Below are 46407 nucleotides of genomic sequence, written 5' to 3' on the forward strand. Positions count from 1 at the left end.
TGCGACCTGTGGCGAGGGAGCTTGCTCCCGTTGGGGCGCGAAGCGGCCCCAAAAATGGGACTGCTACGCAGTCCAGCGGGAGCAAGCTCCCTCGCCACAGTGACCGGTTCTGTCTTAACTGACTGGCATTAGGGCAAGCCCCCTCCCACACTTGAATGTATTCACAGTTCAAATGCGGGAGGGGGCTTGCCCCCGATGCGTTTAGTCTGCCTTACGCGGAATCAGCACAACCTGCGCCGGAATATGCTTCAAAATCTGCCGGTGAATTTTCAGGTCATACCCCGCATCGATACGCTTGACCCGTTTGGTCAGCAAAGTGGCCAACCACGGGTAATCCTGGGTGCGTGGCACCTGGATGCTGACGTCGCACTGGTAATTCACCACGTCGGTGGCGATGGCATCCAGCTGATGGCGCATGTCTTCGACATCCGCCAGGTTCAACGCCACGGTGGTGCTCGGCGCCGCCGGGTCGATGACTTTGGCGGCGGGCTTGGCTTCGGCAGCTTTCAAGGCGGCCTCGGCCTGATCCAGCTCGGCTTTGCGCGCATGGCTGATGGCGCTGTTGACGCCACCGGTCAGGGCCGGAGCCTTGGGCATCAGTGCGCGGGCACGGCTCAGGGCTGTGGCGGCGGCGTTGACGTCACCTTTTTGCAGCACGATCTGGCTGCGCTGCAGGTAAGCTTCGGCCAACTGCCGCTGGTAGGCCTCAAGCGCCGGGTCATTGGGCGACTGGGCCTGCAACGTGGCGAGCTGGTCTTCGGCGGTGGCCAATTCGCTGCTGGCCAGGTTTTGTTCCAGCTGCGCGATGGCCGCAGCGCGTGGGTCCGGTGCTTCGGGAGCGCCGGGCGGTGTGCTTTGACAGGCGCCCAGCAGCAGGGAAAATGCGGCAAGGAGCAGATAACGGAAAGTGAACGGCTTCATTCCTGCGACTCTCTATTTGCGCAAAAAGCGAGCAAGTCTACACCCCTCGACGGGGCAGGACAAAACTCAGCAGAAACAGGGCAGCCGCCGACACCACAATCGACGGCCCGGCCGGCGTGTCCTTGAACCACGACAACGCCAGGCCCCCACACACTGCCAGCATGCCCAACACGCTGGCGCCGATTGCCATTTGCTCCGGCGAACGGGCATGGCGCTGAGCGGCGGCGGCGGGAATGATCAACAGTGACGTGATCAACAATACGCCGACAATCTTCATCGCGACAGCAATCACCACCGCGATCAACAACATCAGCGCCAGGCGCAGGGCTGGCACGGGCAAGCCTTCCACCGTGGCGAGTTCTTCGTGCACGGTGATCGCCAGCAGCGGGCGCCACAGGCTCACCAGCAACACCAGCACCGCCGCGCTGCCGCCCAGGATCCACGCCAGATCGGTAGGGCTGATCGCCAGCAGATCGCCGAACAGGTAGGCCATCAGGTCGATGCGCACTTCATGCATGAAGCTCAGCACCACCAGTCCCAGGGACAAGGTGCTCGGTGCCAGAATGCCCAGCAGCGTATCGGAGGCCAGCGGCTGGCGCTGTTGCAGCGTCACCAGTAACACCGCCAGCAGCAGGCAGCCGACGGTGACCGCGATGGTCGGGCTCACATCCAGCAGGAAGCCCATGGCCACGCCGAGCAGCGCCGCGTGGGACAGGGTGTCGCCAAAGTACGCCATGCGCCGCCAGACCACGAACGAGCCCAACGGGCCCGCCACCAACGCCAAAGCCAAGCCTGCCAGCAGGGCGTAGAGCAGAAAATCAGCCATGCTTGCAGCTATCTCCATGAACATGAGGGTGGGGTGCGGCGGGATCTTCAACCACGGCGCCATGCAGATCATGGGCGTGATCGTGATGGTGGTGGTAGATCGCCAGGCTTGGCGCATTTTTGCCGAACAGCTCGACGAATGCCGGGTCGCCGCTGACCTGTTCCGGGTGACCGGAGCAACACACGTGACGGTTGAGGCAGACCACTTGGTCGGTGGTGCTCATCACCAAGTGCAAATCGTGGGAGACCATCAGCACGCCGCAGCCGTGGCGGTCGCGCAGACGGGTGATCAGGCTGTACAGCTCGGCCTGGCCGGCGACGTCGACGCCTTGCACGGGCTCATCGAGCACCAGCAACTCCGGCTCGCGCAACAGGGCGCGGGCCAGCAGCACGCGCTGCATTTCACCGCCGGAGATGCTTTGCACCGGGCTGTCGATCACCTGTTCGGCGCCGACTTCCTTGAGTGCCGCCTGCGCGCGAGCACGGTCGACGCCGGGCACCAGGCGCAGGAAGCGCAATACTGAAAGCGGGAGCGTAGGGTCCACATGCAGCTTTTGCGGCATATAGCCCACGCGCAGCTTGGGCTTGCGCCACACGCTGCCGCGGTCGGGCTTGAGCAAGCCAAGCACGGCGCGCACCAGGGTGGTCTTGCCGGCACCGTTGGGCCCGATCAGGGTAACGATCTGCCCAGGCTCCACGCTCAGCGCAATGTTATCCAGCACGTTTTGCCCGGCGAATGTGACCCCGACCTGCTCCAGGCGGATTAACGCATTGCTCATCAAGCCCCCTGACAGCCCGAGCACAGGCCGACCACTTCGACCGTTTGCCCTTCGACGCTGAAGCCGACTTCGGCCGAGCATTTGATGATGGCGTCACTGATGCTTTTTTGTTCAAGCTCGATGGCGGCGTGGCACTGGCGGCAAATCAGGAACTGGCCCTGGTGCGCATGTTCCGGATGGTTGCAGCCGACAAAGGCATTGAGCGAGGCGATGCGGTGCACCAGGCCGTTTTCCAGCAGGAAATCCAGCGCACGGTAAACCGTGGGCGGCGCGGCGCGGCGGCCGTCCTGCTCGCTGAGTACGCCGAGGATGTCGTATGCGCCCAGCGGCTTGTGGCTTTGCCACACTAATTCCAGCACGCGACGACGCAACGCGGTCAGGCGCAAACCCTTCTGCGCGCAGAGGGTATCGGCCTCCGACAATGCGCTGTGAACGCAGTGAGAGTGATCGTGGGGACGGCTGGCAAGCGGTGTTATTGGCATGAGCGGCGACAGATATTTGATAGAGACGTTATTATGTTACCTGTTCCTACGCCATTGAGTGGTCATCGTGTCCCGACTTTTTCCCGTTTTTGTCGTATTTATCACCAGTTTGTTCGTGGCTGGCGCCGCTCAGGCCGAGGTCAAGGTGCTGACCAGCATCAAGCCGCTGCAGCTGATCGCCGCCGCTGTGCAGGACGGGGTGGCCGTTCCAGAGGTGCTGCTGCCGCCGGGTGCGTCGCCGCATAACTTTGCATTGCGCCCATCCGACGTACGGCGCGTGCAGTCGGTCGACCTGCTGTACTGGATTGGGCCGGATATGGAGACGTTTCTGCCACGCGTGCTGAAAGGTCGTACTGCGGCGACGGTCGCCGTACAGGATCTGCCAGGTATGAAACTGCGTCGCTTCGGCGAAGACAGCCACTCTCACGCCGATGATGCCGACGAACATGATCATGATCATCGCCCTGGCAGCGTGGATGCGCATTTGTGGCTGTCGACGGTGAATGCGCGGGTGATCGCGGCGCGGATGGCAGCTGACCTCAGTGCCGCCGACCCGGCCAACGCCGAGCGTTATCAGAGCAATGCGAAGGCCTTCGAGGGCCGCCTGGATGCGCTGGATACGCGCCTGAAAACGCGACTGGCCGGCGTTGATGGCAAGCCTTACTTTGTCTTCCATGAAGCCTTTGATTACTTTGAAGACGCTTACGGCTTGAAGCATGCCGGCGTATTCAGCGTTGCAGCCGAAGTGCAGCCGGGCGCCCAGCATGTGGCGGCGATGCGTACGCGTTTGCAGGAAGTGGGCAAGACTTGTGTGTTCAGCGAGCCGCCTTTGCGACCAAGGTTGGCTGAGACGCTGGTGGCGGGTTTACCGGTGAAGCTGGCGGAACTGGATGCACTGGGCGGCTACACCCCGGCCACGGCCCAGGGCTACGAGCAGGTGCTGGAAAAACTCGGGAATGACCTGGCCGGATGCCTGGAATCGCTGTAACAGCCGGCGCAATCCCCTTGTGGGAACTGGCAAGCCAGCTCCCACATCAACCGAGACGGTCGTTAAAGGGCGAACGGCAGGTTGACGCTGACCTGCTGGCGCTGCGCCAAGCGATGCTCGAACTCCGCCGGGTCATGAATCAATACATCCTGCCCGGCAAACGACTCAGCTGCGATCAGCCGTGACAGCCAGAACCGCACGCACGCCACGCGCAGCATGGTCGGCCATAGCTCGGCTTCCTTCGCGGTAAATCGCCGCAGCCCCGCATAGGCACCCAGCAACGCACGGGCGCGCTGGCCATCAATCACGCCATCGACATCCGAACACCAGTCATTCAAGGCGATGGCGACGTCGTACAGCATCGGTCCCGAGCAGGCGTTGTAGAAGTCGATCAGGCCGGTCAGGTGCGTGCCTTCGAACATAGCGTTGTCGCGAAACAGGTCGGCATGAACGTTGGCGCGTGGCAGGGCGAGGATCTGCGCCTTGTGGGCTTCGATCTCGCTCAACGCATCCTGCAAAAGGCGCTGTTGCGCGTCGTTCAGGTGCGAAATCAACTGCGCGCCTTCACTGAGCATCCAATCCAGCCCGCGATCGGTCTTGCGCTCCAGTACCTTGTCGCCCTGGGTCGCCAAGTGCAGGTGGCCGAGCAGGTCGCCGACCTGGGCGCAATGCTGGGCGTTGGCGTTCGTGACGTGCTTGCCGGCCAGGCGTGGCTGCAGCAGGGCCGGTTTGCCGGCAAGCGTGCGCAGGGCCACGCCGTCGGTGGTGCGCAGGGCATAAGGCACGGGCAGGTCGGCGTCGTGGAGCACGTCGAGCAGCTCGATGAAGAACGGCATTTCCGTGACAGGGCCACGTTCAACCAGGGTCAGGACGAACTCGCCCTGCTCCAGGCTGATAAAAAAATTGGTGTTTTCGCTACCGGCGGCAATCCCCTGGAAATCAAGCAGGCGGCCGAGCCCGTAAGGGGCAAGAAAAGTTTCCAGCTCGGGCCGAGCCAGGGGGGTGAACACAGACATGGTTAAAACTGCCGTTACGGGCGCCGCTCAGGGCGGCGCCGTTGAAGTTAGGGAATCATTTCCATTCGAAGATCTTCCATGACGGGATCAGCATATCCGGCTGGTCAGAGCGGATGAAGTTTGCGTCGGTTCCGTCCGCGCGTACCAGGAAATACGGTGGAGCACCTTTTGGCGTTACCTTGATGGCGTACAGGAAGCCGTTTTGCCGGTACTCCTGAATAGTCTTGTCGCCTTCCGTGCGAATGGTTACTTCCGGATCACCCGAAGGGGCATCGTCTGCCGCCATGGCAGCCATCGGAGCGAGTGCAATCAAGCCAGTGAACAGCAGGCGATTGAATGTACGCATGATAACCTTGTCCCTTTGTTTTCATTGGTCCGGCTATTCTAGCGCCTGACCCGCCGAAAAGGTTGATCCTGCTCATGAGCCAAGCGCCCCTCGTCCTGGTGGACGGTTCTTCTTATCTGTACCGCGCCTTCCACGCGCTGCCACCGCTGACCACCTCCAAAGGCCTGCCGACCGGTGCGGTCAAGGGCGTGTTGAACATGCTCAAGAGCCTGCGCAAGCAATACCCGGACAGCCCGTTCGCCGTCGTGTTCGATGCCAAGGGTGGGACCTTTCGCGATGAAATGTTCGCCGATTACAAAGCCAATCGCCCGAGCATGCCCGATGACATGCGCCTGCAGATCGAGCCCCTGCACCAGAGCGTGATCGCCCTGGGCTTCCCGTTGCTGTGCGTCGAAGGCGTCGAGGCCGATGACGTGATCGGCACCCTGGCCCGCAGCAGCGCCGCCGCTGACCGCCCAGTGGTGATCTCCACCGGCGACAAGGACATGGCGCAGCTGGTGGACGGGCACATTACCTTGGTCAATACCATGACCGGTAGTTCGATGGACATCGAGGGCGTAAAGGAGAAATTCGGCGTCGCTCCGGAGCAGATCATCGATTATCTGGCATTGATGGGCGATTCATCCGACAACATCCCTGGCGTTCCCGGCATTGGTCCGAAGACCGCCTCCGGTTTGCTGGTAGGGGTCAATGGGGGCCTGAAAGAGCTGTATGAGCAGTTGGACATTGTGCCGACCCTGCCGATTCGTGGTGCGAAGACATTGGCGGCCAAGTTGGAAGAGCACAAGGAGATGGCGTTCCTGTCCTATCGGCTGGCGACGATCAAAATCGACGTGCCCCTGGATATCGGCCTGGACGACTTGCACCTGATCGAGCCGGATCGCGAAAAGCTGCTCGAGTTGTACACGCTGCTTGAATTCAAGAGCTGGTACGAAGAGATCCAGCGCGATACCAAGCGTGTCGAGCTCAAGACGGCGAGCGAAGTTGCTCCGGTCGCCGACGTGCTCGTTGAGGCGGTCATATCGGTGCCGGTGGAGACGGTTTACACCACCATCCTTGACCAGGCCACGTTCGATTTCTGGCTGAAGAAACTCAACGATGCGACGTTATTTGCCTTCGACACCGAGACCACCGGCATCGACGCCCAGCGGGCCCAGTTGGTTGGGGTTTCATTCGCGGTGCAGCCCCACGAAGCTGCCTATGTCCCGCTGACGCATGCCTATGTCGGCGCGCCGCAACAATTGGACCGCGACACTGTGCTGCTGGCCTTGAAGCCGCTGCTGGAAGACCCGACCAAGCTCAAGGTCGGCCAGCACGCCAAATTCGACATGAATATCCTGGCCAACTGCGCCATCGGTGGCGACCCGGCGCAGGGTATCACCGTGCGTGGCATCGCCTTCGATACCATGCTCGAATCCTACGTACTCAACTCCACCGCGACCCGCCATGACATGGACAGCCTGGCCAAGAAGTACCTGGACCACGACACCGTCAGCTTCCAGGACATCGCCGGCAGGGGCGCCAAGCAACTGACATTCGACCAGATCGCCCTCGAGCAAGCCGGCCCATACGCCGCCGAAGATGCGGATGTGACGTTGCGCCTGCACCAGAAGCTGCATGCGCAGCTGGCGGCGATCCCGAGCCTGGCCAGTGTGCTGACGGATATCGAGATGCCGCTGGTGCCGGTGCTGGCGCGTATCGAGCGCCAGGGCGCGCTGGTGGACAAGGCGTTGCTCGGCATCCAGAGCATCGAATTGGGCAACAAGATGGTCGAGTTGGAGCGCCAGGCGTTCGAGATCGCCGGCGAAGAGTTCAACTTGGGTTCGCCCAAGCAGCTCGGGGCGATTCTCTACGAGAAACTGGGGATGCCGGTGCTGAAAAAGACCGGCAAGGGTCAGGCATCCACCGCTGAAGAAGTGTTGGCCAAACTGGCCGAGGATGATTTTCCGTTGCCAAAGGTGCTCATGCAGTACCGCAGTATGAGCAAGCTCAAAAGCACCTATACCGACCGCCTGCCGGAGCAGATCAACCCGCGTACCGGGCGTATTCATACGTCTTACCATCAGGCGGTGGCGGCGACCGGGCGTTTGTCCTCCAGCGATCCGAACCTGCAGAACATCCCGGTGCGCACCGCTGAGGGGCGCCGCATTCGCCAAGCGTTTGTCGCGCCCAAGGGTTACAAGCTGCTGGCAGCGGACTATTCGCAGATCGAACTGCGGATCATGGCGCACCTGTCGAAGGACGAAGGGTTGATGAATGCCTTTCGCAATGATCTGGACGTGCATACCGCCACGGCGGCCGAGGTGTTCAAGGTTGAATTGACCGAGGTCACCTCCAACCAGCGCCGCAGCGCCAAGGCGATCAACTTCGGCCTGATCTACGGCATGGGCGCCCAGAAGCTCGGCAAGGACATAGGCGTCGACACCAAGACCGCCAAGGCCTATATCGATGTGTACTTCGCCCGCTATCCCGGGGTGCGCGAGTACATGGAGCGCACTCGTGCCCAGGCGGCGGATCAAGGCTATGTGGAAACCTTCTTCGGACGACGCCTGTACTTGCCGGATATCAACTCCAACAAGCCTCAGGAGCGCGCCGCGGCGGAGCGCACTGCGATCAACGCGCCCATGCAGGGCACGGCAGCAGACATCATCAAGAAAGCCATGGTGAAGGTGGACAATTGGCTGGCCGAGTCGGGCCTGGACGCCAAGGTCATCCTCCAGGTGCACGACGAACTGGTGCTGGAGGTACGTGAGGATCTGGTCGAAGAGGTCAGCCAGAGGATCCGCGAGCATATGAGCGCCGCAGCGCAGCTGGACGTGCCATTGGTGGTGGACGTGGGCGTTGGCGATAACTGGGACGAGGCTCATTGATTGCGCGGCTTCGCCATTACCGTGCGTGATGGCGAGGCGCTGTAGGTCGGAGGCGTCGTCAGTTATTTCAAAGTGTTTTTTAAGCCTGCCGGAACTTAAGGTGTGAACTGCCACTCAGAGGTACTGAATGGGTGGTGAAGCCCTTCAATGCTCCTATGTTGTGTTAAGTGTTGGCAGATATCTGGACCCCGCCCTAGCGGTCCGGAACTTGGACCCCGAACTTCCCTCCCCATACGAAGTCCGGGGTTTTTTTTGCCTGCGCAAACGTTATTCGGCGATTTGCGCGCCTTTGTCCGCCAATTCCATCCAGCCGGCCAGTACGGCGTATGCGTCTTCCAGGCCCATGCGTTTTGGGGCTGAGAACAGTTGGATGGTGATTGTGTCGCCCCAACCCTTACGGATGTCGGACTGCACTTTGAGCAAGGTGTTCTTGGCTGCGCCGTAGGTCAGCTTGTCGGCCTTGGTCAGCAGAATATGCATCGGCATGCCGCTGGCCACCGCCCAATCGAGCATCAACAGGTCGAAATCGGTCATTGGATGACGGATATCCATCATCAGGATCAAACCCTTCAAACTCTCCCGTCCACCCAGATAAGCCTCCAGGTGACGCTGCCAATGCAGCTTCAACGGAATAGGGACTTTTGCATAACCGTAGCCCGGCAGGTCGACCAGACGCCGATCATCGTCTAGCTTGAAGAAATTGAGCAGTTGCGTGCGACCTGGAGTTTTCGAGGTGCGCGCCAGGCTGGCGTGGGTCAGGGTGTTCAGTGCGCTGGACTTACCAGCGTTGGAACGGCCGGCAAAGGCGACTTCAAAGCCTTCGTCATCGGGGCATTGGTCCACTTTGGCGGCGCTGAGCATAAAGGTGGACTGTTGGCACAGGCCGAGGATGGGATTCTTGAGTTGCATGAGATTTCCGATGTGGGCGGTGCCGAAAAAGGGTGCGGCAAGCGGTGTCGTTTCCGTTTCAGTAGCGCCAGTATATAATGCCGCAGATTTTGTGTGTGCTTTGTCCCAGCGAAGGATGAAGTTCACGGGAGCGAAAGACCTTCATTGCGCATTAGAACGCAAAACGCTCTCAAACCCTGAAAAGGTCGATGTATGACCGATGGTTGCTCGCTTTTGGTGCCCTGATCCCGTTTACGGCGCTCAGGCTACACAGGAATCGGAAGCGCTGTACAACCGAGTTTGCGTGGTCGCGCTGATGCAGCGCGTGACCCGGGGTTTCAAGGCAATGCCGCCGCGTGGTTTGTGCATGGACTGCAGTACTGAGGATTACCAGGCCATCAATGAGTTGATGGTGAGTAAACCCGGTAGATAACTCTTAAACCCTTAGCCGTAGTTGGATTAGCTGATGAACAAACTGATCGTGAGTCTGCTGTTGACCTTGGGCATCACCGGTGTTGCCCATGCTGCAGGCGACGCTACCGCAGGGCAGGCGAAAGCCGCCGTGTGTGGTGCTTGCCACGGACCGGACGGTAACAGCCCGGCGCCGAACTTCCCCAAACTGGCAGGCCAGGGTGAACGTTACCTGACCAAGCAGCTGCACGACATCAAGGATGGCAAGCGCGTGGTGCTGGAAATGACCGGCTTGCTGGCCAACTCCAGCGATCAGGACATGGCGGACATGGCGGCATATTTTGCCAGTCAGAAAGGCAGCGTGGGAGCTGCTGATCCGAAACTGGTGGCCCGTGGCGAGAAGCTGTTTCGTGGCGGCGACCTGGACAAGGGCCTGCCCGCCTGTACTGGCTGCCACTCGCCAAATGGCGCAGGCAACGCCGCGGCAGGCTTCCCGCACTTGAGTGGTCAGCACGCTACCTATATCGCCAAACAGTTGACCGACTTCCGTAAAGAAGAAGCCGGCCGCGCCAACGATGGCGACGCAATGACCATGCGCACCATCGCTCGCAAGTTGAGTGACGAAGACATTGCCGCAATCTCCAGTTACATCCAAGGCTTGCACTGACAGGCGGCAACGTTAACGCTCGATTAATCCATCGATGCAAGCATAAAAAGGGTGGCTTAGGCCGCCCTTTTTTGTGGCCGCTGCCGTTACACTAACGAACTGATGTCCGCGTAGGCCTGTCACACCTAAAGGTCGCGCGAGGCGACTTTATTTGTCCAGGAGTAAAGCATGCGTAATCTGATCCTCAGCGCCGCTCTCGTCACTGCCAGTCTCTTCGGCATGACCGCACAAGCTGCCGACGTGCCGCTTGAGGCCGGTAAAACCTACGTCGAACTGACTAACCCGGTACCGGTTTCGGTACCCGGAAAGATCGAAGTGGTGGAGCTGTTCTGGTACGGCTGCCCGCATTGCTACGCCTTCGAACCGACCATCAACCCTTGGGCCGAAAAGCTGCCCAAGGACGTGAACTTCAAGCGCATTCCGGCCATGTTCGGCGGCCCATGGGATGCCCACGGCCAACTGTTCCTGACCCTGGAAGCCATGGGTGTGGAGCATAAGGTCCACAACGCGGTATTCAACGCGATCCAAAAGGAAGGCAAGCGCCTGACCAAGCCAGACGAAATGGCTGACTTCGTGGCCACCCAGGGCGTCGACAAAGACAAGTTCCTGGCCACCTTCAACTCCTTTGCTATCCAGGGCCAGATCAAAAAGGCCAAGGAACTCGCGCAGAAGTATGGTGTGCAAGGCGTACCGACCCTGATCGTCAACGGCAAGTACCGTTTCGACCTGGGCAGTACCGGTGGCCCTGAAGAGACTCTCAATGTTGCCGACCAGCTGATCGCCAAAGAGCGCGCAGCCAAATAAGGGGCTCGCCATGCGCCGCTGGGGTACCGAACGCGTAGTAGGCCTGCATGATCCGCAGGTCAACGAACATCACCTGGAATCCACAGGCCTGCCGGCAGACAGCCGTTTGCGCCTGCTCAGCTTCAATATCCAGGTGGGTAACAGTACCGAGAAATATCGGCACTATCTCACGCGTGGCTGGCAGCACTTGCTGCCGCACAAGGGGCGTACCGGCAACCTGCAAAAGATCGGCGACCTGCTCAGCGACTTCGACCTGGTCGCCCTGCAGGAAGCCGACGGCGGTAGCCTGCGCTCCGGCTACATCAACCAAGTGGAACACCTTGCCCAGCTCGGCGCCTTCCCCTACTGGTACCAACAACTCAATCGCAACCTCGGGCGCTTGGCGCAGCACAGCAATGGTGTGCTCAGCCGCTTGAAGCCGACAGTCATCGAAGATCACCCGTTGCCCGGCCCCAAAGGGCGTGGCGCGATCCTCGTGCGTTTTGGCGAAGGCCCGGAAGCGTTGGTGGTGGTGATGATGCACCTGGCCCTCGGCGGACGTACGCGTAACCTTCAGTTAGCCTACGTGCGCGACTTGATTGGCAACTACAAGCACCAGGTACTGATGGGTGACATGAACACTCATGCCAACGACCTGCTGTTGAATTCCCCGCTGCGCGACCTCGGCTTACTGGCGCCGCAAGTCGAAGCCACGTTTCCCAGCTGGCGTCCGCAGCGCTGTCTGGACCATATCCTGCTCAGCCCTAGCCTCACTCTGGAAAGAGTGCAGGTTCTGGCGCAGCCCATTTCCGATCACCTGCCGGTCGCGGTAGAGATTCGTCTGCCGGGTTCGCTGACGGCTGATGCATTACCCGCGTTGAGCCCCGGCCCTCGCGGACCTACTGCATGAGCGACGACGCCCAGCGCTGGAAAGAAAAGTACCTTCAAAGCATCGAGCACCAGGACAAGCTCGAACGCGGCTGGGCAGCCCGTCTCGACCTGCTACGCCGGGGGCTGGTGCGCAGCACGCTGGCGGCCGAGGGTACTGACCGCGCTGTCGATCAATGCATGAAGGAAATGCGCGATGTCGTGCGCACAGACGACATGGACGCTGCCCTTGCCGCCTTGCTGCCGCGTCTGGAAAAGGCCGTACTGGATTCTGAGCAGCGCCGCGAAACCCGCATCGACCAGATCAGCACCGCCCTCACCGCCCTGGTCGCACAGTTGCAGAAACTTCCGCTGCCCCGTGAGGTGGCGCGCCCGCTGAAAACCTTTGCCAAGCAGCTTGACGGTCGAGTCGGACAGGCACGGGAAATACCGCTGCTGCTCAGTGAATTGAGCAGCCTGCAAGCGCAGGCGCTGCATAACCTGGAGCCGGATGGCGAAACGCCGCGCGCCGGGCCTGGTTTATTGCAGCGCTTGTTTGGTGCCAAAGAGCTCTCGAACGAAGCGCCGGCGCCCGAACCCGAGGCGCCCCCTGCGCCCAAATCCGCCACGCCCTCGCCAGCTGCGCCTGAATCTCCAGAGCCGGCCCAATTCGAGGAGCTGACCCAGGCATTGCGGGCTTTTGCACCGTCGTCGCAAACAACGGCCGCCTCCGCGCCAGAGCCAGCGACACCCGTCGAAGAGGCGCCATCCAGCGCGACGTTCGAGCTCCAAGGGCCGGCTCAAACCTTTCCCGCGCCCACGCCTGACGAAACCCCCGAACCCACCGCGCCTGAAGCGCCGGTCGAGGAAGCCGCTGCCGAAAGCGCTCTCGCCGCCTTTATCGAAGCGCCGCAAGACCCCGTCGACACCCCTGAAGAAACGCTGATCGGCAGCCTTTCACTCCCGCCCGTATTGGATACCGTTGAATCTGACACGGATGCTCTGCAATCGAATGGTTTCTACGCCCTGCCCGATTCGCCCGAGCCGTCCTACAGCTCGGTTGCCAAGCATATTGAAGGCACCTTGCTCGGGCTGCTGGAAGATCTGTCCCTGCCCGAGCACCACCGCCCCCAGGCCGAAGCCATGCGCGAGCGCCTGGCCCATGGCTTGAACTGGTACGAGCTGCTGCCGATCCTCGATGACCTGGCGGTGCTGATGCTGGCCATTACCGACAGCGGCCAGCATGAGTTCGAGGCTTATCTTAAACAGCTCAACGAGCGTCTTGAGGCATTCCAGGGCCATTTGCAGTTCGCCAGTGAGGATCACGCCGACAGCCGTTCCGCCGCTCGTGAGCTGGACACGCAAATTCGCGAACAGGTAGACGGCCTGCAAAACAGCGTGCAGGAAGCAGCCGATCTGGGCAGCCTCAAGCAGGTGCTGGAAAGCCACCTTGAAGGCTTGCTCGGCACCATGGACGAACATCGGCAGCAGCGCGACCAACGCGAACAGGAAGTGGCCGCGCGCCTCCAGGGCCTGGCGGAGCGGGTGGCGAACATGGAGCACGAAGCCCAGGGCTACCGTGAGCATTTGGAGATACAGCGCCAGAAGGCGCTGCTCGATCCGCTCACCGGCCTGCCCAACCGTGCGGCCTGGAGTGAGCGCCTGGATCATGAGGTCAATGCCTGGCATCAGCGTGGCAACAGCCTGTCATTGGCCATGCTGGACCTGGACCACTTCAAGCGCATCAACGATGGCTACGGTCATTTGGCTGGCGATAAGGTGTTGAAGATCATCGCCAATGTGCTGAGCAAGCGCCTGCGGGCGACCGATTTTATTGCGCGCTTCGGCGGCGAAGAATTTGTGTTGCTGATGCCTGACTCAGCCTTGGCCGACGCTTTGGCCGTGGGTGAAGTGTTGCGAATGGCCATCGAGGCTTGCCCGTTCCACTTCAAGGGCGAGCCGGTGACCATCACGGTATCCATGGGGGTTGCGCAGTTCCAACCGGGCGAGCGCAGTGACCTGGCGCTCAAGCGCGCCGATGAAGCGCTCTACAGGGCCAAGGCGGCGGGACGTAATCAGGTGCAGGCGGCGTAAAAGATGTTCCGTTCTGTAATTTGGCCGCCCCGGATTTAACGTTACGTTACACTGTTGCGTTATCGTCCTCTGTGTATGACTCCCCCATGAAATCTCTCTTTATCGCTGTTGTAGTTGTTCTGCTCGCCGGCTGCTCTGCCGGGCCCCGCCTGAACACCAGCCATCCTTCGATGAACCACGACAATCGCGTGCAGTTCGTTGTGCTGCATTACACCTCGACCAACCTTGAGCGCTCCCTGGCGTTGTTGACCCATGGTCAGGTCAGCAGCCATTACCTGGTCGGCGATGACGCCTCAGGCACCCTCTACAAGCTGGTGGATGAAAGCCAGCGCGCCTGGCATGCGGGGGAAAGCGAGTGGATGGGGCGTACCTGGCTCAACTCCAGCTCCATCGGCATCGAGATCGTCAACCCGGGCTATAGCGATACCCCGACCGGCCGGGTGTGGTACCCCTACTCCGAAGCGCAGGTGAAGTCACTGGTGGTGTTGCTCAAGGACATCAGCAAGCGTAACGGGATCGAGCCGAAAAACATCATCGGGCACAGCGACATCGCACCGCTGCGCAAGTTGGACCCTGGCCCATTGTTCCCTTGGAAGCGTCTGGCCGATGAAGGCCTGGGGATTTGGCCGGATGCCCAGGCAGTGGCTCGATTCCAGGCGCAGTACGCCGCGCAACTGCCGAGCGTCAGCTGGTTCCAGCAAGAACTGGCGCGTCTGGGCTACCAGACACCGCAAAGCGGTGAGCTGGATGTGGCCACGCGTCACGTGATCGCGGCGTTCCAGATGCATTTCCGTCCATCGCTGTTCGACGGAACGCCGGATGCGCAAAGTGCGGCGATTCTACGCGCCCTCAATCAACGTTAGTCATTGCGGCTACAGAGGCAAGGCCATATAGAACTGCGTTCCCTGCCCCGGCCGTGAATACACACCCATGCGGCCACCGTGCAATTGCACGATCTCCTTGCACAGCGCCAGCCCCAGGCCGGCGCCGCCTTTTTTGCGCCCCACCTGCACGAAAGGCTCGAAGATGCGTCCTTGCTGGCCGTACGCAATGCCCTCGCCGTTGTCCTCGACGCTGATAATCACCCGTTCGCCGTGACGTCGCGCCTGCAAACGAATCTGCCCGTCTTCGGCAGTATGTCGCAGGGCGTTGCCCAGCAGGTTGTCGAGCACGCGCTCCAGTTGTGCCTGGTCGGCATACAAGCGTGGCAGGTCAGATTGAGCTTCCACCAGCAATTCAATGCGTTGCGCGTTCGCCTGCTCGGCGAATCGAGCCCGGGCATTTTCCAGCAAGCCGGTGACATCGCACGGCCCGAGCGTGAGTTTTTGCAGGCCGTTCTGATAACGCGAAAAATTGAGTAAATCGTTGATCAACTGCATCAACCGCTGCATTTCTTCATTGACCGTATCCAGCAGGTCCGCTTCGCGTGATTCCGCCGGGAACTTGGCCCGTTCGCGGAATAGCCCAAAGGCCATGTGCATGCCGGTCACTGGTGTTCGCAGCTCGTGGGAGGCGCGCAATACGAATTCGCTGCGCACCCGCTCAAAGGCGCGTTGCTCGGTGACGTCATGCAGCACCATCACCGCCCCCAGAATATGCCCCTGTGTGTGGCTCACCGGGGTCAGGCTGTACGTCAGCAGGCGCAACTCGCCTTCGACTTCCACCTCCAGATCATCCGGCGCCCGTTCCAGGTTGCCGCCGCGCAGCACCAGGTGCAGCTGTTCATCCATTTCCGGGCGGCCCAGCGCTTCGCCCAAGCCCTGGCCGAGGCGCTCCTCGTCCCAGCCCAATTGGCGTTGCGCGACAGGATTGAGGTGCTCAAGGTGACCTTGGCGATCAATCATCAGCAAGCCGTCGTCAATGCTGTCGAGCACTGCCTGCAACCGCTGCTGACCCGCGAGCAACTCATCGACATTGGTAGCCTGATGTTGGCGCAACGCCTGGGCCATGATGCCGAAGCGGCGGGTCAGTTGGTTCATTTCCGCCGCCGACGATATCGGAAGCGTCACTTCGAAATCGCCTTGCCCGATCTTGTCGGCAGCCTTGGCCAGCGCTTCGATTGGCCCGCCGAATCGCCGGGCGATGCCATGCGCGGTCACAAAGCCGATAATCAGCACCGCAAGGCCTACCAGCCCCAGCAAGCTCGCAATCAGCAGTGCGCGCTCACGGGATCTATGCTCGCTTGTGCTGATATTTTCCAGCGCCAGCTTGTGGTGGAGGATTAGCCCATTACGCAGGTTATTGAAGGTTTCAGTGAGCTTTTCCTTGCTGCCCGGTAGAGATGGGTTTTGCTGGGACTGGTCAAATGCCTGCAGCAGCTTCTCGTAGTCCTTGCGTGCCTGACTGAAGCCGTGGGTAAGACCGTCGCGCTGTTCATGGGCGATGCCCTGGTCCAGCAGCTCGAAGTAGTGCTGCTTGGAAGCTTGCAGGGCCGCTGGATCGGGGCGTTGTTCGAGCATCATCATCAGTTGATCGCCCAGGCTCTGGCGCAACTTGACTCCCAGGTCCAAGGTGACGAAGTTGGCGCGAATCAACGACTCCTGGGTCTTGGCCATCTGCATCACGCTGACCAGGCCCAGAATCAGCCCCAGCAGGGCCACGGTGATCAGCGCCGAGATGCTCAGGAACAGCCGAGTGCGCAGTTTCATCGCAAGCTTCATGAGGTACAGCTCATAGGTTGTACTGTTTACGTTTGCGATACAGGGTCGACGCGTCAATGCCAAGGGTGCGAGCGGCTTGGTCCAACGTATCGCTGGTGGCGAGGACGGCGCCGATATGGGCTTTTTCCAATTCGTCCAGGCTCAGTGCCGCACCAATGCGCGGCGCGTTGTTGGTCGGTTGCTCGGCCATACCGAGATGACTGATTTCGACTTTTTCCTGAGGGCAGATGATGCTGGCGCGTTCCACCACGTTGCGTAGCTCACGGATGTTGCCGGGCCAACGATAGTTGAGCAGTGCTTCGCGCGCCTGGTCGCTGAAGCCGCGCGCCGGGCGAGCATATTCCTTGACGAAGCGCGCCAGGAACCGGTCAGCCAGGGTCAGGATGTCCTCACTGCGCTCGCGCAGGGGCGGCAGGTGCAGGGTGATGACGTTAAGGCGATACAGCAGATCTTCACGGAAGCGGCCGTCGCGCACCATGTCTTCCAGGTTCAGGTTGGTGGCGGCGAGGATGCGCACGTCAGCGCGGCGGGTAACCGGGTCGCCCACACGCTCATATTCCTTATCCTGAATAAATCGCAGCAACTTGGGTTGCAACGTGAGCGGAAAATCGCCGATTTCGTCGAGAAACAGCGTGCCGCCGTCCGCCTGGTTGACGCGGCCCAATGTGCTTTCGCTGGCACCGGTAAATGCGCCGCGGCTGTGGCCGAACAGTTCGCTTTCCATCAGTTCTGCGGTCAACGATGGGCAGTTGATAGTTACGCAGGATTTCTTGGAGCGTTTGCTCCAACCGTGAATGGCCCGCGCCAACTCGCCTTTACCGGTACCCGATTCGCCGAGGATCAAAATATTGGCATCGGTCCCGGCCACCTGTCGCGCGGTTTCCAGTACCACCATCATGGCCGGGCTGTGGGAGTCGAGGCCATCCTTGGGCTGGCGCACCGCGCCTTCCAGAGCTTCGAGCCGTGCCGAGAGCTGGCGCACTTCCAATTGCTTGGCGGTGGCCAGGCGTAATTGGTCCGGGCTGCAGGGTTTGACCAGATAGTCGGCGGCGCCGGCCTGGATGGCATCCACAGCGGTATCCACGGCGGAGTGCGCCGTAACGATCACGACACGCATCCACGGCGCTTGAACACGCATATGCGCCAATACATCCAGGCCGTTGTCTTCGCCCAGGCGCAAATCGAGAAAACACAGGTCGAACACTTGGCGTTGCATCAAGGCGTCGGCTTGAGCCGCGCTGTTGGCGGTGGCAACGGTGTAGCCTTCATCTTCCAGGCAATAGCGGAAGGTACGGAGGATCGCGGACTCGTCATCCACTAAAAGAATGCGGCCTTGAAGTTCCTTGGCTGATTCCATCTGTCCCGCGCTCCTTAACTATGAATGTTGGTGAATGTTGGTGTTTAGTCCCGGAATAATCGGGCAAGTTGCATGGTTTATTCTGATCGATAAAAGGCAGCGTCGCGTAGCTATCTACACATCTTCCTACATGCCCCGGTAAAAGGCCCGATCTAGTGGCCTTTTCATGTCTTCTCGCCGCTTCGGCATCTCGTAACCATGTTCGATCCCTCGGCCCGACCACTGGCCATCGTGCATTTCGCACGGCTCTTGGAAGGGCATCGTGCAGGATGCTGTGCCGTATCTCCGCACTTAATTCATAACCTGTTGATTTATAAATGATTTATTTTGCAAAAAAACTGGCATGCGCTCTGCAATAGGTACTGCATAGAGCGTTATGAACGAATAATCAGAATGCGGGAGAAGCAGCATGACTCGCCAAAGCCTCAGCCAATTGCGTCTATCGCCGCTGCACCTGCAGCAAGGTCTGTTCGCCAGTCTGGCGTTGATGGTTACCTTGATTGCCGGCCAGCAGATGCAGCATTGGCAGCAGAGTCAGCCGCAAACTCCGCAATTCGAGCGTCCGGTCATGACCCAGACCCACTTCCGTTCCGTTGGCAGCACCGCCGCCGATGTAACCGCCCCGCAGCTGAGAGTGGCAGACCAGGATTCCACCCTGAGTGAACTGCCTGTTCAAGAGCGCTGGGTGTTCTAAGCAACACAACGTCGCTCATGCCGAGCGGCTGCATGGCATCACCGCTGTTACCCCTATGAAAGCTTAAGGAGAATCACCATGTTGAGTTGGGCAATCACATTTCTGATCATCGCCATTGTGGCTGCAGTCCTGGGCTTCGGTGGTATCGCAGGCACCGCTACGGGTATTGCCAAGATTCTGTTCGTGGTTTTCCTGGTGATGTTCATCGCTTCGTTCTTCTTTGGTCGTAAAGGCCGAGGCTGAATATGACCACTCTGCCTTTTAAAGCCATCGCTGCCGCCTTGCTGTTGGGCGGCAGTGGCCTGGTGATGGCCGCCAACGACGGCCAATCACGGGCCAACGAATTGCTCAGCACGGATGCGCAGTACCGTGAAACCTGGCAAGGCGTGGTGAAGAAAGAAGAGCGCCTGCCGGAATGGGTAATGAACCTTTCGAGTACGGCTGAGCAGATGAACGCTGTCGAAGAGGATGGCGACAAGTATTTGGTAGGGCCGCTGTGTGAAACGGCAGATACCTGTCTGAACAAGCGCCTGATCGTCGCCTTCAGCCTCGATAAGGAAGATGCCTACGCCATGTTGGTGGAAGTCCCGGCTGGTCTGCCGGCTGACAAATCCCCGACGCGGCACGCCGATTACCGTTTTCTCGGTAAGCCGGATGAAGGCATGAAGAAACTGCTCATGGAGCAGCTGAAGAAAGATCCGAATTGGTACTAGGTTCCGTTTCACGGAGCCGGCGTCCATAGAAAGAAGCCACTTTGCTTCTTTCTGTTTGCATTGCTCGCCAAGGGCGATGCATGACCAGGGGGCCGGGTTGCTCTGATCAATCAGGATCGGCGTGACCTACGGGCACAGGGAGTGCCTGCGCAAGGGCCGGGTCAGGTGAAAAGCTGCGACGCAAGTTCACAAGTACTCAAGCTTGCTGAACTTGCGGCGGGCTTCTGACGTGCCTAGCCGGTCATCATGCCGCTCATAGCCTGCATTCCTCGTTTTACCTTTCGCCAACCGTTACGTAGTGTGTCGGCGCGACCATCCATCGAGAAATTTTTCCTGACGCCAAGGGCTGATTCTGACGCCAGGCTGCGGATTTTATAGGCATTTCTCGCCAACTACCCAAGTCATGCAGTACCTCTGCGCAAGGCGGTATGGGCAGCTTCACGGCCGGTTCACCCGCTTAAATGGCGCATTCGAACTGACCGTTCAGACAATTATTTTTTAAAAAAGCCATGCCGATTCGGCATAGGGTAGGCGTTTACGGCATTAGACGTCGCTCCCGTGCATGGGAATAGTTGCGCCTTTTTTCGCCTGCCAGTAAGCCATTTCGGCCATGCTGCGGTGACCTTCCATGGAGGTAGATGCACACACTTTTTCGCTTTCGGGCGGTCCAGCTGGCGCATTTGCCTTAAGTTCACTTGAAGTAAGGGTAATGACATGAAGAAGGCAAAGCTAAGCCTCGCCTGGCAGATCCTCATCGGTTTGGTGCTGGGGATCGCAATCGGTGCAGTGCTCAACCATTTCAGTGCCGAGAAAGCCTGGTGGATCAGCAACGTGCTGCAGCCGGCAGGCGATATCTTTATTCGCCTGATCAAGATGATCGTCATCCCAATCGTGATCTCCTCGCTGATCGTGGGCATTGCCGGTGTCGGTGACGCGAAAAAGCTGGGCCGCATTGGTGTCAAAACCATCCTCTATTTTGAAGTCGTCACCACCATCGCCATTGTGGTCGGCCTGTTGCTGGCCAACCTGTTCCATCCGGGCGCCGGCATCGACATGAGCACCCTGGGCACCGTCGACATCTCCAAGTACCAGGCGACCGCCGCCGAAGTGCAGCATGAGCATGCGTTCATCGAGACGATTCTCAACTTGATCCCGTCGAACATTTTCGCGGCGGTCGCCCGCGGCGAGATGCTGCCGATCATCTTCTTCTCCGTGCTGTTCGGCCTGGGCTTGTCGAGCCTCAAGCCGGAGCTGCGCGAACCCTTGGTGACCATGTTCCAAGGCGTGTCCGAGAGCATGTTCAAAGTCACTCACATGATCATGAAGTACGCCCCTATCGGTGTATTTGCCCTGATAGCGGTGACTGTCGCCAACTTCGGCTTCGCCTCGCTGCTGCCATTGGCCAAGCTGGTGATCCTGGTTTACGTCGCGATTCTGTTCTTCGCATTTGCAGTGCTGGGCATGATTGCCCGCCTGTTCGGGTTCTCGATTCTCAAGCTGATGCGCATCTTCAAGGATGAGCTGGTGCTTGCTTACTCCACCGCCAGCTCCGAAACCGTGCTGCCGCGTGTGATCGAGAAGATGGAAGCCTATGGCGCGCCGAAGGCGATCTGCAGCTTCGTGGTGCCGACGGGTTACTCGTTCAATCTCGACGGCTCGACCTTGTATCAGAGCATCGCCGCGATATTCATCGCCCAGCTGTACGGCATCGACCTGTCGATCGGCCAGCAACTGATGCTCGTCCTGACCCTGATGGTCACCTCCAAAGGCATTGCCGGTGTGCCGGGTGTGTCTTTTGTGGTGTTGCTGGCGACCCTGGGCAGCGTGGGCATCCCATTGGAAGGCCTGGCGTTTATCGCCGGTGTAGACCGTGTGATGGACATGGCGCGTACCGCGCTGAACGTGATCGGCAACGCGTTGGCCGTGCTGGTTATCTCCCGCTGGGAAGGCATGTACGACGATGCCAAGGGCGAGCGCTACTGGAATTCGCTGCCGCACTGGCGCAGCAAAGAGGCGCTGCCGGCCGGCGAGATCACTCGCGGCTGATCGCTCGATTGCGCTGACACAAACCCCGGACAATTCCGGGGTTTGTCGTTTCTGCCAGCCCCGCTATCATTCGCCCCATCTTTCGGGGGATTTAACTGATGCTCAATGGCCTGTGGCTTGGCTTCTTTGTCGTGGCAATGGTGTCAGCACTGGCGCAATGGCTGGTGGGCGGTAACGCCGGAATTTTTGCGGCGATGGTGGAAAGTATTTTCGCCATGGCCAAATTGTCGGTGGAGGTCATGGTGCTGCTGTTCGGCACCCTGACGCTGTGGCTGGGCTTTCTGCGTATCGCCGAAAAAGCCGGGATTGTCGATTGGCTGGCCAAGGCCCTGGGCCCGCTCTTTCGGCGCTTGATGCCGGAAGTGCCCGCCGGTCACCCGGCCATCGGCTTGATCACCCTCAACTTCGCCGCCAACGGCCTGGGTCTGGACAACGCTGCCACGCCCATCGGCCTCAAAGCCATGAAGGCGCTGCAGGAACTCAACCCTATCCCCAACACGGCAAGCAACGCACAGATTCTGTTCTTGGTGCTCAATGCGTCATCGCTGACGCTGCTGCCAGTGACCATCTTCATGTACCGCGCCCAGCAAGGCGCTGTCGACCCGACGCTGGTGTTCCTGCCGATCCTGCTGGCCACCAGCGCCTCGTCGCTGGTGGGCCTGCTCTCGGTGGCGTTCATGCAGCGCCTGCGCTTGTGGGACCCCGTGGTTCTGGCCTACCTGATTCCGGGCGCATTGGTGCTGGGTGGCTTCATGGCCGTGCTGGCGACGCTGTCCGCCACGGCGCTGGCCGGGTTGTCTTCGATCCTTGGCAACCTCACGCTGTTTGGCTTGATCATGCTGTTCCTGGTGATCGGCGCCTTGCGCAAGGTCAAGGTGTATGAGGCGTTTGTCGAAGGCGCCAAGGAAGGCTTCGACGTCGCCAAGAACCTGTTGCCCTATCTGGTGGCGATGCTCTGTGCGGTGGGCGTGTTGCGTGCCTCTGGTGCGTTGGACTTCGGCCTGGAGGGAATTCGCCATGTGGTGGCCTGGACCGGCATGGACACGCGTTTTGTCGACGCGCTGCCAACCGCAATGGTCAAGCCATTCTCCGGCAGCGCGGCGCGGGCGATGCTGATCGAAACCATGCAGACCCAGGGTGTGGACAGTTTCCCGGCGCTGGTGGCGGCGACGATCCAGGGCAGTACCGAGACCACTTTCTATGTGTTGGCGGTGTACTTTGGTTCGGTGGGCATCCAGCGAGCGCGGCATGCCGTTGGGTGTGCCTTGCTGGCGGAGTTTGCTGGTGTCGTCGCAGCTATTGCGGTGTGCTACTGGTTCTTTGGCTAAGGCGCAAACCGCTATCGGTGGCAAGTCGGCTCACACATTTTGAATGTGTTCACAGTTCTAAGTGTGGGAGCCGGCTTGCCCTAATGCCAGTCAGTTAAGACAGAACCGGTCCCTGTGGCGAGGGAGCTTGCTCCCGTTGGGGCGCGAAGCGGCCCAAAAAATGGGACTGCTACGCAGTCCAGCGGGAGCAAGCTCCCTCGCCACAGGTCGCAGGTTTTTCTGCTTTAGCGCTTAACTGACCGGCATTACGGCTTGCCCGCGATGAGGCCCTCAAAGTCTCGGTGCGCTCTTGCCCTGACTGACCACCCAATCCACCACCTGCCTGTTCAACGCATCCCCCGCCTGCCCAAATCCGGCCACTACCCCCGGCACCTTGGTATCGCTCACCGGCTGGCGCACCTCAAACCGGCGGCTGGCAATGATGCGCTGGTCGCTGCCGCGCACCAGCCGGGCATCCAGGCGAATCACCACCTCCACTGCCGTGCCGCGATATTCGCTCTGAAACGCCTGCAACTGGCCACCCAGCTCATAGTCCGCCTGCAAATTGGTCTCGTCGGTACTCAGCAGCGTCACCCGGCTATCACGTTGGAAGCCGTCCAGCAGACGATTACGCAACAGCACCGGCGCGGGATCACTCCAGCGCGAGTTCGCATAGCTGCTGATCAAATCGCCATTGGGCACCACTGCAATGCGCGGGCTGTCGAGAAACTCGCTGGTCTGTGGCTTGGTCACGCGTAATGACCAGCTCACCGGCGCGCCGTCACTCACGGGCTGGGCCGAAGCCAGGCGGTAGACGTCGGACGGGTCCGGCTTGGGCAGGATCGAGCACGCGCTCATCAGCGCAAACGCCACGGGGGCGATCATTCGGTAAGCACGCTTCATGGCGTGAACTCCTTGTTCTTGTCACTGCCCAGCAGGTAACCGCTGGGGTTGGCTTCCAGGCGACGCGAAATAGCGCGCAGCGAACCAAGGGTTTCGCGCAGTTCGCGCACGGCCGGCGCCAGCTCATTGAGGCCCTGCATGCCGCTGTTCACTGAATCCTTGTTGTTGGTCAGCAGGGTGTTGAGGGTGGCGGTGCTTTGTTCAAGGGATTTCATCGCCTGTTCCGCACTGCCGAACGCCTGCTTGCCTTGATCGTTGAGCAAACCGTTGGCGTTGCGCATCAGCACGGTGGTTTGTTCCAGCGCGCCGCCGGCCTGTTTGCTTACCTGCATCAATTGCTGCATCACCACTTTGATGTCGCCGCGTTGTTCTGCGATGGCGCCGGTGGTTTGCTGCAGGTTGTCCAGGGTGCTACTCAAGCGCTCGACATTTTCCCGGGAGAACAGCTGGTTGGCGTTATGCAGCAGCAGGTTGATGCTGGTCATCAGGTCGTTGCTGTTATTGAGCAGGCGTGCGATGGGCGATGGCGACGCGATGATTTCCGGCAGGTTGCCATCCTTGCCCTTGAGTTCCGGGCTTTGCGGGGTGCCACCGCTGAGCTGGATGATCGAGGTGCCGGTGATGCCGGTCAGCGCCAACTTGGCCTGGGTGTCTTCCTTGACCGGCGTTTCCCCGGCAAGGCGGATGCGCGCCAGCACGCGGCGCGGGTCCTTTGGGTCCAGGCGCAGGCTGGTGACATCGCCCACCTTGATCCCGCTGTACTGCACCGAGCTGCCCTGGGACAGGCCGCTGACCGCTTCGTTGAACACCACTTCGTAATCCTGAAAGGCGCTGTCGACGCTGGATTTGGCCAGCCACAGGCCGAACAGCATCGCGCCGACCACCACAATTACACTGAACAATCCGATCATCACATGATGGGCTCGGGTTTCCATGTCATACCTCGTTGAGCGATTGAGCGGCATCCAATGCCGCGCGGCCTCGGGGGCCGTGGAAATATTCGTGAATCCAGGCGTCGTCGGTTTCCGAGACAACATCGATGGCATCGGCCACCAGCACTTTCTTCTGCGCCAGCACCGCCACGCGATCGGTGATGGTGTACAGCGTGTCGAGGTCGTGGGTGACCAGGAACACACTCAAGCCCAGCGCATCGCGCAGGGTCAGGATCAGTTGGTCGAATTGTGCCGCGCCAATCGGGTCGAGGCCGGCGGTGGGTTCGTCGAGAAACAGGATGTCCGGGTCCAGGGCCAACGCACGCGCCAGGGCGGCGCGCTTGATCATTCCGCCGGACAGCGACGCCGGGTACTTGTCGGCCGCCGACAACGGCAGCCCGGCCAGGGCCAGTTTGACCGCTGCCAGGTGCTCGGCATCGGCGCGGCTGAGCCCGGCGTGCTCGATCAACGGCAAGGCGACGTTTTCGGTGACGGTCAGCGAGGAAAACAATGCGCCCTTCTGGAACAGTACGCCGAAGCGTCGTTCCACCAGTGAGCGTTCATGCTCGGGCAAACTCGGCAGGTTCTTGCCGAACACCCGCACCTGCCCCTCGCTGGGCCGCCGCAAACCGACGATGCTGCGCAGCAGCACCGATTTGCCGCTGCCCGACCCGCCGACCACCGCCAGGATTTCACCCTTGTACAAATCCAGGTCGAGGTTTTCGTGCACGCTCTGGCTGCCAAAGCGGTTGCACAGGCCGCGTACTTCAATCACCGCCTCAGTGGGCGCTCGATGTAGACGACTCACCAGCCCATCTCCATAAAAAACATCGCGGCGACCGCGTCCAGCACGATCACCACAAAGATCGACTGCACCACGCTGGAGGTAGTGTGCGCGCCGACCGATTCGGCACTGCCGCTGACCTTGAAGCCTTCCAGGCAACCAATCGCGGCGATCAGGAACGCGAAGATCGGCGCTTTCACCATGCCTACCAGGAAATGCTGCACACCGATGTCCGATTGCAGCAGCGACAGAAACATCGCCGGTGAAATATCCAGCGCCACCGCACACACCACGCCGCCGCCGACAATCCCCGAGAGCATCGCCAGGAACGTCAGCATCGGCAGCGCCACCAGCAGCGCCAACACCCGTGGCAGCACCAGCAGCTCCATGGGGTCCAGGCCCAGGGTGCGGATCGCGTCGATTTCTTCGTTGGCCTTCATCGAACCGATTTGTGCAGTAAAGGCACTGGCCGTGCGGCCGGCGATCAGTATGGCGGTGAGCAACACACCGAACTCCCGCAGGAATGAGAACGCCACCAGGTCCACGGTGAAAATCGTCGCGCCAAAGCTTTTGAGTACGGTGGCGCCGAGGAAGGCCACGACAGCGCCGACCAGAAAGGTCAGCAGCGCAACGATAGGTGCGGCGTCGAGGCCGGTCTGTTCGATATGCGCGACCATGGGCGTAAGGCGCCAGCGCTTGGGCCGCAACATGCCGCGCACGAAGGTTTCGAGGATCAGGCCGATGAAGCCCAGCAGTTTCATCCCGTCTTGCCAGACGGTGTCCACCGCGCGACCGATGCGCGCCAACACTTGGACGCCGGCGCCCTCCTGCGGCTCTTTGAGCGGTACGCAAAAGTCGTTGAGCGAGCGGTAGACCGTCTTGAGCAGCGCCCGGTCGGCGGCGGACAAGCTGCAATCGGTCTGCTCGGCAGAATGTTCGATACGTTCGGGGCCCAGCAGCTCCACCAGCAGCGACGCGCCGGCGGTATCCAAAGCGCCGAGGCCGTTAAGATCGATGCGCGCGCCGGCGTCATACTGGCCGTCGAGTGTGTTCGACAACTTTTTAAGGTTTGCGTAGTGGGCAAGCGTCCAGTCACCGGTAATGCGCAGCAACGGTGGTGTGCTGGACGTATCGAGTTGGGCGGCGCCGGCTGTCGTGCGAGTGGTCATAAGCTCCGAGCTTGTTTGGCTATCCACAATCGCTACGTAATAGCACGATCAGGCCTACTTGGGGTTGTCCGTTTGTGCTGAGTCGGTGACGTTAAAGCGCAGCACACCGATGACTTGCCCGTCCTCGGTCAGCACCCGTACCTGCCAGCGGCCTACCGCGTCCGGCGGGAAGTTCTGCTTGTGGGTCCAGGCGCGGTAGCCTTCCTTGCGGCCGCCATGGATATCCAGGGCAATGCGGTCGACTTCCTTGCCGTTGAATTTCCACACATGGTAGATCCGCTCGTTGAGGCCGCGCGGGGCGTTGATTGCGGTGTAGGCGTACAGCCCGCCGCTGCGCAGTTGGGCGGCGGTGACTTGCTTGAGGTCATCGCCCGGCGTGCGGTCTTGTAGCTGGGTGCTGATGGCCACTTCGGTCATCCATAGGGTGGCAGGCGGCACCCAGCTACGCAGGAACCAGCCGGCGCAGCCAATGGCGGCCGTGACGCCCAGCAACATTACCCAGCCTTTGACGCTGCGCAGCGGCAGGCTGACGGCCAGGCTCGGAATCGACAGGGCCATGGCGACGCCCAGTGCCAGCTTGTAACTCTGGGCGGTGGTCAGGTGCAGGATGATCGGCAGCGCGGTCAGCAACGCGGCGAACAGCGTCAGCGTGTGCAAGGCCAGGAACAGTGAACGCTTGGGCGCCAGCCATTTGTAGTACAGCGGGTCGATGATCGAAACCAGCGCCGCCGCACCCAGCAGGCCAGTGAACAGCGATTGGCCACTGTTCCAGGCCGTGGTGACGAAAAAGAACGGCAGCACGAAAAACAGACTTTCCTGGTGGATCATCTGGGTGGCATAGCGCAGTAGCGGTTCGGGTATTTCGCGGTTGAAGAGCTTGGTGAACAGTTGCGTGAAACTGTTTTCCAGCATCAGCCACAGCCAGCTCACCAGCATGATCACGGCGATCCAACTGGCCATGCCCTGTTGGCGGTCCACCAGGATGAAACTGCCCACACCCGATATGAAGCCGCCGAGTGCGATCACCCCAGGGTAGCGCTTGATCAGTTCTATAACGCGCTGGATAAGGGGCTGCAGGTTAGGCATGGACAGTTCACAGTGTGTGTGGGAAAAATCTTAGACAGGATAGCGTCTTAGTCTGCTGTTCGACGTGTCATTACACGATCCGTTTGCGATAAAACCGCAAGGCGACCCCTGCAAGGGCGATCAGCCCCAGCATTCCGGCACCTAACCCGCTCAAGGCGTTATAGCTCAACAGCGGTTTTTCGATGCGCCAGTAGCCGGGCTGTTCCAGCACCTGTCGCATGGCCTGATTGGTCTGCGCCAGGCTCACGGCCTTGATGCGTTTGGCCGGGTCGCTGAAACGGCCATTGTCATATTCGCCGGCAGCGCTCCAGTAATAGTCGGCCAGCGCGCTGTTGCCCTGCACGGCCCAGGCCTGGCGTGCGATGGCGGCTTGCTGCAGACGGGCGAACACCGCGGGTTCGAGGCCATCCTTGAGCAAGCGTGCCTTGAGGTCTTCCAGCACCTGCTCGGCCTCCTCGAGGTTTTCCCGTTCGAGGTCGGCGTTCAGGCTCAGGAAACCGACGCCGCCGAGCACTTCGCGCTCGCTCCATGGGCCGTAGGACAAGCCGTGCTTGAGGCGAAGTTGGCGGTACAGCGCCCAGTCGAGGTAGTCCTTGAGCAAATCGTAGGTTTCATCATGCTGGTCGTCCAGCAACGGCTCCGGGAATAACCAGTGCAACTTGGCATTGTCGCCGACCCAGCCGTGGATCAGGTCACGATGGCTGGCGGCGGCGTGCTGGATTTGCGGCAACGGCCGGTGTTCGCTCGGCTCTATGGGGTCGAGTTGACCATACGTGCGTTCCAGGTAGGCCGGCAGCAGTTTGTCCAGATCGCCGACGACGATCAGGGTCATATTGTTCGGCGCGTACCAATTTTTGCGCAGCGCCTCCAGCTGATCGCGAGTCAAGTGGCTGACCTCGGCGCGTTCGGCGCACTTGAGGCCCAACTCGACGGCTAACTGGTTGCTGGCATTGTGGCCCAGATCCTGGCGGTCCAGCAGGCGTTGCAAGTGTGAGTAATGGCCGCCGTCCTCGCGCTCGACCACCTGCTTGGCGGCGTTGATATTGGCGTCGGTCAGTTGGGTGCGAGTGATGATTGCCAGCAGCAGGTCCAATACTTTGCGCTGGTTCTGCGCGGGTGCCTCGATGACGAACGTGGTATCGGCGTTGCTGGTGTAGGCGTTCCACTCGCCGCCCAGGGCTTGCATGCGGTCTTCGAGGTCGCCTTCGCTACCGCCGTCGATGCCGCTGAACAGCAGGTGCTCGAACAAATGCGGCAACTCCTTCTGTTCGCAGCTGAAATCGTCCAGGCCCACCCCAACCACCAGTCGAATGGCCACATGCCCGCGCTCGGTGCCCGGTTTGAGCAGCAGTTGCAGGCCATTGGGCAAGGTGTAGCCTTCGACTTGCAGGCGGTCAAAGGCAAAGGTGTGTGCCGAGCCCATAAGCAGGCAGGCGAGTAACAGGCGACGCATAACAAGCTTCCCGGCGAATGAGGTCCATTGTTAACTGACTTCGCTCACAGGCGTACGTTCAGGGCGAATGGGTGATGTCGGCAATATCTTCAGCAGAGAGTGCGCCAGTGTCGGAGGTTTCCAACACGACATAAGCGCTGCTGCAAAACAACGAGTTCAAGCGCTTCATGTCGGCAATCAGTTCCAGGTGCAGGGAACTGGTTTCCAGGCTCTGCACGATTTTACGCTGCAAGCGGCTGACGTGGGCGTGGGCCAGGCGACGTTCCTGGGCGCGAAAACGGCGTTTCTCACGCAGTAATTGGCGGGCGCTTTCGGGATCGCCGCTGAGGAACACCGACAGGCCCAGGCGCAGGTTGGCGATCAGCTGGCTGTGCAGGCCGCTGAGCTCTTCCAGGCCGATTTCGGAAAATTGCCGACGTTGCGAAGTCTTCTGCTGCTGGACTTTGCGCAGCATGCGCTCGATCAAGTCGCCCGCCAGCTTCAGGTTGATGGCCAGCTCGATGATCTCTGCCCAGCGTCGATTGTCCTGCTCACTCAGGTCTTCACGGGGCATTTGCGCCAGGTAAAGTTTGATCGCGCTATAAAGCGCTTCGACGTCATCGCTGAGGCTGCGCATTTCCTGGGTGATGGCGGTTTGTTTGCCGCGCAGCACTTCCTGCATCGACGTGAGCATGTTGTCGATAAGGTCGCCGAGCCGCAGGGTTTCGCGGGCCGCGTTGGCCAGCGCCAGGCTCGGCGTGTTCAGCGAGGCCAGGTCCAGATGGCGCGGCTTGGCTTTGCCGTTAGTCTCGGGCCGCTCCGGCAGCAGCCATTCGCACAGCCGCGCCATCGGGCCAATGGTGGGCAACAGAATCAGGCAGCGGCTGACGTTATAGAGCAGGTGAAAGGTGATGACCATGCCCTGAGTGCTGTAGTCCAGGCCGTCCATCCAGCGTACGAGTGGGTCGAGTATCGGAATGATCAACAGCAGGCCGATCAATTTGTACAACAGGCTGCCCAAGGCCACTTGCCGCCCGGCGGTGTTCTGCATGCTGGTGCTGAGAAAGGCCAGTATGCCACTGCCGATGTTGGCGCCGATCACCAGGCCGATGGCCACGTGCAAACCGATTACGCCGGCCCCGGCCAGGGTTGCGGTCAGCAGCACAGCGGCGAGGCTGGAGTAGGAAATCATCGCGAACAGCGCACCGACCAGGGCGTCGAGCAAGATGTCGCCGGTCAGCGAAGCGAAGATGACTTTGACACCTTGGGCATGCGTAATCGGCCCGGCGGCTTCCACGATCAATTGCAGTGCGAGGATGATCAGCCCCAGGCCTATCCCGACTCGGCCGAGCTGCCCGGCCCGCGTCTGTTTGCGCGACAGGAAAAAAATCACCCCGAGGAAGATCAGCAGCGGTGACAACCAGGACAAGTCAAAGGTCAGCACCCGGGCCATCAACGCGGTACCGACGTCGGCGCCGAGCATGGTGGCCAGTGCCGGTGTCAGGCTCATCAGCCCTTGGCCGACGAAGGACGTCACCAGCATCGCCGTGGCATTGCTGCTCTGCACCATGGCCGTCACCAGGATACCGGCGACAAACGCCAGCCAGCGTCTGGACATGTTCTGCCCGATGACCTGCCGCAAGTTGGAGCCGTAAACCCGCAGGATGCCGGTACGGACGATGTGCGTGCCCCAGATAAGCAGGGTCACGGCGGAAAGCAGATTGAGCAAGGTCAGCATGCTCGGCCCCCCGTGTGGGTGTGCTCCAACAGGAGCGAAGGAAAGTTGCCGCGTGCCGTTCTACGTCTTGTACTTAAGCTGTAGTTGGCGAATGGGCTCTGCGCCAGCATCGCATAGCTCAACTTGGGTTTGAAACATAACTGTCATGAAAACAGCTTTTTATGCAGATGAAAAAACGGAGCGTCAACGCCTGATCCACGTCAGTTAAGCGCTGGAGCTAACCTGTGGCGAGGGAGCTTGCTCCCGCTGGACTGCGCAGCAGTCCCATTTCTGGGGCCGCTTCGCGACTCAGCGGGAGCAAGCTCCCTCGCCACGGTAAAGCGTTCCTTCTTAACTGCCGTGCACCAGGCATCAACGCCCCGTTTTGTTTGGTCGGGTTTATTGGCCCGGAATGTCCTTGCGCAGTTTTACCGGATCCTGCTGTTTCTTCTTTTTCGCAATGGCGGTGCGCATCTTGATGTTCACCGCTTCCACTGCCAGCGAGAACGCCATGGCGAAGTAGACGTAGCCTTTTGGCACGTGAACGCCGAAGGATTCGGCAATCAGCACGGTACCCACCACCAGCAGGAACGACAGCGCCAGCATCTTCAGCGACGGGTGCTTGTCGATGAATTCGCTGATGGTGCCGGCGGCCAGCATCATCACCAGTACTGCAACCACGATGGCGGCGACCATTACCGGCACATGGGAAACCATGCCGACGGCGGTGATGACCGAGTCCAGGGAGAACACGATGTCGATGATCGCAATCTGGATAATGGTGTAGATGAACTTGCCGCCGGCGCCTTTGGGCTCGTCGTGGCTTTCGTCTTCACCTTCCAGGGCGTGGTACATCTCCTGGGAGCTTTTCCACAACAGGAACAGGCCGCCGAAGAACAGGATCAGGTCGCGACCGGAAATACCCTCGCCGAAGACCACGAACAGGTCGGCGGTCAGTTGCATGACCCAGGTGATCGACAGCAGCAACATGATGCGCGTGACCATCGCCAGGGCGAGGCCGAAAATCCGGGTGCGCGCCTGCATGTGCTTGGGCATGCGGCTGACCAGGATCGAAATCATGATGATGTTATCGATGCCCAGGACGATCTCGAGAGCCGTCAGGGTGAAGAAGGCAATCCAGATTTCCGGATTGGTCAGCCATTCCATGTGTATTCCTTTGAGCAAGTGTTAGACCGCGTAGCGCTAACGCCGCGCGGTGAGTGAGTCGGTACGATTATAGAGTGCTGAACAGCGGAAAAATCCCCATCAGCAATGCGGCGAACATTATGCACAGGCACACCAGTACTGCCCACTTGAGGGTGAAGCGCTGGTGATCGCCAAACTCGATACCCGCCAGAGCGACCAGCAGGTAGGTCGAGGGTACCAGTGGGCTCAGCAGGTGCACCGGCTGCCCGACGATTGACGCACGCGCCATTTCCACAGCGGTGATGCCGTAGTGGCTGGCAGCTTCGGCCAATACCGGCAAGACACCATAATAGAACGCGTCGTTGGACATGAAGAAGGTAAACGGCATGCTCACCAGCGCGGTGATCACTGCCAGGTACGGGCCCATGGCTTCCGGGATGACCGCCAGCAGGCTCTTGGACATGGCATCGACCATGCCGGTGCCCGACAGGATGCCCGTGAAGATACCGGCGGCGAAGATCAACCCGACGACCGCCAATACGCTGCCGGCATGGGCGGCGACGCGGTCTTTCTGTTGTTGCAGGCACGGGTAGTTGACGATCATCGCGATACTGAACGCCACCATGAACAGCACCGGCAGCGGCAACAGGCCGGCGATCAGCGTGCACATCAGGGCAAGTGTCAGCGCGCCGTTGAACCAGATCAGCTTCGGACGGCGGGCGTCGGGGAATTGCGACACGCTGATTTCGCTATGGTCGATCTCGTCGCCTTGCAGATGCAGTTCACCCAGGCGTGCGCGCTCGCGCTTGCCGTACATATAAGCAATCACCAGGATCGCCACCACGCCGGCAGCCATGGCCGGGATCATCGGCACGAAGATGTCCGATGGGTCGACATGCAGCGCACTGGCGGCACGGGCTGTCGGGCCGCCCCAGGGGGTCATGTTCATCACGCCACCGGCGAGAATGATCAAACCGGCCATGATCCGCGGGCTCATGCCGATGCGCTGGTACAGCGGCAACATGGCGGCAACGCAGATCATATAAGTGGTGGCGCCGTCACCGTCGAGGGACACCACCAGGGCCAGCACGGCGGTGCCGACCGAGACTTTCAGCGGGTCGCCCTTGACCATCTTCAGAATCTTGCGCACGGCCGGGTCGAACAGGCCGGAGTCGATCATCAGGGCAAAGTAGAGGATGGCGAACATCAGCATCACGCCGGTCGGCGCAAGCTTGGTGATGCCCTCGAGCATCATCGGGCCGATCTTCGGCGCAAAGCCGCCGAACAGCGCGAACAGGATTGGCACGATGATCAAGGCGATCAGCGCAGACAGGCGCTTGGTCATGATCAGGAACATGAACGTGATGACCATGGCAAAGCCAAGGAAAGTCAGCATAGGAATACTCCAGGCGTAGCGCGGCTAGGGAATGGCGAACCAGGTCAGGTCAGCGCAGAACGAAAGGCACGAGGCTTACGGGTGGAGTTGGGGCAAGCAGGCGGTTACAAGCGGACATCGGGATCACCATTGTTGTTGTTAACAGTCGGTCTGTTGCCGACAGTGGGGGTGATCCTAGACGGGTAAGCTTTCAGCCAGCTTTCGCTGGAAAAACAGGTGACACTGGGTCGAGCTTATGCAGATACCCATGTGAGGGGGCAGCGCCCTCCCACATGTGGATCACTTGATTAGCTGAGTCGCTACGGCAGTTCGAGACCGCCGGCCGCCTTGTGCAATGCCCGCAGATGTTCACCCATCTGCTTGAGGTTGGCCTCACAGGCGGCAATCTCGTCAGCGCGGGAAGGGTCGAGCAATGCCCTCACTTCTTTATCCAGGTCGCCGGTCAGCGATTGCAGTTGCTTCTGGCGCTCGGCACTTTCCGATTCCAGCCGCTTGGCCTCCGAAGGTTGCGGCAGGCCGTAGCCGCCACTGTCGAGCAGCTCAGCCGGGCGACTGAGGAAACCGCTGTTGGCGAGGATTTGCTGCAACGTGTTGTTGGCTTTTTCCATGCCACCGTTCTTCAGCTCCCGCGCATTGAGGTAGCGTTGTTTGACTTCGTCCTGGGCGAGCATCAGTTGTTTGCGATAGCTGGCCTGTTCCAGCAACAGCAACGCGGCGCTGGTTCGCAAGTCGGCCTGGCTGAACCATTGGCGGCGCTCTTGCGCATTAAGCGACAGCCAGTCTTCGACTTGGGTTTGCTTGATCGGCAGACGCTTGCGCAGTACGTCGAACATCGCCTGGTAGCGCTCGCGGAACGAGTCGAAGTGATAACCCAGGCGCAACGCCTCGCGCTTGTCATTCAGTACGCTGGTGTCGGCCAGCCCACGTGCGCTGAGCACTTCCAGCAAGCCGTTGGGGGTGATGTTATCCAGGCCGGTCAATTGCGGGTTGGCGCTGCCACTGCGCAACAGCTTCAAGCTTTCTACCGCGCAGTTGTTGGAGATAAAGAAGTAGTTGCCGTCGTAGCTCCAGTGCATCTCGGCGGCATGTTCAACCGTGTCGTTGATTTCCTGGCGGTTGAGCTTCAACGGCACCGACGCCAGGCCACGCAGTTCGGTCTTGGTGTATTCGTCAATGACCTGGGCCAACGGCAGCACGAACAGCCGCGACGGGTATTTGCCCACCAGGCCGTCCCAGCTCGACAGCTGTACGTCACCGACGAAGGCGCGGTAGGACAACACCAGGTGCTGGTCCAGGTCCAGTCGGCAATCCGGCCCGCGAGGGCGGCCGGGCGCACAGATCACCAGGCGCAGCATGCTATGGCCCCAGCGGCTCACCAGATTCTGGTTGGCTTCGGCGAGCAGGTAGTCGATTTCGTACACGCGTTCCGGGTCGATCTGGCCCAGCGGTGTCTTGGCGAAATCATTGCCGGCATTCAAAAAAGCGTAGGTATTGCCGCAGGTATCTTGTCCGGGCGGTGTCCAGCCGAAGTGTTCCTTGTAATAACGCGCCAACGCGGGACGGCGGCAGGCGTAGCTGGGGTCCAGGAGGAAATACTCCATGTTGACCGCGACGAACTCCAGCGGGCTGGTGGTTTCGTAGATGTCCGGGCTGCGAACAACCTGATTATTGTGCTGTTCGCGCTCGCCACGACGACCGACGTATTGCGGCCAACCGGCAAGGTCCAGCAAGCGCGGATCGTCACTCAGGGTGAGGCGACGGTCGTTCTGGCCGCGGCATTGATCGGGCAGGCCAACCAGGCCGGTGATGGTGTTCTGGCGGCTGCAACGGCGGATCAACGCGCGCTCGTCTTTGGACCACAGGCGCGCACGGTCATAGATGTGGGTCAGTTCATGCAGCACGGTGGCGAGCATTTCCCGGCGCACGGTGCCGTGAGGGCGATTGGTTTTTTGAGTGGCGGCGCTGCCGTCGGTCAGGCTGGCCAGCAGGTTTTGATTGAGGTCCAGCTCGGACACCAGGGACGCCTGGCCATAAGCGTTTTCCGGCATCTTGTCGGTCCAGCCGACATCGATGCGGCGGTCCAGCTGCTCGATGAAGCGCGGCGGCAGGGCGCTCATAGCTTCATCGAGCAAGGCTTGGCTGGCCTGCTGTTCAGCCGGGCTCAAACCTTCGGTCTTGAGCCGCAGTTGCAGGCTCGCCTGGGCTGCATCGGCGCACAGCAGCACAGCCCCGGCCAGGAGCCAGGCTTTGATTCGCCTCACAGAGCGAGAATAGCTTCGGCGAGTGTCTGGTCACTGGCATCACGGGCTTCTGGTACGCGGGTGCGCAAGGTGTCGAAGGCTGCCTCAAGTTGCGCGCCGCGAATATCGCCATTGGTGGCGACGAAACTGGCGGCATCATCGTGGGCTTCACGCACGATTTTGGAGTCGCGGATGGAGGTAGTGGTGTCGGAGGTGAAATCAATGGTGCGCGCCGAAGCACGAACAACGATGTTACTGGTGGCTTTCAGGGTTTGCGCCTGGGCGACATCAGCCAGAAACAGCAGGCCGAGGGCGGCGACGATCAACGGGCTACGCATGGGGTGACTCCAATACAAAAATGGGCATACAAAGGTGATTATTGGACGAGAATTGCCTGCGCCAGTTCAAGGTCGCTTGCATGAAGTTTTGGCCGGATACGGCGCAGGAAATCCAGTGCGGACTCCAATCGTGCGCCCCGCCATTGGCCGTCAGTGGCAATGAAAGCGGCAGCATCATCCTTGGCGAGCCGTACCAACTTGTTATCGAACGGCGCAGAGGTCACCTTGCTGGTGGCATACGCGCTGACAACGGTGCTCTGTATGGAGACATCAAAGGCCGAAGCCAAGGGTGCCCAGCAGGCGCAGAACATGACAGGAACAATCAACAGGCGGTATGAAAAAACCATGGCACTCGACAACTGAAAACGAGCGCCAAGGCTAGCGCAATGACCGGTTGAGAACCAGTGCAGCAACTGTCACTTGCTGCGTGCGCCTGGCGTTAGATCGCCAGGATGGCCTGGGCCAATTGAGCGTCAGTGGCGGTGTTTAACTGCGGCGCCTGCTGACGGATCTGAGCCAGGGCGCTTTCCAGTTTCACGCCACGGATGGCGCCTTCGCTGGCGACAAAGCTGGCCGCGTCGTCACGGGCGGCTCGCACCACCTTGTTGTCGCGCAGAGAGGATGTAGCATCGGAAGTGGCGTCGGAGGTCGCTTTCAGTGCGCCAACGATCGAATCGGTGGTGACGATAAAGCTGCTCGCATTGGCATTGGCGGCAATGGCCAACAGGGCGGCAGTGCACAGCAGGCGAAGACGGGTCATGGGGTAACTCCTGTAGATGAGCAAATAAGGTGGCACTAAACGGCCACAGTGAAACGGACGTTGGGCAATTGGGCATCTGACGCCCGTTCTACAAGGTTCGCCACGTGGTCACTGGATATTAGGCCACCGCTTGTTCATTCGGAAGCCTGTGATTAACTGTTATGGTTGAATTTAAAATAGTGATAACTGTACCGGTTTGGCAAAATACGGCTAGTCAGTTCTACCCTCCCAGAAGCAGCAAAGCCCGCCTCCGGTTACCCGGGGCGGGCTTTGCTTTGTCAAATCTGAGTGCTGGCGGTGGACCCGGCGGGTCAGGGCCAGCGAGCGCCAATTAGCGCCAGAACGGCTTGCTCAGCTCTTCGTAGCGTTGAGCTTCGCTGATACCGGCGTCAGCCAGCAGACGCGAATCCAGGCGGGCCAGTTGATGGCGGCTGGAAATGCGGCGCTGCCACAACATCAGGTTGGCGAGAACGCGCAGAGGCAGAGAGGCCTGGGTGTTAACAGCTTTTTCTTCGAAGAACAGTTCGGAACTGAGTGTACGTTCCATGATGACATCCTTCCGCTTGTGGCGGGATTAGGTAGTGGTTTAACTGATGCCAATGATCCTCCTCGCACGCAAGACTCTCTAGATACAGTTCACCTGTATTGTGAGGGGCCAGTTAACTGTTTATAGAGGCTGTACGGTACGTAATTGGGGCAACTGTACCTATGCGCACTAGAATAGTGCGAAATTGATGTTTTTCATGAGGTGTGTGGGATATTTCGGTAGGAAATGACCGGTACAGCAGTACAGTTTTTTCCATAACTGCCGATCAGGCAACCGGGTCGAATAAACTGTATTGGCATCAACCCGGTTGTGAATCGATCAAGCCTTGAGCATGTGCCCGGTTTCTTCCAGGTTGATGTGCCAGCTCAGTGCATCGCGCAGAATGTGCGGGGTATGCCCGCCGACAGCGCAAGCGGCTTCGAAGTAACCGTTCAGCGCGTCGCGATACGCCGGGTGCACGCAGTTATCGATGATCACGCGCGCACGCTCTCGTGGCGCCAGGCCACGCAAGTCGGCCAGGCCCACTTCGGTGACCAGGATGTCTACGTCATGTTCGGTATGGTCCACATGGCTCACCATCGGCACCACGCTGGAAATCGCGCCGCCTTTGGCGATCGACTTGGTCACGAAGATCGCCAGGTGCGCATTGCGCGCAAAGTCTCCGGAACCGCCAATCCCGTTCATCATTCGCGTGCCGCAGACGTGGGTTGAGTTAACGTTGCCGTAGATATCGAACTCAAGCGCAGTGTTGATACCAATGATGCCCAGGCGCCGCACCACTTCAGGGTGGTTGGAAATTTCCTGCGGGCGCAGCACCAGTTTGTCCTTGTAGTGCGCAAGATTGCCGAACACGTCGGCATTGCGCCGCTCCGACAGGGTAATCGAGCTGCCGGAGGCGAAGCTCAGCTTGCCGGCGTCGATCAGATCGAACGTCGAGTCCTGCAGCACTTCCGAGTACATGGTCAAGTCTTGGAACGGCGAGTCAATCAAGCCGCACATCACCGCGTTAGCGATATTGCCTATACCGGCTTGCAGCGGGCCGAGCTTGTTGGTCATGCGCCCAGCGTCTACTTCCTGTTTCAGGAAGTTGATCAGGTGGTTGGCGATGCCTTGGGTATCGCTGTCGGGTGGCGTCACGGTGGACGCGGAATCGGCCTGGTTGGTGATCACGATGGCGACGATCTTCTCGGGCGGGATGGGAATCGCCGGGCTGCCAATACGATCGTCGACTTTAACCAGCGGAATCGGCGTGCGGGTTGGCCGGTAGGAGGGGATATAAATGTCGTGCAGCCCTTCCAGGTTCGGGTTGTGCGCCAAGTTGATCTCGACGATCACTTGCTTGGCGAAAATCGCGAAGCTGGCCGAGTTACCCACCGAGGTGGTGGGCACGATATGCCCAAGCTCGGTGATCGCAACGGCTTCGATCACCGCGATGTCCGGTAACTTGAGCTGGTTGTTGCGCAGTTGCTCGACGGTTTCCGATAGATGCTGGTCGATAAACATCACCTCGCCGGCATTGATTGCCTTGCGCAGCGTGCTGTCCACTTGAAAGGGCATGCGGCGCGACAGCACGCCGGCTTCGGTCAATTGCTTGTCCAGGTCGTTGCCCAGGCTGGCGCCGGTCATCAGTGTGATTTTCAACGGGGAAGTCTTGGCGCGCTCGGCCAGGGCGTGAGGGACGGCCTTGGCTTCACCGGCGCGGGTGAAGCCGCTCATGCCGACGGTCATGCCGTCCTCGATCAGTGCGGCGGCGTCTGCCGCGCTCATGACCTTGTTCAACAAAGAAGGCAAGCGGATACGATCACGGTACATGAATGGTTATCTCAGGCTACGGAAGCAAGGTGGGCAGTGTAGTGATTTCAAAAAGTTTCGGCCCGCTACCATGGTCGAATGCACGGTCTTGATTTAGAGCCTTTGGTCGGGTTTCATGGAGTAATAAAAAACCCCAGCCTACTGCAGGCCGGGGTTTCGAGTATTGCGCTGAAGCAGTGTTACTCGACGGCTTTGACCATGTCCTCGATAACCTTCTTGGCATCACCGAAGACCATCATGGTCTTGTCCAGGTAGAACAACTCGTTATCCAGGCCCGCGTAGCCGCTGGCCATCGAGCGCTTGTTGACGATGATGGTCTTGGCCTTGAACGCTTCAAGGATCGGCATGCCGGCAATCGGTGAGTTCGGATCGTTCTTGGCCGCCGGGTTGACCACATCGTTGGCGCCCAGCACCAGTACCACGTCGGCCTGGCCGAACTCGGAGTTGATGTCTTCCATCTCGAACACTTGGTCGTACGGCACTTCTGCCTCGGCGAGCAGTACGTTCATGTGCCCAGGCATACGGCCCGCCACTGGGTGGATCGCGTATTTCACCGTTACGCCGTGATGAGTCAGCTTCTCGGTCAGCTCCTTGAGCGCGTGTTGCGCCCGAGCCACCGCAAGGCCGTAGCCCGGCACGATGATCACCGTGTCGGCGTTGGTCAGCAGGAAGGTAGCATCGTCGGCCGACCCGGACTTCACCGGACGCGCTTCTTTAGAGCCTGTCGCGGCAGCGGCGTCCGGCGTATTGCCGAAACCACCGAGCAGTACATTAAAGAAGGAGCGGTTCATGGCCTTGCACATGATGTACGAGAGGATCGCGCCGCTGGAGCCCACCAGTGAGCCGGCGATGATCAGCATCGAATTGTTCAGCGAGAAGCCGATCCCTGCCGCTGCCCAGCCGGAGTAGCTGTTGAGCATCGACACGACGACCGGCATGTCGGCGCCGCCGATTGGGATGATGATCAGCACGCCCAGTACAAAGGCCAGGGCCAGCATCACGGCAAAGGCAGTGAGGTTGCCGGTGAACATGAATGCCAGGCCCAGGCCCAGTGTCAGCAGGCCAAGCACCAGGTTGAGCTTGTGCTGGCCGCCAAACTGTGCCGGTGCGCCTTGAAACAGGCGGAACTTGTACTTGCCGGAGAGCTTGCCGAAAGCGATCACCGAACCGGAGAAGGTGATTGCACCGATGGCGGCGCCGAGGAACAGTTCCAGGCGGTTGCCCGCGGGAATTGCGTCGCCCAGCTGTTTGACGATGCCCAGCGATTGCGGCTCGACGACAGCTGCGATGGCGATAAACACCGCTGCCAGGCCGATCATGCTGTGCATGAACGCTACCAGCTCCGGCATCTTGGTCATTTCTACGCGCTTGGCCATGACCGAGCCGGCGGTGCCGCCGACCAGCAGGCCGACGATCACATAGCCAATACCGGCCGTTGCCAGCTCGGCGCCGAGTTTATAGATGAGGCCAACGGTGGTGAGTACCGCCAGCGCCATGCCGAGCATGCCGAACAGGTTGCCGCGCCGCGAAGTGGTCGGGTGCGAAAGGCCTTTGAGGGCTTGGATGAAACAGATCGACGCAATCAGGTAGAGCGTCGTGACGAGGTTCATGCTCATTACTTTGGCGCCTCTTCTTTTACTTTCGGGGCTTTTTTCTTGAACATCTCAAGCATGCGGCGGGTGACCAGGAAGCCACCAAACACGTTGACCGCCGCCAGGGCCACGGCCAGGGTGCCCATCGTCTTGCCCAGCGGCGTAACCGTGAGGGCGGCGGCGAGCATGGCGCCGACGATCACGATCGCCGAAATGGCATTGGTCACGGCCATCAACGGCGTATGCAGTGCGGGCGTTACGTTCCAGACCACGTGGTAGCCGACATAAATCGCCAGCACAAAGATGATCAGGTTGTAGATACCGGGGGAGATAAGCTCTTCCATCGTCTGAATCCCTGCTTAGGCGTTTTTGCGGATGACTTGGCCATCGCGGCACATCAGGCACGCGGCGACGATGTCGTCTTCGAGGTTGATTTCAAACTGCCCTTCCTGGGTGAACACCAGTTTCAGGAAGTCCAGCAGGTTGCGCGCATACAAGGCCGATGCATCGGCTGCGACGGCGCCGGCCAGGTTGGTCGGCCCGCAAATGATCACGCCGTTCTCCACCACGACTTGATCGGCAACCGTCAGCGGGCAGTTGCCGCCCTGGGCTGCCGCGAGGTCGATGACGACCGAGCCGGGTTTCATCTGCGCGACGGTTTCGGCGCTGAGCAAGGTGGGCGCTTTGCGGCCGGGGATCAGCGCCGTGGTGATGACGATGTCGGCTTGCCTGGCGCGCTCATGCACGGCCAGGGCCTGGCGTTGCATCCAGCTGGTTGGCATCGGGCGTGCGTAACCGCCGACGCCGACCGCGCATTCACGTTCCTCGTCGGTTTCGTAAGGCACGTCGACGAACTTGGCGCCGAGGGATTCGATCTGCTCTTTTACAGCCGGGCGTACATCAGAGGCTTCGATCACTGCACCCAGGCGTTTCGCCGTGGCGATGGCCTGCAAACCTGCGACGCCGGCGCCCAGAATCAGCACCCGGGCTGCTTTGACCGTGCCTGCGGCGGTCATCAACATCGGCATGAAGCGCGGGTAGTGATGGGCGGCCAGCAATACGGCTTTGTAGCCGGCGATGTTGGCTTGGGAGGACAGCACGTCCAGGCTCTGGGCCCTTGAGGTGCGTGGCGCCGCTTCGAGGGCGAAGGCGGTGATGCCGCGCTCTGCGAGCTTGGCGATGGTTTCGTTGCTGAACGGGTTGAGCATGCCCACCAATACGGTGCCGCTTTTGATCAGCGCCAGTTCGCTGTCGCTGGGGGCCACCACCTTGAGGATCAGTTGGGCGCCAAACGCATCGCTGGCGCTGCCAATGGTTGCGCCTGCTGTTTCATAGGCACTGTCGACGATGCTGGCGTTGATGCCTGCGCCGCTTTGTACAGTGACCTTATGGCCCTGGCCGATCAGCTTCTTGATGGTTTCCGGGGTGGCAGCCACCCGCGTTTCACCGGTCTGGGTTTCGAGAGGAACACCAATGTGCACGTCAAATCTCCTGCATGATCTTTTTGCTTTTGATCTTTTTGTAAAAAGGCCAGTGCGCCGTGAGTGGCGCAGCTGGGGCGGCCGATCAGCACGATCCCGCTGAAATGACAGCGGGGCGCGGCATTTTGCAGGCGAACTTTACGGCCTTCAAGGGATTATGACGGGTGACGAAAAATTAACTACAAGTCACCCTGTGACTGATTGTCGCAACGCCTGGAAATAACCGCTTTAAATACAGGTAGTTAAAGGCTTGTGAGGAACAATAGCCGCTTTTTCCATCGCCGCCGTGAATAGTCGGTTATTGACCCATGAGAGTCGCTCCAGGCCATGCGGATCATGGCTTTGAGCCGCATTTTTGCTCAGCAGGTACAGTCTGTTTAAATGCGACATCTACTTATATCTGTAGTGCTTTAAATTACCTGACTACAGGGTCAGTAAATAAGTCTTTCCCTTTAAACGTGTGGGCTGTAGCGCAGAGATTGCTCGATAAGCCAATCGCGAAACGCATGTAATGAGGCGGATTCGACCTTACGTTCCGGAATCATCAGGTAATAAGCCTTATCGCTGATAAGGGTTTGGTTGCCCGCGATCACCAAGTGGTTCTCTTTCAATTCTCGCTGGATCAAAAAGGGCGGAATCAATGCGATGCCCATGTCATGCATTGCCGCCTGGGACAGCATTGAGAATAGCTCGTACCGGGGGCCTGTCATGTCGCGGGGAACGTTCAACTGCTGGGCGTTGAACCACTGGCGCCAGGCATAAGGTCGCGTTGTCTGCTGCAGGAGAGGCAGGTCGGCAATTTCGTGAGGGGTGAAATGCACGCGGTCGCCGAGCAAGCGTGGGCTGCATACGGGAACAGGGTTTTCGCCCATGAGCCTATGAGATTCTGTGCCGGACCAGTCGGCATCGCCAAAGTAGATTGCAGCGTCGAATTCGGTGTCGGCAAACAGGAAGGGGCGTGTGCGGTTGGTCAGGTTGACCGTCACTTCCGGGTGCTGCTGTTGAAAATCCTTCAGGCGCGGGATCAGCCATTGGGTGCCAAACGTCGGCACCACCGCCAGCTCGATGACATTCGCGCCCTGTTGGCCCATCACTGAAAGAGTATCGCGCTCAACGGCATCCAGTTGCTTTGCCACTCTGCGGCTATAAGACAGCCCCGCCTCGGTCAGCTTGACCCCGCGCCGGGAGCGTCGGAACAGTTCGACACTCAAAAACTCTTCAAGGCTGGCGATCTGTCGGCAGATCGCGCCCTGAGTGATGGAAAGCTCATGGGCCGCCTTGGTGAAGCTCTCATGGCGGGCCGCTGCTTCAAAGCTGATAAGGGCGGTAGTGCTGGGGATTTTCCTGCGCATGTACATTGTCCTCACATGTAAGGCGCTTTTTTGGCCTTGTTGGGCTTTACGAAGTGAGAAATTAGCACAACCTAATGCTGAAACCTCGTTTGCCCTCCGCATTTCCTCGGCCTAGTCTGCATGCACGACATTTGATTCTTTTCGTGAGGACTTATTCATGGCTGGCAAGGCAAGCTTCAACTGGATCGATCCGCTGCTGCTGGATCAACAGCTCACCGAAGAAGAGCGCATGGTGCGCGACAGTGCCGAGCAATTTGCTCAGGACAAGTTGGCCCCTCGTGTGCTTGAAGCTTTCCGTCATGAAAAGACCGACCCTGCGATCTTCCGCGAGATGGGCGAAACCGGCTTGCTGGGAGCCATGATTCCCGAGCAATACGGTGGCAGTGGTTTGAACTACGTCAGTTATGGGTTGATTGCCCGTGAGGTCGAGCGTGTTGATTCCGGTTATCGCTCGATGATGAGCGTGCAGTCCTCGCTGGTTATGGTGCCGATCAATGAATTCGGTACCGAAGCGCAAAAGCAAAAGTACCTGCCGAAATTAGCGTCCGGCGAGTGGATCGGTTGCTTCGGCCTCACCGAGCCCAATCATGGTTCCGATCCCGGCGCGATGATTACCCGTGCGCGCAAAGTGGATGGCGGCTACAGCCTGACCGGCGCGAAGATGTGGATCACTAACAGCCCGATCGCCGATGTGTTTGTGGTGTGGGGCAAGGACGACGCTGGCGACATACGCGGTTTTGTCTTGGAGAAGGGCTGGAAAGGCCTGAGTGCTCCGGCGATTCACGGCAAGGTTGGTCTGCGCGCATCCATCACCGGCGAAATTGTCATGGATAACGTATTTGTGCCGGAAGAGAATATTTTTCCGGATGTGCGTGGCTTGAAAGGTCCTTTTACTTGCCTGAATTCTGCGCGATACGGCATCTCCTGGGGGGCGCTGGGGGCAGCGGAGTTCTGCTGGCATACCGCGCGTCAGTACACCCTTGATCGTCACCAGTTCGGCCGGCCATTGGCCGCGACGCAGTTGATCCAGAAGAAGCTGGCCGATATGCAGACCGAGATCACGCTAGCGCTGCAAGGTTGCCTGCGTCTGGGGAGGATGAAGGATGAAGGTACGGCGGCGGTTGAGATTACTTCGATCATGAAGCGCAACTCATGCGGCAAGTCCCTGGATATCGCGCGCATGGCCCGGGACATGCTCGGTGGTAACGGCATCTCCGACGAGTTTGGGGTGGCGCGTCATTTGGTCAACCTGGAGGTGGTCAATACCTATGAAGGTACGCATGACGTGCATGCCTTGATCCTTGGGCGCGCACAAACCGGTCTTCAGGCGTTCTATTAATAGGGGCACGGGCATGGGCGCGCTTTCGCATCTGCGGGTACTGGATTTATCGCGAGTATTGGCGGGCCCTTGGTCCGGGCAAATACTTGCGGACCTTGGAGCCGAAGTAATCAAGGTCGAAAGGCCCGGCAATGGTGACGACACGCGCGCCTGGGGGCCACCGTTTCTCAAGGATGCTTATGGCGAGAATACCAGCGAGGCGGCGTACTACCTGTCCGCCAATCGAAATAAAGAATCGGTGACCATCGACTTCACCAAGCCTGAGGGGCAGAAGCTGGTGCGCGATCTGGCTGCCAAGTCGGACATTCTGATCGAGAACTTCAAAGTGGGCGGCCTGGCGGCTTACGGTTTGGATTACGAGTCGCTCAAGGAGATAAATCCGGAGCTGATCTATTGCTCAATCACAGGCTTTGGCCAGACCGGGCCTTATGCAACTCGCGCCGGCTATGACTTCATGATCCAAGGGCTGGGTGGGTTGATGAGCCTGACCGGGCGGCCTGAGGGTGATGTGGGCGCGGGGCCGGTGAAAGTTGGGGTGGCGTTGACCGATATCCTTACCGGGCTTTATTCAACCGTGGCTATCCTCGCCGCACTTGCTCACCGGGATCATGACGGCGGTGGGCAGCATATTGATATGGCGCTGCTGGATGTGCAGGTAGCTTGTCTGGCTAACCAGGCGATGAACTACCTGACGACCGGCGTTTCGCCAAAACGCCTGGGCAATGCGCATCCGAATATCGTGCCTTATCAGGACTTTCCCACCGCTGATGGTGATTTCATTCTGACGGTGGGTAATGACGGGCAGTTTCGCAAGTTTGCCCAGGTGGCTGGGCAGCCACAGTGGGCAGATGATCCACGGTTCTCTACTAACAAGATGCGGGTAGCCAATCGCGCGGCGTTGGTCCCGTTGATTCGTCAGGCAACAGTCTTCAAGACTACGGCAGAGTGGGTGTCGCAGTTGGAGAAAGTAGGCGTGCCGTGCGGGCCTATAAATGATTTGGCGCAGATGTTCGCCGATCCGCAAGTCAAGGCACGTGGGTTGGCCATAGAGCTGCCTCATGCGTTGGCGGGAATGGTGCCTCAGGTTGCCAGCCCAATCCGGCTTTCCAAGACGCCTGTGGAATATCGCAGTGCGCCTCCGCTGTTGGGCGAGCATACGCTTCAGGTACTGCAGGATGTGCTGGGGCTGTCGCCGTCGAATGTGGCGGCTTTAAAGGAAGCTGGAGTTATCTGACGTTCCCCTTATATATAGAGGGAGGGGGCTGTCGGTCGTTTTTTGATCAATCCTAAGTATTTGATAAGGAATCAGAATTAGAGGTTGACGGCAGATTCTGGAAGTCTATAATTCGCCCCACTTCCGGCGCAGTCGAAACGGAAAACTCCTTGGTAAACAATGGGTTAAGTAGGTTTCGGCAGCAAGTTGCTTCAGTTCATCGAAGCCAAAAGGAAGTTGAAAAAGAGGTGTTGACAGCAGCGTGTAACGCTGTAGAATTCGCCTCCCGCTTACGAGAGATCGCAAGCGCAAGCGCAAGCGCAAGTGGTTGAAGTTGTTGAAGAAATCTTCGAAAGCTTCTGAAAATAACTGCTTGACAGCAAATGAGGCTGCTGTAGAATGCGCGCCTCGGTTGAGACGAATAGCTCTTAACCAACCGCTCTTTAACAACTGA

43 protein-coding genes and 1 pseudogene are annotated in these 46407 nt (G+C 59.7%); 15 read left to right on the plus strand and 29 right to left on the minus strand.

What is annotated here, in order from left to right; genetic code table 11:
- Window positions 1-201: 201 nt before the first annotated feature.
- The 4 genes from Q1V60_RS15960 to Q1V60_RS15975 are packed head-to-tail and all read right to left on the minus strand — an operon-like array spanning window position 202 to window position 3007.
- A complete protein-coding gene (locus Q1V60_RS15960; protein ID WP_300632107.1) occupies window positions 202-921 on the minus strand; it encodes a PA5502 family lipoprotein in 720 nt (239 codons plus the stop codon).
- Between the two features lie 37 nt (window positions 922-958).
- Entirely contained in the window at window positions 959-1747 is a 789-nt protein-coding gene (gene znuB / locus Q1V60_RS15965; protein WP_300632108.1) for a zinc ABC transporter permease subunit ZnuB, read from the minus strand.
- The gene (gene znuC, locus Q1V60_RS15970; protein ID WP_300632109.1) at window positions 1740-2525 is read right to left on the minus strand and encodes a zinc ABC transporter ATP-binding protein ZnuC; all 786 of its coding nucleotides are present in this window, start codon (window positions 2523-2525) and stop codon (window positions 1740-1742) included. Before znuC ends, znuB begins: the two co-directional genes overlap by 8 nt.
- Window positions 2525-3007, minus strand: coding sequence for a Fur family transcriptional regulator (locus tag Q1V60_RS15975; protein ID WP_300632110.1), 483 nt, complete (start codon window positions 3005-3007; stop codon window positions 2525-2527). The genes znuC and Q1V60_RS15975 overlap by 1 nt, the downstream gene beginning before the upstream one ends.
- Window positions 3008-3065: 58 nt before the next feature.
- On the opposite strand from Q1V60_RS15975, the gene Q1V60_RS15980 reads away from it, so the two are divergent.
- On the plus strand, window positions 3066-3995 hold the full coding sequence (locus tag Q1V60_RS15980) for a zinc ABC transporter substrate-binding protein (protein WP_300632111.1): 930 nt from the start codon (window positions 3066-3068) through the stop codon (window positions 3993-3995).
- A gap of 62 nt (window positions 3996-4057) precedes the next feature.
- Here the strand turns inward: Q1V60_RS15980 and Q1V60_RS15985 are convergent, their stop codons facing one another.
- On the minus strand, window positions 4058-5011 hold the full coding sequence (locus Q1V60_RS15985) for a homoserine kinase (RefSeq protein WP_300632113.1): 954 nt from the start codon (window positions 5009-5011) through the stop codon (window positions 4058-4060).
- A gap of 55 nt (window positions 5012-5066) precedes the next feature.
- Complete coding sequence (locus Q1V60_RS15990) at window positions 5067-5357, minus strand: DUF2782 domain-containing protein (RefSeq protein WP_057725690.1); 291 nt, start codon at window positions 5355-5357, stop codon at window positions 5067-5069.
- A gap of 74 nt (window positions 5358-5431) precedes the next feature.
- Here Q1V60_RS15990 and polA point away from each other — a divergent pair, with 74 nt between their 5' ends.
- A complete protein-coding gene (polA, locus tag Q1V60_RS15995) occupies window positions 5432-8227 on the plus strand; it encodes a DNA polymerase I (RefSeq protein ID WP_300632115.1) in 2796 nt (931 codons plus the stop codon).
- Between the two features lie 267 nt (window positions 8228-8494).
- On the opposite strand, the gene yihA is transcribed toward polA, so the two are convergent.
- Entirely contained in the window at window positions 8495-9136 is a 642-nt protein-coding gene (gene yihA, locus Q1V60_RS16000) for a ribosome biogenesis GTP-binding protein YihA/YsxC (RefSeq protein ID WP_300632117.1), read from the minus strand.
- Between the two features lie 188 nt (window positions 9137-9324).
- On the opposite strand from yihA, the pseudogene Q1V60_RS24960 reads away from it, so the two are divergent.
- The 6 genes and pseudogenes from Q1V60_RS24960 (at window position 9325) to Q1V60_RS16025 (ending at window position 14800) form a co-directional block, all read left to right on the plus strand.
- A pseudogene (locus Q1V60_RS24960) lies at window positions 9325-9548 on the plus strand (cytochrome).
- A gap of 33 nt (window positions 9549-9581) precedes the next feature.
- Window positions 9582-10193, plus strand: coding sequence for a cytochrome c4 (locus tag Q1V60_RS16005; protein ID WP_300632119.1), 612 nt, complete (start codon window positions 9582-9584; stop codon window positions 10191-10193).
- A gap of 168 nt (window positions 10194-10361) precedes the next feature.
- Window positions 10362-10997: a thiol:disulfide interchange protein DsbA gene (dsbA, locus tag Q1V60_RS16010; RefSeq protein WP_300632122.1), complete on the plus strand. Its 636-nt coding sequence runs from the start codon at window positions 10362-10364 to the stop codon at window positions 10995-10997.
- A gap of 10 nt (window positions 10998-11007) precedes the next feature.
- On the plus strand, window positions 11008-11886 hold the full coding sequence (locus Q1V60_RS16015; RefSeq protein ID WP_300632123.1) for an endonuclease/exonuclease/phosphatase family protein: 879 nt from the start codon (window positions 11008-11010) through the stop codon (window positions 11884-11886).
- Window positions 11883-13937, plus strand: a complete 2055-nt coding sequence (locus Q1V60_RS16020; protein WP_300632126.1) for a diguanylate cyclase — start codon at window positions 11883-11885, stop codon at window positions 13935-13937. The genes Q1V60_RS16015 and Q1V60_RS16020 overlap by 4 nt, the downstream gene beginning before the upstream one ends.
- Before the next feature lie 86 nt (window positions 13938-14023).
- Window positions 14024-14800, plus strand: coding sequence for an N-acetylmuramoyl-L-alanine amidase (locus Q1V60_RS16025; protein WP_300632128.1), 777 nt, complete (start codon window positions 14024-14026; stop codon window positions 14798-14800).
- A gap of 9 nt (window positions 14801-14809) precedes the next feature.
- On the opposite strand, the gene Q1V60_RS16030 is transcribed toward Q1V60_RS16025, so the two are convergent.
- Together Q1V60_RS16030 and algB are read right to left on the minus strand one after the other, a co-directional pair.
- Entirely contained in the window at window positions 14810-16597 is a 1788-nt protein-coding gene (locus tag Q1V60_RS16030; RefSeq protein ID WP_300632131.1) for an ATP-binding protein, read from the minus strand.
- Between the two features lie 10 nt (window positions 16598-16607).
- Window positions 16608-17954, minus strand: coding sequence for a sigma-54-dependent response regulator transcription factor AlgB (gene algB / locus Q1V60_RS16035; protein WP_300632134.1), 1347 nt, complete (start codon window positions 17952-17954; stop codon window positions 16608-16610).
- 409 nt (window positions 17955-18363) lie between these two features.
- On the opposite strand from algB, the gene Q1V60_RS16040 reads away from it, so the two are divergent.
- From Q1V60_RS16040 to Q1V60_RS16060, 5 genes are all read left to right on the plus strand, one after another.
- The gene (locus Q1V60_RS16040) at window positions 18364-18648 is read left to right on the plus strand and encodes a hypothetical protein (protein ID WP_300632137.1); all 285 of its coding nucleotides are present in this window, start codon (window positions 18364-18366) and stop codon (window positions 18646-18648) included.
- A gap of 78 nt (window positions 18649-18726) precedes the next feature.
- Window positions 18727-18891, plus strand: a complete 165-nt coding sequence (locus tag Q1V60_RS16045) for a DUF1328 domain-containing protein (RefSeq protein ID WP_003187386.1) — start codon at window positions 18727-18729, stop codon at window positions 18889-18891.
- Window positions 18892-18893: 2 nt separating this feature from the next.
- Window positions 18894-19361, plus strand: a complete 468-nt coding sequence (locus Q1V60_RS16050) for an inhibitor of vertebrate lysozyme family protein (protein WP_300632140.1) — start codon at window positions 18894-18896, stop codon at window positions 19359-19361.
- Between the two features lie 714 nt (window positions 19362-20075).
- Entirely contained in the window at window positions 20076-21407 is a 1332-nt protein-coding gene (gene gltP, locus Q1V60_RS16055) for a glutamate/aspartate:proton symporter GltP (RefSeq protein ID WP_124360655.1), read from the plus strand.
- A gap of 98 nt (window positions 21408-21505) precedes the next feature.
- Window positions 21506-22735: a spore maturation protein gene (locus Q1V60_RS16060; protein WP_300632144.1), complete on the plus strand. Its 1230-nt coding sequence runs from the start codon at window positions 21506-21508 to the stop codon at window positions 22733-22735.
- Between the two features lie 270 nt (window positions 22736-23005).
- On the opposite strand, the gene Q1V60_RS16065 is transcribed toward Q1V60_RS16060, so the two are convergent.
- The 19 genes from Q1V60_RS16065 to Q1V60_RS16155 form a co-directional block, all read right to left on the minus strand.
- On the minus strand, window positions 23006-23617 hold the full coding sequence (locus Q1V60_RS16065) for an ABC-type transport auxiliary lipoprotein family protein (protein ID WP_300632147.1): 612 nt from the start codon (window positions 23615-23617) through the stop codon (window positions 23006-23008).
- Window positions 23614-24552 carry an MlaD family protein gene (locus Q1V60_RS16070; RefSeq protein ID WP_300632149.1) on the minus strand — a complete coding sequence of 313 codons (939 nt, stop codon included), beginning with the start codon at window positions 24550-24552 and terminating at the stop codon, window positions 23614-23616. Before Q1V60_RS16070 ends, Q1V60_RS16065 begins: the two co-directional genes overlap by 4 nt.
- Window position 24553: 1 nt before the next feature.
- The gene (locus tag Q1V60_RS16075; RefSeq protein ID WP_124365302.1) at window positions 24554-25357 is read right to left on the minus strand and encodes an ATP-binding cassette domain-containing protein; all 804 of its coding nucleotides are present in this window, start codon (window positions 25355-25357) and stop codon (window positions 24554-24556) included.
- On the minus strand, window positions 25354-26502 hold the full coding sequence (locus Q1V60_RS16080) for an ABC transporter permease (RefSeq protein ID WP_300632155.1): 1149 nt from the start codon (window positions 26500-26502) through the stop codon (window positions 25354-25356). The genes Q1V60_RS16075 and Q1V60_RS16080 overlap by 4 nt, the downstream gene beginning before the upstream one ends.
- Before the next feature lie 54 nt (window positions 26503-26556).
- Entirely contained in the window at window positions 26557-27588 is a 1032-nt protein-coding gene (locus Q1V60_RS16085; protein ID WP_300632158.1) for a DUF5924 family protein, read from the minus strand.
- 70 nt (window positions 27589-27658) lie between these two features.
- Window positions 27659-29041 (minus strand): pitrilysin family protein, encoded by a 1383-nt coding sequence (locus tag Q1V60_RS16090; RefSeq protein ID WP_300632161.1) that lies wholly within the window; start codon window positions 29039-29041, stop codon window positions 27659-27661.
- 58 nt (window positions 29042-29099) lie between these two features.
- A complete protein-coding gene (locus Q1V60_RS16095; RefSeq protein ID WP_300632164.1) occupies window positions 29100-30758 on the minus strand; it encodes a Na/Pi cotransporter family protein in 1659 nt (552 codons plus the stop codon).
- A gap of 378 nt (window positions 30759-31136) precedes the next feature.
- A complete protein-coding gene (locus tag Q1V60_RS16100) occupies window positions 31137-31904 on the minus strand; it encodes a TerC family protein (protein WP_300632166.1) in 768 nt (255 codons plus the stop codon).
- Between the two features lie 67 nt (window positions 31905-31971).
- Window positions 31972-33279 carry a CitMHS family transporter gene (locus Q1V60_RS16105; protein ID WP_003187405.1) on the minus strand — a complete coding sequence of 436 codons (1308 nt, stop codon included), beginning with the start codon at window positions 33277-33279 and terminating at the stop codon, window positions 31972-31974.
- A gap of 299 nt (window positions 33280-33578) precedes the next feature.
- The gene (locus Q1V60_RS16110) at window positions 33579-35540 is read right to left on the minus strand and encodes a DUF4105 domain-containing protein (protein WP_300632170.1); all 1962 of its coding nucleotides are present in this window, start codon (window positions 35538-35540) and stop codon (window positions 33579-33581) included.
- Window positions 35537-35857, minus strand: coding sequence for a DUF2388 domain-containing protein (locus Q1V60_RS16115; RefSeq protein ID WP_300632173.1), 321 nt, complete (start codon window positions 35855-35857; stop codon window positions 35537-35539). The genes Q1V60_RS16110 and Q1V60_RS16115 overlap by 4 nt, the downstream gene beginning before the upstream one ends.
- Window positions 35858-35895: 38 nt before the next feature.
- Entirely contained in the window at window positions 35896-36204 is a 309-nt protein-coding gene (locus Q1V60_RS16120) for a DUF2388 domain-containing protein (protein ID WP_300632175.1), read from the minus strand.
- Window positions 36205-36296: 92 nt separating this feature from the next.
- The gene (locus Q1V60_RS16125) at window positions 36297-36617 is read right to left on the minus strand and encodes a DUF2388 domain-containing protein (protein WP_300632176.1); all 321 of its coding nucleotides are present in this window, start codon (window positions 36615-36617) and stop codon (window positions 36297-36299) included.
- Window positions 36618-36948: 331 nt separating this feature from the next.
- On the minus strand, window positions 36949-37164 hold the full coding sequence (locus Q1V60_RS16130; RefSeq protein WP_003187413.1) for a DUF1127 domain-containing protein: 216 nt from the start codon (window positions 37162-37164) through the stop codon (window positions 36949-36951).
- 318 nt (window positions 37165-37482) lie between these two features.
- A complete protein-coding gene (locus tag Q1V60_RS16135; protein WP_300632182.1) occupies window positions 37483-38976 on the minus strand; it encodes an acetyl-CoA hydrolase/transferase family protein in 1494 nt (497 codons plus the stop codon).
- A 179-nt stretch (window positions 38977-39155) separates the two neighbouring features.
- A complete protein-coding gene (locus tag Q1V60_RS16140; RefSeq protein ID WP_300632184.1) occupies window positions 39156-40592 on the minus strand; it encodes an NAD(P)(+) transhydrogenase (Re/Si-specific) subunit beta in 1437 nt (478 codons plus the stop codon).
- Window positions 40592-40912: an NAD(P) transhydrogenase subunit alpha gene (locus Q1V60_RS16145; RefSeq protein ID WP_003187417.1), complete on the minus strand. Its 321-nt coding sequence runs from the start codon at window positions 40910-40912 to the stop codon at window positions 40592-40594. Before Q1V60_RS16145 ends, Q1V60_RS16140 begins: the two co-directional genes overlap by 1 nt.
- Window positions 40913-40927: 15 nt before the next feature.
- Window positions 40928-42049, minus strand: a complete 1122-nt coding sequence (locus Q1V60_RS16150) for a Re/Si-specific NAD(P)(+) transhydrogenase subunit alpha (RefSeq protein WP_300632196.1) — start codon at window positions 42047-42049, stop codon at window positions 40928-40930.
- Between the two features lie 452 nt (window positions 42050-42501).
- Complete coding sequence (locus tag Q1V60_RS16155; protein ID WP_300632198.1) at window positions 42502-43401, minus strand: LysR family transcriptional regulator; 900 nt, start codon at window positions 43399-43401, stop codon at window positions 42502-42504.
- A gap of 157 nt (window positions 43402-43558) precedes the next feature.
- Between Q1V60_RS16155 and Q1V60_RS16160 the strand changes: the two genes are divergently transcribed.
- Window positions 43559-44740 (plus strand): acyl-CoA dehydrogenase, encoded by a 1182-nt coding sequence (locus tag Q1V60_RS16160; protein ID WP_053253703.1) that lies wholly within the window; start codon window positions 43559-43561, stop codon window positions 44738-44740.
- A 13-nt stretch (window positions 44741-44753) separates the two neighbouring features.
- Window positions 44754-45974, plus strand: a complete 1221-nt coding sequence (locus Q1V60_RS16165; RefSeq protein WP_300632206.1) for a CaiB/BaiF CoA-transferase family protein — start codon at window positions 44754-44756, stop codon at window positions 45972-45974.
- A gap of 105 nt (window positions 45975-46079) precedes the next feature.
- Here Q1V60_RS16165 and Q1V60_RS16170 read toward each other — a convergent pair.
- Window positions 46080-46407 (minus strand): hypothetical protein (locus Q1V60_RS16170; RefSeq protein ID WP_300632209.1); only part of this gene is annotated, 328 nt, incomplete at its 5' end.

It is taken from the genome of Pseudomonas sp., assembly GCF_030147005.1.
GTDB lineage: Bacteria > Pseudomonadota > Gammaproteobacteria > Pseudomonadales > Pseudomonadaceae > Aquipseudomonas.

Coding starts and splice junctions, on each gene's coding strand:
- gltP (WP_124360655.1), top strand. CDS start 20,076: ATGAAGAAGGCAAAGCTAAGCCTCGCCTGGCAGATCCTCATCGGTTTG.
- Q1V60_RS16070 (WP_300632149.1), bottom strand. CDS start 24,552: ATGGAAACCCGAGCCCATCATGTGATGATCGGATTGTTCAGTGTAATT.
- Q1V60_RS16140 (WP_300632184.1), bottom strand. CDS start 40,592: ATGAGCATGAACCTCGTCACGACGCTCTACCTGATTGCGTCGATCTGT.
- Q1V60_RS16135 (WP_300632182.1), bottom strand. CDS start 38,976: ATGTACCGTGATCGTATCCGCTTGCCTTCTTTGTTGAACAAGGTCATG.
- Q1V60_RS15960 (WP_300632107.1), bottom strand. CDS start 921: ATGAAGCCGTTCACTTTCCGTTATCTGCTCCTTGCCGCATTTTCCCTG.
- znuC (WP_300632109.1), bottom strand. CDS start 2,525: ATGAGCAATGCGTTAATCCGCCTGGAGCAGGTCGGGGTCACATTCGCC.
- polA (WP_300632115.1), top strand. CDS start 5,432: ATGAGCCAAGCGCCCCTCGTCCTGGTGGACGGTTCTTCTTATCTGTAC.
- dsbA (WP_300632122.1), top strand. CDS start 10,362: ATGCGTAATCTGATCCTCAGCGCCGCTCTCGTCACTGCCAGTCTCTTC.
- znuB (WP_300632108.1), bottom strand. CDS start 1,747: ATGGCTGATTTTCTGCTCTACGCCCTGCTGGCAGGCTTGGCTTTGGCG.
- Q1V60_RS16130 (WP_003187413.1), bottom strand. CDS start 37,164: ATGGAACGTACACTCAGTTCCGAACTGTTCTTCGAAGAAAAAGCTGTT.
- Q1V60_RS15990 (WP_057725690.1), bottom strand. CDS start 5,357: ATGCGTACATTCAATCGCCTGCTGTTCACTGGCTTGATTGCACTCGCT.
- Q1V60_RS16030 (WP_300632131.1), bottom strand. CDS start 16,597: ATGAAGCTTGCGATGAAACTGCGCACTCGGCTGTTCCTGAGCATCTCG.
- Q1V60_RS16105 (WP_003187405.1), bottom strand. CDS start 33,279: ATGCTGACTTTCCTTGGCTTTGCCATGGTCATCACGTTCATGTTCCTG.
- Q1V60_RS16060 (WP_300632144.1), top strand. CDS start 21,506: ATGCTCAATGGCCTGTGGCTTGGCTTCTTTGTCGTGGCAATGGTGTCA.
- Q1V60_RS16090 (WP_300632161.1), bottom strand. CDS start 29,041: ATGCGTCGCCTGTTACTCGCCTGCCTGCTTATGGGCTCGGCACACACC.
- Q1V60_RS16005 (WP_300632119.1), top strand. CDS start 9,582: ATGAACAAACTGATCGTGAGTCTGCTGTTGACCTTGGGCATCACCGGT.
- Q1V60_RS16050 (WP_300632140.1), top strand. CDS start 18,894: ATGACCACTCTGCCTTTTAAAGCCATCGCTGCCGCCTTGCTGTTGGGC.
- algB (WP_300632134.1), bottom strand. CDS start 17,954: ATGGAATCAGCCAAGGAACTTCAAGGCCGCATTCTTTTAGTGGATGAC.
- Q1V60_RS16165 (WP_300632206.1), top strand. CDS start 44,754: ATGGGCGCGCTTTCGCATCTGCGGGTACTGGATTTATCGCGAGTATTG.
- Q1V60_RS16155 (WP_300632198.1), bottom strand. CDS start 43,401: ATGCGCAGGAAAATCCCCAGCACTACCGCCCTTATCAGCTTTGAAGCA.
- Q1V60_RS15975 (WP_300632110.1), bottom strand. CDS start 3,007: ATGCCAATAACACCGCTTGCCAGCCGTCCCCACGATCACTCTCACTGC.
- Q1V60_RS15985 (WP_300632113.1), bottom strand. CDS start 5,011: ATGTCTGTGTTCACCCCCCTGGCTCGGCCCGAGCTGGAAACTTTTCTT.
- Q1V60_RS16100 (WP_300632166.1), bottom strand. CDS start 31,904: ATGGAATGGCTGACCAATCCGGAAATCTGGATTGCCTTCTTCACCCTG.
- Q1V60_RS16040 (WP_300632137.1), top strand. CDS start 18,364: ATGACTCGCCAAAGCCTCAGCCAATTGCGTCTATCGCCGCTGCACCTG.
- Q1V60_RS16015 (WP_300632123.1), top strand. CDS start 11,008: ATGCGCCGCTGGGGTACCGAACGCGTAGTAGGCCTGCATGATCCGCAG.
- Q1V60_RS16115 (WP_300632173.1), bottom strand. CDS start 35,857: ATGCGTAGCCCGTTGATCGTCGCCGCCCTCGGCCTGCTGTTTCTGGCT.
- Q1V60_RS16045 (WP_003187386.1), top strand. CDS start 18,727: ATGTTGAGTTGGGCAATCACATTTCTGATCATCGCCATTGTGGCTGCA.
- Q1V60_RS16025 (WP_300632128.1), top strand. CDS start 14,024: ATGAAATCTCTCTTTATCGCTGTTGTAGTTGTTCTGCTCGCCGGCTGC.
- Q1V60_RS16120 (WP_300632175.1), bottom strand. CDS start 36,204: ATGGTTTTTTCATACCGCCTGTTGATTGTTCCTGTCATGTTCTGCGCC.
- Q1V60_RS16160 (WP_053253703.1), top strand. CDS start 43,559: ATGGCTGGCAAGGCAAGCTTCAACTGGATCGATCCGCTGCTGCTGGAT.
- Q1V60_RS16095 (WP_300632164.1), bottom strand. CDS start 30,758: ATGCTGACCTTGCTCAATCTGCTTTCCGCCGTGACCCTGCTTATCTGG.
- Q1V60_RS16080 (WP_300632155.1), bottom strand. CDS start 26,502: ATGACCACTCGCACGACAGCCGGCGCCGCCCAACTCGATACGTCCAGC.
- Q1V60_RS16020 (WP_300632126.1), top strand. CDS start 11,883: ATGAGCGACGACGCCCAGCGCTGGAAAGAAAAGTACCTTCAAAGCATC.
- Q1V60_RS16085 (WP_300632158.1), bottom strand. CDS start 27,588: ATGCCTAACCTGCAGCCCCTTATCCAGCGCGTTATAGAACTGATCAAG.
- Q1V60_RS16145 (WP_003187417.1), bottom strand. CDS start 40,912: ATGGAAGAGCTTATCTCCCCCGGTATCTACAACCTGATCATCTTTGTG.
- yihA (WP_300632117.1), bottom strand. CDS start 9,136: ATGCAACTCAAGAATCCCATCCTCGGCCTGTGCCAACAGTCCACCTTT.
- Q1V60_RS16065 (WP_300632147.1), bottom strand. CDS start 23,617: ATGAAGCGTGCTTACCGAATGATCGCCCCCGTGGCGTTTGCGCTGATG.
- Q1V60_RS16125 (WP_300632176.1), bottom strand. CDS start 36,617: ATGACCCGTCTTCGCCTGCTGTGCACTGCCGCCCTGTTGGCCATTGCC.